49 protein-coding genes and 2 pseudogenes (1 of these 51 running past the window's edge) are annotated in these 53,626 nt (G+C 69.9%); 20 read left to right on the plus strand and 31 right to left on the minus strand.

All coding sequences use genetic code 11. The annotated features are described in order from the left end of the window. A protein-coding gene (locus HOV77_RS12020) for a pirin family protein (protein WP_290861409.1) crosses the window boundary here: on the minus strand, positions 1-218 show its beginning. It extends 751 nt beyond the left edge of the window; only the first 218 of its 969 coding nucleotides appear in the window; it begins with the start codon at positions 216-218; its stop codon lies beyond the left edge, outside the window. Positions 219-377: 159 nt separating this feature from the next. After that, a complete protein-coding gene (locus HOV77_RS12025) occupies positions 378-1,400 on the minus strand; it encodes a hypothetical protein (protein ID WP_290861411.1) in 1,023 nt (340 codons plus the stop codon). 246 nt (positions 1,401-1,646) lie between these two features. Here HOV77_RS12025 and HOV77_RS12030 point away from each other — a divergent pair, with 246 nt between their 5' ends. Beyond that, positions 1,647-3,341 (plus strand): FAD-dependent monooxygenase, encoded by a 1,695-nt coding sequence (locus HOV77_RS12030; RefSeq protein ID WP_290861413.1) that lies wholly within the window; start codon positions 1,647-1,649, stop codon positions 3,339-3,341. Here the strand turns inward: HOV77_RS12030 and HOV77_RS12035 are convergent. From HOV77_RS12035 to HOV77_RS12045, 3 genes are all read right to left on the minus strand, one after another. Next, a complete protein-coding gene (locus HOV77_RS12035; RefSeq protein WP_290861415.1) occupies positions 3,222-3,983 on the minus strand; it encodes an aldolase/citrate lyase family protein in 762 nt (253 codons plus the stop codon). The genes HOV77_RS12030 and HOV77_RS12035 overlap by 120 nt on opposite strands. Positions 3,984-4,082: 99 nt before the next feature. Next, positions 4,083-6,896, minus strand: a complete 2,814-nt coding sequence (locus HOV77_RS12040) for a BTAD domain-containing putative transcriptional regulator (RefSeq protein WP_290861417.1) — start codon at positions 6,894-6,896, stop codon at positions 4,083-4,085. Then, positions 6,897-7,088, minus strand: coding sequence for a hypothetical protein (locus tag HOV77_RS12045; RefSeq protein WP_290861419.1), 192 nt, complete (start codon positions 7,086-7,088; stop codon positions 6,897-6,899). A gap of 40 nt (positions 7,089-7,128) precedes the next feature. Between HOV77_RS12045 and HOV77_RS12050 the strand changes: the two genes are divergently transcribed. Both HOV77_RS12050 and HOV77_RS12055 read left to right on the plus strand, forming a co-directional pair. Continuing rightward, positions 7,129-7,860 carry a cyclodeaminase/cyclohydrolase family protein gene (locus tag HOV77_RS12050; RefSeq protein ID WP_290861421.1) on the plus strand — a complete coding sequence of 244 codons (732 nt, stop codon included), beginning with the start codon at positions 7,129-7,131 and terminating at the stop codon, positions 7,858-7,860. Beyond that, positions 7,857-8,687 carry a bifunctional 5,10-methylenetetrahydrofolate dehydrogenase/5,10-methenyltetrahydrofolate cyclohydrolase gene (locus HOV77_RS12055; RefSeq protein ID WP_290861423.1) on the plus strand — a complete coding sequence of 277 codons (831 nt, stop codon included), beginning with the start codon at positions 7,857-7,859 and terminating at the stop codon, positions 8,685-8,687. The genes HOV77_RS12050 and HOV77_RS12055 overlap by 4 nt, the downstream gene beginning before the upstream one ends. A 144-nt stretch (positions 8,688-8,831) precedes the next feature. On the opposite strand, the gene HOV77_RS12060 is transcribed toward HOV77_RS12055, so the two are convergent. After that, complete coding sequence (locus tag HOV77_RS12060; RefSeq protein WP_290861425.1) at positions 8,832-10,262, minus strand: SDR family NAD(P)-dependent oxidoreductase; 1,431 nt, start codon at positions 10,260-10,262, stop codon at positions 8,832-8,834. A gap of 155 nt (positions 10,263-10,417) precedes the next feature. Next, positions 10,418-10,903 (minus strand): MarR family transcriptional regulator, encoded by a 486-nt coding sequence (locus tag HOV77_RS12065; RefSeq protein ID WP_290861427.1) that lies wholly within the window; start codon positions 10,901-10,903, stop codon positions 10,418-10,420. Between the two features lie 58 nt (positions 10,904-10,961). On the opposite strand from HOV77_RS12065, the gene ribA reads away from it, so the two are divergent. Beyond that, positions 10,962-11,585, plus strand: coding sequence for a GTP cyclohydrolase II (gene ribA / locus HOV77_RS12070; protein ID WP_290861429.1), 624 nt, complete (start codon positions 10,962-10,964; stop codon positions 11,583-11,585). Here ribA and HOV77_RS12075 read toward each other — a convergent pair. After that, positions 11,582-12,304: a GNAT family N-acetyltransferase gene (locus HOV77_RS12075; protein WP_290861430.1), complete on the minus strand. Its 723-nt coding sequence runs from the start codon at positions 12,302-12,304 to the stop codon at positions 11,582-11,584. The two genes, ribA and HOV77_RS12075, sit on opposite strands and share 4 nt — an antisense overlap. A 38-nt stretch (positions 12,305-12,342) precedes the next feature. Here HOV77_RS12075 and HOV77_RS12080 point away from each other — a divergent pair, with 38 nt between their 5' ends. Next, complete coding sequence (locus tag HOV77_RS12080; RefSeq protein WP_290861432.1) at positions 12,343-13,095, plus strand: tyrosine-protein phosphatase; 753 nt, start codon at positions 12,343-12,345, stop codon at positions 13,093-13,095. On the opposite strand, the gene HOV77_RS12085 is transcribed toward HOV77_RS12080, so the two are convergent. After that, a complete protein-coding gene (locus tag HOV77_RS12085; protein WP_290861434.1) occupies positions 13,092-13,787 on the minus strand; it encodes a hypothetical protein in 696 nt (231 codons plus the stop codon). The genes HOV77_RS12080 and HOV77_RS12085 overlap by 4 nt on opposite strands. 609 nt (positions 13,788-14,396) lie before the next feature. Here HOV77_RS12085 and HOV77_RS12090 point away from each other — a divergent pair. Together HOV77_RS12090 and HOV77_RS12095 are read left to right on the plus strand one after the other, a co-directional pair. Next, complete coding sequence (locus HOV77_RS12090) at positions 14,397-17,138, plus strand: cellulose binding domain-containing protein (protein ID WP_290861436.1); 2,742 nt, start codon at positions 14,397-14,399, stop codon at positions 17,136-17,138. A 217-nt stretch (positions 17,139-17,355) separates the two neighbouring features. After that, positions 17,356-18,681: pseudogene (locus tag HOV77_RS12095) on the plus strand (M14 family metallopeptidase); the annotation flags it as partial. A 95-nt stretch (positions 18,682-18,776) separates the two neighbouring features. On the opposite strand, the gene HOV77_RS12100 reads toward HOV77_RS12095, so the two are convergent. From HOV77_RS12100 to HOV77_RS12110, 3 genes are all read right to left on the minus strand, one after another. Next, a complete protein-coding gene (locus HOV77_RS12100) occupies positions 18,777-20,876 on the minus strand; it encodes an AAA family ATPase (RefSeq protein ID WP_290861438.1) in 2,100 nt (699 codons plus the stop codon). Positions 20,877-20,998: 122 nt separating this feature from the next. Further along, complete coding sequence (locus tag HOV77_RS12105) at positions 20,999-21,727, minus strand: DedA family protein (protein ID WP_290861440.1); 729 nt, start codon at positions 21,725-21,727, stop codon at positions 20,999-21,001. A 101-nt stretch (positions 21,728-21,828) separates the two neighbouring features. Next, positions 21,829-22,155, minus strand: a complete 327-nt coding sequence (locus HOV77_RS12110; protein WP_290861442.1) for a hypothetical protein — start codon at positions 22,153-22,155, stop codon at positions 21,829-21,831. 295 nt (positions 22,156-22,450) lie between these two features. On the opposite strand from HOV77_RS12110, the gene HOV77_RS12115 reads away from it, so the two are divergent. Both HOV77_RS12115 and HOV77_RS12120 read left to right on the plus strand, forming a co-directional pair. Continuing rightward, positions 22,451-22,945 (plus strand): DUF3145 domain-containing protein, encoded by a 495-nt coding sequence (locus HOV77_RS12115; RefSeq protein ID WP_290861444.1) that lies wholly within the window; start codon positions 22,451-22,453, stop codon positions 22,943-22,945. Between the two features lie 58 nt (positions 22,946-23,003). Next, positions 23,004-24,659: a glycoside hydrolase family 3 N-terminal domain-containing protein gene (locus tag HOV77_RS12120; protein WP_290861446.1), complete on the plus strand. Its 1,656-nt coding sequence runs from the start codon at positions 23,004-23,006 to the stop codon at positions 24,657-24,659. A gap of 68 nt (positions 24,660-24,727) precedes the next feature. On the opposite strand, the gene fabF is transcribed toward HOV77_RS12120, so the two are convergent. The 9 genes from fabF to HOV77_RS12165 all read right to left on the minus strand — a co-directional run bounded on the left by fabF (position 24,728) and on the right by HOV77_RS12165 (position 33,335). Continuing rightward, positions 24,728-25,954 (minus strand): beta-ketoacyl-ACP synthase II, encoded by a 1,227-nt coding sequence (gene fabF / locus HOV77_RS12125; protein ID WP_290861448.1) that lies wholly within the window; start codon positions 25,952-25,954, stop codon positions 24,728-24,730. Positions 25,955-25,962: 8 nt separating this feature from the next. Then, entirely contained in the window at positions 25,963-26,199 is a 237-nt protein-coding gene (locus HOV77_RS12130; RefSeq protein WP_253761351.1) for an acyl carrier protein, read from the minus strand. A gap of 68 nt (positions 26,200-26,267) precedes the next feature. Beyond that, positions 26,268-27,206, minus strand: a complete 939-nt coding sequence (locus HOV77_RS12135) for a beta-ketoacyl-ACP synthase III (protein WP_290861509.1) — start codon at positions 27,204-27,206, stop codon at positions 26,268-26,270. 61 nt (positions 27,207-27,267) lie between these two features. After that, positions 27,268-28,218, minus strand: coding sequence for an ACP S-malonyltransferase (locus tag HOV77_RS12140; protein ID WP_290861453.1), 951 nt, complete (start codon positions 28,216-28,218; stop codon positions 27,268-27,270). Positions 28,219-28,357: 139 nt separating this feature from the next. Further along, positions 28,358-29,533: a helix-turn-helix domain-containing protein gene (locus HOV77_RS12145; RefSeq protein ID WP_290861455.1), complete on the minus strand. Its 1,176-nt coding sequence runs from the start codon at positions 29,531-29,533 to the stop codon at positions 28,358-28,360. A 3-nt stretch (positions 29,534-29,536) separates the two neighbouring features. Then, positions 29,537-30,247: a hypothetical protein gene (locus HOV77_RS12150; RefSeq protein ID WP_290861457.1), complete on the minus strand. Its 711-nt coding sequence runs from the start codon at positions 30,245-30,247 to the stop codon at positions 29,537-29,539. Between the two features lie 184 nt (positions 30,248-30,431). Further along, complete coding sequence (locus tag HOV77_RS12155) at positions 30,432-31,070, minus strand: hypothetical protein (protein WP_290861459.1); 639 nt, start codon at positions 31,068-31,070, stop codon at positions 30,432-30,434. Positions 31,071-31,231: 161 nt separating this feature from the next. Continuing rightward, positions 31,232-32,668, minus strand: coding sequence for a glutamate--tRNA ligase (gltX, locus tag HOV77_RS12160; RefSeq protein ID WP_290861461.1), 1,437 nt, complete (start codon positions 32,666-32,668; stop codon positions 31,232-31,234). Between the two features lie 49 nt (positions 32,669-32,717). After that, positions 32,718-33,335 carry a GntR family transcriptional regulator gene (locus tag HOV77_RS12165; RefSeq protein ID WP_290861463.1) on the minus strand — a complete coding sequence of 206 codons (618 nt, stop codon included), beginning with the start codon at positions 33,333-33,335 and terminating at the stop codon, positions 32,718-32,720. An 80-nt stretch (positions 33,336-33,415) separates the two neighbouring features. On the opposite strand from HOV77_RS12165, the gene HOV77_RS12170 reads away from it, so the two are divergent. The 7 genes from HOV77_RS12170 (at position 33,416) to HOV77_RS12200 (ending at position 39,389) form a co-directional block, all read left to right on the plus strand. Then, positions 33,416-34,345 (plus strand): aldo/keto reductase, encoded by a 930-nt coding sequence (locus tag HOV77_RS12170; RefSeq protein ID WP_290861465.1) that lies wholly within the window; start codon positions 33,416-33,418, stop codon positions 34,343-34,345. Next, on the plus strand, positions 34,342-35,175 hold the full coding sequence (locus HOV77_RS12175) for an amidohydrolase family protein (protein WP_290861467.1): 834 nt from the start codon (positions 34,342-34,344) through the stop codon (positions 35,173-35,175). The genes HOV77_RS12170 and HOV77_RS12175 overlap by 4 nt, the downstream gene beginning before the upstream one ends. Positions 35,176-35,178: 3 nt before the next feature. Beyond that, complete coding sequence (locus tag HOV77_RS12180) at positions 35,179-36,036, plus strand: fumarylacetoacetate hydrolase family protein (protein ID WP_290861469.1); 858 nt, start codon at positions 35,179-35,181, stop codon at positions 36,034-36,036. Between the two features lie 5 nt (positions 36,037-36,041). Then, complete coding sequence (locus tag HOV77_RS12185; RefSeq protein ID WP_290861470.1) at positions 36,042-37,349, plus strand: enolase C-terminal domain-like protein; 1,308 nt, start codon at positions 36,042-36,044, stop codon at positions 37,347-37,349. Next, entirely contained in the window at positions 37,346-38,056 is a 711-nt protein-coding gene (locus HOV77_RS12190; RefSeq protein ID WP_290861472.1) for an SDR family NAD(P)-dependent oxidoreductase, read from the plus strand. The genes HOV77_RS12185 and HOV77_RS12190 overlap by 4 nt, the downstream gene beginning before the upstream one ends. Positions 38,057-38,214: 158 nt before the next feature. Next, positions 38,215-38,682 carry an ATP-binding protein gene (locus HOV77_RS12195; RefSeq protein ID WP_290861474.1) on the plus strand — a complete coding sequence of 156 codons (468 nt, stop codon included), beginning with the start codon at positions 38,215-38,217 and terminating at the stop codon, positions 38,680-38,682. After that, on the plus strand, positions 38,634-39,389 hold the full coding sequence (locus HOV77_RS12200) for a ThuA domain-containing protein (RefSeq protein ID WP_290861476.1): 756 nt from the start codon (positions 38,634-38,636) through the stop codon (positions 39,387-39,389). The genes HOV77_RS12195 and HOV77_RS12200 overlap by 49 nt, the downstream gene beginning before the upstream one ends. Positions 39,390-39,407: 18 nt before the next feature. On the opposite strand, the gene HOV77_RS12205 is transcribed toward HOV77_RS12200, so the two are convergent. The 6 genes and pseudogenes from HOV77_RS12205 to rho form a co-directional block, all read right to left on the minus strand. Next, a complete protein-coding gene (locus HOV77_RS12205; protein ID WP_290861478.1) occupies positions 39,408-39,812 on the minus strand; it encodes a YjbQ family protein in 405 nt (134 codons plus the stop codon). 9 nt (positions 39,813-39,821) lie between these two features. Beyond that, positions 39,822-40,691, minus strand: a complete 870-nt coding sequence (locus tag HOV77_RS12210; RefSeq protein WP_290861481.1) for a Gmad2 immunoglobulin-like domain-containing protein — start codon at positions 40,689-40,691, stop codon at positions 39,822-39,824. Continuing rightward, positions 40,688-41,953 (minus strand): HAMP domain-containing sensor histidine kinase, encoded by a 1,266-nt coding sequence (locus HOV77_RS12215; protein WP_290861483.1) that lies wholly within the window; start codon positions 41,951-41,953, stop codon positions 40,688-40,690. The genes HOV77_RS12210 and HOV77_RS12215 overlap by 4 nt, the downstream gene beginning before the upstream one ends. A 4-nt stretch (positions 41,954-41,957) precedes the next feature. Further along, on the minus strand, positions 41,958-42,635 hold the full coding sequence (locus HOV77_RS12220) for a response regulator transcription factor (protein ID WP_290861485.1): 678 nt from the start codon (positions 42,633-42,635) through the stop codon (positions 41,958-41,960). A 12-nt stretch (positions 42,636-42,647) separates the two neighbouring features. Next, the gene (locus HOV77_RS12225; protein WP_290861486.1) at positions 42,648-43,166 is read right to left on the minus strand and encodes a hypothetical protein; all 519 of its coding nucleotides are present in this window, start codon (positions 43,164-43,166) and stop codon (positions 42,648-42,650) included. A gap of 267 nt (positions 43,167-43,433) precedes the next feature. Next, positions 43,434-44,537 (minus strand): annotated as a pseudogene (gene rho / locus HOV77_RS12230) (transcription termination factor Rho); the annotation flags it as partial. A gap of 433 nt (positions 44,538-44,970) precedes the next feature. Here rho and HOV77_RS12235 point away from each other — a divergent pair. Beyond that, complete coding sequence (locus HOV77_RS12235) at positions 44,971-45,384, plus strand: TrmH family RNA methyltransferase (RefSeq protein ID WP_290861488.1); 414 nt, start codon at positions 44,971-44,973, stop codon at positions 45,382-45,384. 4 nt (positions 45,385-45,388) lie between these two features. On the opposite strand, the gene HOV77_RS12240 is transcribed toward HOV77_RS12235, so the two are convergent. The 3 genes from HOV77_RS12240 to HOV77_RS12250 all read right to left on the minus strand — a co-directional run bounded on the left by HOV77_RS12240 (position 45,389) and on the right by HOV77_RS12250 (position 50,579). Then, positions 45,389-46,711: a M48 family metallopeptidase gene (locus HOV77_RS12240; protein WP_290861489.1), complete on the minus strand. Its 1,323-nt coding sequence runs from the start codon at positions 46,709-46,711 to the stop codon at positions 45,389-45,391. A 70-nt stretch (positions 46,712-46,781) separates the two neighbouring features. Beyond that, positions 46,782-49,514: a pyruvate dehydrogenase (acetyl-transferring), homodimeric type gene (gene aceE / locus HOV77_RS12245; protein WP_363260098.1), complete on the minus strand. Its 2,733-nt coding sequence runs from the start codon at positions 49,512-49,514 to the stop codon at positions 46,782-46,784. Positions 49,515-49,682: 168 nt separating this feature from the next. Then, positions 49,683-50,579, minus strand: a complete 897-nt coding sequence (locus tag HOV77_RS12250) for a hypothetical protein (RefSeq protein ID WP_290861491.1) — start codon at positions 50,577-50,579, stop codon at positions 49,683-49,685. Positions 50,580-50,836: 257 nt separating this feature from the next. On the opposite strand from HOV77_RS12250, the gene HOV77_RS12255 reads away from it, so the two are divergent. Genes HOV77_RS12255 through HOV77_RS12265 form a run of 3 tightly spaced genes read left to right on the plus strand, consistent with a single transcriptional unit; the run spans position 50,837 to position 52,746 of the window. Further along, positions 50,837-51,271 carry a hypothetical protein gene (locus HOV77_RS12255; protein ID WP_290861493.1) on the plus strand — a complete coding sequence of 145 codons (435 nt, stop codon included), beginning with the start codon at positions 50,837-50,839 and terminating at the stop codon, positions 51,269-51,271. Continuing rightward, complete coding sequence (locus HOV77_RS12260) at positions 51,268-51,999, plus strand: SDR family oxidoreductase (RefSeq protein ID WP_290861495.1); 732 nt, start codon at positions 51,268-51,270, stop codon at positions 51,997-51,999. Before HOV77_RS12255 ends, HOV77_RS12260 begins: the two co-directional genes overlap by 4 nt. A gap of 18 nt (positions 52,000-52,017) precedes the next feature. Next, entirely contained in the window at positions 52,018-52,746 is a 729-nt protein-coding gene (locus tag HOV77_RS12265; protein WP_290861497.1) for an IclR family transcriptional regulator, read from the plus strand. A gap of 87 nt (positions 52,747-52,833) precedes the next feature. Here HOV77_RS12265 and HOV77_RS12270 read toward each other — a convergent pair whose 3' ends face one another. Next, positions 52,834-53,487: an HAD family hydrolase gene (locus HOV77_RS12270; protein ID WP_290861499.1), complete on the minus strand. Its 654-nt coding sequence runs from the start codon at positions 53,485-53,487 to the stop codon at positions 52,834-52,836. Positions 53,488-53,626: the final 139 nt, after the last annotated feature.

The raw sequence follows: 53,626 nt of genomic DNA on the forward strand, positions 1-53,626 counted from the left end.
ATCCCGGGTTCGGCGGCGATGTCGTCCGGCCCGTAATGGTCGACGAAACACCACGCACCGACCATGCGCCGGCCGAGTGTCGGCAGCAGCCGGCGTACGCGTGTGCTCTCGCCGAGCTGCACGACCCGGCCCGGAATGAGATCGCGTGCGGGTTCGGCGGCGACAGCGGCGCGACCGCCGCAGGTGGACATCGCCGGGGCGCGGTCGAGGTTGCTCATGCGCTCAACCTACCCGTGCCCCGGCGTCTGCCCGTGTTGATCAGGGTCCCCCGGAGTTGATCAGGCTCGTGCGGACACGACACGCCGGTCGATCACGCCCGGTAGTTCATGATCGGGCGGAAAGAGCGGCGCGGAAAAGCGGGCGCGGAAAAAAGGGGGCTAGACGAAGGCGGTGGTCCAGTAGCGGGCTTTGTAGAACTTGGCTCCGGAGCGCGACCCGCTCCCGCCGCTGGAGAAGCCGACCGAGCTGGTCCAGTACTGGCTCTCACTCGGGGCGTCGACGTAGAACCGCACGCCGTTCGGCAGACTCCCGTACGCCTTCACGTAGGTGGCCGTGCTGATCCGCCGCTTGCCGCTGAACACCCAGCTCGCCCCGGCGTACAGGAGGCTGACTTCCCAGACGCCGTGGTTGGTGCCGGTGCCGCCGACGGTGTAGAAGAACTTGCCCGAGGCGTAGTCGGGCTGCAGGTCGTGCCCGGTGCCGGAGAACGTGGTCTTGCAGGCGAGCTTCAGCCCGGTCAGGTGCCCGCTGCTGTTCACGACGAGGTGGTACGCCCGCAGTTCGCCCTTGCCGACGGCCAGCAGCAGTCCGCTGTTGGTGTCGTAGAGCACGCCGTGCGCGCCTTCGAAGCCGTACTTCACCGAGCCGCTGTAGGAGGTCCCGGGCTTGCCGCCGTTGCTGGACGGGATGAACAGGCTCAGCCCGCCGCCGTCGGCGAACGAGCTGCTGTATTGCCGGGCTCGCGAGGACGCGACGACGATCGCGCCGTAGTTCTTGATGCGCTCGACCGCGTGCGGGTTGCCCGGCACGGTGGCGCTCCAGACGACGCTCTTGGAACTCTGGTCGATCATCGCCGCCTTGCCGCCCGCCGAGGCGGTCCCGGAGGCGGCCACCAGGACGACGTCGCCCCAGGCCGCGGTCGGGCGGCGCTTGACGTCCGACAGGTTCGTCCAGGTCGACCCGGCCGGCGCCGACCAGCGCCAGCGCACGTTGCCGTCGCTCCACGAGGTGTTCGAGTGGCTGAACACGAGCACGTCGTTCGTCTTCTGCTCGGTCGTGGCCACGAGGTACTCCGCGGCGGCGGCCGGCTCGGCGGCGACGAGCGCACCGGCCACCGTGCCGCCGGTCGCGGCGACGACACCGGCCGCGGCGGTGCTGCCCAGCAGGGTCCTTCTGCGCATTGGTCTCCCCAGGTCGGCGGGCCGTCGAGGCAGGCCCGATGGCTCAAGATCCTGACAGCGCGGGGCAACCTCGGCAAACAGTGAACGGCCGCCCTGTGGATAACTCCGGCCGCCCCTCTGGTTGATCATGAGGTTTGGGGGTGCGACTCGCCGACGAGACGGACCTTGGGTTCATGATCAACGGGGAGAGTCGGATATCCGTGAATGTCTGGGCGCTCGCCGCGTTCCGTGGGCACTCTGGCCAGTGTGGACACCGTCATCATCGTGGGAGCGGGGCCGACCGGCCTCACGGCGGCGCTGGAGGTGGCCGGTCGGGGGATCCCGGTCGTCGTCTACGACGCCGGCGACCTCAGCTCCGCCGCCGAGACCGGTTCGCGAGCGATCGCCGTCCATCGCACGGCGCTGACCGTCTGGGAGCGCCTCGGTTGCGCGGGCCCGATGATCGCCGAAGGCGTCGCGTGGCAGACGAGGCGTACCTTCCTCGGCACTCGCGAAATCCTCACCCAGGCCCTGCCCATGGACCCCGGCGGCCTGCCGACCTTCCTCAACCTGCAGCAGTACCGCACCGAACACCATCTGCTCGCGGCCGCCCGCGCGCACCCCCTGATCGAGCTCCGGCCTGGGCACCGGGTCACCGCGGTGCGCCAGGACCGTCGTCAAGTCACGCTTCACCTTCAGAATCAGACTGGTACGCACAACGCAACGGCGGCGTACGTGCTGGCCTGTGACGGTGCGCGCGGCGGGCTGCGCCGGGCGTTGGGGCTGGACTTCCCCGGCGAGACCTTCCCGGATCGGTTCCTCATCGCCGACATCCGGGCCGACCTGCCGTTGCCGCCGGAGCCCCGGTTCTACTTCGACCACCCGGCGCATCCGGGCAGCACGGTGCTGATCCATCCGCAGCCGTTCGGCGTGTGGCGGATCGACTGGCAGCTCGGGGCGTACGCCGATGTGGCCGCCGAGACGTCGCCGGAGCGCATGGACACCCGCATCCGGGCGCTGCTGACCGCCGTCACCGGGCAGGACGTCCCGTACGAGCTGGTGTGGCTCAGCGACTATCGGTTCCACCAGCGGCTGCTGACGCGGCTGCGGCACCGGCGGGTGTTCTTCCTCGGCGACGCCGGCCATCTCGTGGCCCCGTTCGGCGCGCGCGGCATGAACGGTGCGGTGCAAGACGTCGAGAACCTCGGCTGGAAGCTCACCGCCGTCCTCAGTGGTCACGCGCCGGAGTCCCTGCTGGAGTCCTATCAGGACGAAAGGTGGGCCGCCCAGGAGCACAATCGCCGGGTGGTCTCGGCGACCATGCGGTTCATGGCTCCGCGTACGCGGTGGCAGTCGCTGCGGCGGGAGACGATCCTGCGGTTGGCCGCCCGTTGGCGGCGAGCCGCCCGCTGGGTCGACAGCGGCCGCATGAGCGAGCCCTACCGGTACGCCGTCTCGGCGATCGTGCTGCCCGACGACCGCCCGGCCCGGCATTGGCGCGGAGCGCCGGAGTTGGGCGGGAAAGCCCCCGACGGCGACTGCGTCCTCGGTGGCCATCCGACGCGGTTGCGGCATCAATTCGGCCGGGACTGGGTGGCGCTGTGGTTCTGCGACTCCGGCCCGACCTCCGGCGGCGACGTGTTGCCCGCCGAACTCGGTGAAGTCCCGTGCCGGGTGGTCGCGGTGAACCCGGCCGACTGCGTCGATCTCGCGACCGCGTACGCCGCGCAGCCGGGCACGCTCTATCTCGTCCGGCCGGACGGGCACATCGCCGCGCGCCGACGGAACTCCGGGCCCGGCGTTGTGCGTATCCTCCTGGAAATCATGGGGATGCGCGGAGCGTCAGGGGCGCACCTGGCCGACCTGCCACCGCACCTCCCGCAGCAGCGCGGCCAGATCGCCGGCGACGTTGACGAACTGGAACCCGGACTGGACCCGGTCGACCGCGGCCCGGGAGTCTGAGCAGTAGATCCCGACCGGCAGGCTGTGGCGGGCCGCCGCCTGCCGGATCGTGACGAGCGGCCCGGCAAGCTCGGGGTTTTCCGGCGCGGGCGGAAGCCCGAGCGAGACGGACAGGTCGACCGGCCCGACGAACAGGCCGTCCAGTCCCGGCACCGCCGCGATCTGCTCCACATTCGACAAAGCGGCGGCGCTCTCGATCTGGGCGATCACGAGGGTCTTGGCGTTGGCCTCGGTGAAGTAGCCGGGCAGTGTCGTGTCGAACGCCAGCCCGGCCCAGGCGCTGCCCAGACTGCGCCGACCGACCGGCGGGAACTTCGCCGCCGCGACCAGGGCGGCCGCCTCGTCGGCGGTGTCGATCATCGGGCCGATCACGGCCGATGCCCCGGCGTCGAGCGCGCGTTTGACGTTCTCGGTCGTGTTCTCCGCGATCCGCACGACCGCACAGCCGCCCGCGTCGGCGATCGCAGCGACCATCGCGGACATCGTCTCCGCGCCCATCGGGCCGTGTTCGGCGTCCACGACGAGGAAGTCGGCGCCCGCCCGGGCGAGTTGCCGGGCGGTGGCCGGGCTCGGGATGCTCAGCCAGACCCCGTACGCCGGGCGGCCCGCCGTCAGCAGTTCGGAAAGCTTGTTGTCGCGCACGGCTGCGACTGTACGGGGCGGGCGCCACGCCCCCGTTTGACGTGGCGACCGGCCCCGGCAGCTGGTTCCCATGCTGCCCGGGTGCGCTTTATCCGCGCTTTATCGCTCGGCCGTGGTACGCCACGAGGTGAGCCAGTCCTGGACCACGTCAGCATCGGGGCGGCCGAGTTCTCGGTAGACCTGCCGGCTCTCCTCGGCGAAGGCCACCGCGTCCTTCTCCTCACCCTGGGCCAGCCGGGTCTTGGCGAGCAGGAACAGGTTGCCGGCCAGCCCGAGCAGCCCGGACGAGCGAGCCAGCTCGACCGCCTCGGTGAGATGCGCGGCCGCCAGCTCATAGTCGCCCCGCGAATAGGCGGCATAGCCCGAGGCGGCGTACGCCTCCTTCAGCGCGCGGGCGTGCTGGGCCTCGACTCCGCGCCGGACCGCCTGTTCGGCGGCCTCCGCGGCGGCGTCGGCCTCGCCGAGCTCCACCAGGACCCGGACCAAATAGCTGCCGAGGATGCAGGCCCCGGCGTGCGAACCGATGCGGGCGCAGATCGCGGCTCCTTCCTCGAACCGTGCCCGGGCCTCGGTCAGCCGCCCTTCGCGCCGCAGGATCAGCCCGAGCGACCCCAGGATGTTGTTCTCGGCGTCCAGATCACCCGCCTGCTGGGCCAGCAGACGCGCCCGCTCAAGGATGCGCAGCCCTTCGGAGAGGTCGCCCAACCGTTCCATGATCGCGTTCCCCCGCCCGAGGAGAATCCGGGCCAGTTGGGCCGGGTGACGGTCGGCCGGCAGCCGGGCGAGGGCCCAGTCCTGGGCCGCTTGGGCCGTTCGCCAGTTACCCCGCCGCCGGAGAACCACGCCGTACTGACCGGCCACGACGGCCGCCCAGACCGGGCGGCCGTGCGCGGCGTACTCCCGGCGGGCCTGCCGGAGCAAGGGCAGCGCCGTCCGGACGTTGCCGCGCGTGTGCGCCTGCATGCCCAAGGTGGCGAGTAGATCGGTGCGGCCCGGTTCGTCCGGCGGAATGTCGACCAGCAGGGCGTTTCCGACGGCCTCCCATTCCGCGGCGTACGCCCGATTGGTGACGTAATCCGACAGGGCCGTGTGCAGGCCCGTCGCGAGTCCCCACCAGCCCCGTCCGGCGGCGTCGCGGATCGCCGCGAGAAGCAGCGCCTCGTTCTCGGCGAACCAGGCGGACGCGTCAGTCGGAGGCACGCCGCCGGGCGGCGCCACGTGCGGAAGCACCCGGATCGGCAGCGCGGTCGTGGCGGTGAGGGAGGCCGAAAGCATCGCCTCGTACGCGTTGCGCAGCGCCCGCTCGTCCTCATCGTCGGCTTGCTCGCGTGCGTACAGGTGGACCAGGTCGTGCAGGCGATATCGCAGGTCTTCGCCATCGTCCCGTTCGACGACGAGCGACGCGTCGACCAGGCGCTGCGCCACTCGTTCCGCCTCCGCCTGAGGCAGCCCCAGCAGTGCGGCCGCCACCCACGCGGGTGCCTCGGGCCGGGGGATCAGACCCAGGCGGCGCAGCAACGTGGCGGCTCGGCTCTCCAATCGGCCGTGGCTCACGGTGAACACCGCCCGGACTTCGCGGTCGCCGAAGGCCAGCTCATCGAGGCGAACCTGCTCGTCGGCGAGGCGGGCGGCGAGTTTGGCGAGCGGCGTGGACGGCCGCCGCGCGAGGCGTACGCCCGCGATCCGGACCGCCAGCGGAAGGCCGCCGCAGAGCTCGACGAGCCGGGCGGCGTCGGCGGCCTCCGCCTCGATCCGGGAGACTCCGGCCAGCGATCCGAGCAGCCGCAACGCGTCCTGATCCGGCAGGACGTCGAGATCGACCAGATGGGCGCCGTCGAGTCCGCCCAGGAGCCGGCGGCCGGTGACGAGCAGGGCACTGCCGCCGTTCGGCGGAATCAGCGGCCGGACCTGGCTCTCGTCCCGGGCGTTGTCCATGACCAGCAACAGCCGCCGGCCGGTGAGTTCGGCCCGCAGTCGCCCGATCCGTTCCTCCGCGTCGTCCGGGATCGCCTCGCCGGGCACGCCGATCGCACGGAGTACGCCGGCGGTGACGTCGACGGCGTCCGGGGAGTGCGGATCGGTCCCGCGAAGGTCGAAGAAGACGCAGCCGTCGGGAAATCGGGCGCGCAGGCCGCGGGCGACGCGTACGGCGAGAGTCGTCTTGCCCATCCCGCCCAGGCCGGCGATGCACACCACGGCCGGATGATCGTTCTCCGCTCGCAACAGGGCGGAGACCCGGTCGACCTCGGCGGTGCGCCCGGTGAAATCGGGGATGTCGGCCGGGACCTGCCATACGCCGGTCGGAGTGTCGCCGGCCGGACCGCGCAGCCAGCGGCGGACGACCTCGGACGCCGCGTCCAACCGCCCGTGCAGTATCTGTTGCTCCAGCTCCCGCAGGCTGGCACCGGGTTCGAGGCCGAGCTCGCGGACGAGCGTACGCCGGGCCCGGTGGTATTCGTCCAACGCCTGTGCCTGACGGCCGCTGCGGGCGTGGCCGAGAATCAGGAGGTACCACAACCGTTCCCGCAGCGGGTCCTCGGCGAGCAGACCGGACAGCCGCGCGGCGGCGGGCCGGTCGAGCAGAACCTCGGCCGCGGCGAGCCGCTCGGCCGCGTCCCGGCGGTCCTCCTCCAGCCCGGACACCGCCTCGGCGAGGTGCGCGGAGTCGACGTCCTGGCACGCGTGTCCCTGCCAGACCGCCAGCGCCTCCTCGTACCGCGTCGCGGCGGCGGCCCAGTCCCCGACCGCGACCGCCTGCTCGGCCGCCCGGGTGAGCAGCCGGAACTCCGCGACGTCGGTACGCACGACCGATCCGACCAGCCGGTATCCGTTGGGGTGGGTGACGATGGCGGCCTGCGGGTCGGCCCCGGCGACGCTGAGCGCCTGACGAAGCCGGAAGATCGCGATCTGCACCTAATTCGCGGCCGTCCGGGGAGCGTTGCCGCCCCAGGCCGCCTCGACGAGTTCGTCGGCCGAGACCACGAGATCCTGACGCAGGGCCAGGGCGGCCAGCACCGCCCGCGCGCGCTGGCTGGCCACGGGGTTCACCCCGTCGCCGCCCGCGATGCGTACGGGTCCGAGAATCCGGACCTCGACCTGTGCCACGCCGCCGAGACTAGCCGGGGCCGTCTGGAATGCTGGACGAGTGCAGCAGACGATCTCCGAATGGCTGGGTGAACTGGCGTCGGGCGAGCCGACCCCGGGTGGCGGTGCGGCCGCCGCCCTGATGGCCGCCACCGGTGCGGCCCTGGTCGGCATGGTCACCGAGTTGACCATCGGCAATCCCCGGTACGCCGACCACGAACCCACGATGACAGCGGCCCGCGAACGCGCGGCTGAACTGCGCAAACTGGCGGCGGAGCTGGCCGACGCCGACGAGGCCGCCTTCGGCGCGGTCATCGAGGCGTACCGGCTGCCCAAGGCGACCGAGACGGAAAAGGCCGGGCGCAGCGCCGCCATTCAGCAGGCGCTCGCCGGCGCGGCCCGGGTACCCCTGCGGCTGGCCGCCGTCTCGGCGGAGATCGTCGGGCTGGCCGAATCCATCCTCGACGGTGCGAACGTCAACGTGCTGTCCGACGTGGCGGTCGCGGCCGACGCCGCTCGCGCGGCGCTCTCCTCTGCCGCCGTGAACGTCGAGGTCAACACGTCGACGCTGACCGACCGATCGGTGGCCGCCGCGCTCGACGGGGAGCTGGCCGGGCACCTCGGCGCGATCGGGCGGGCCGACCGGGTCACCGCCGCTGTCCGGGCCCGCATCGCGGGACCCTCGGCGGCCTCGGGGGCGTCCTCAGGGGCATCAGCGGTTCCGGGGGCGTCAGCGGTTCCGGGGGCGTCGGCGGTTCCGGGGGCGTCGGCGGTTCCGGGGGCGTCGGCGTGAGGCTCATCGACGGCAAGGCGCACGCCGCCCGCCTGGGCGAAGAGGTCTCCGCTCGCGCCGCGGAACTGCGATCGCAGGGAACCGACCCGACGCTCGCGGTCGTCGTCCCGACCGACGACGAGGCGACCGCGTGGTACGTGCGCAGCATCGCGCGTACGGCCGAGAAGACGGGCGTGACCTGCCGAATCGTGCACCTCGACCAGCCGACCGGCGACGAGGTGGCCGGTACGCTCGCCGAGCTCGGCGCCGATCCGGAGGTCCACGGGCTCATCTGCCAGACGCCGTTGCCCGCCGGGGTGACGCTCGACCAGGTCGGCGAGCACATCCCGGTGGCGAAGGACGTGGACGGGGCGAACCCGGCGAGCCTCGGCCGGTTGGCGGCCGGGCTGCCCGCGTACGCCCCGGCGACCGCCCGGGCCGTCTTGGAGCTGCTGCTCGCGGAGAACGTGCCGTTGTCCGGTGTGGCGGCGACCGTCGTGGGCCGGTCCACAGTGGTCGGCAAGCCCGCCGCACTCCTGCTTCTGGCGCAGAACGCCACCGTCACGGTGGCCCATTCGCGTACGCGTGACCTGGCGGCCGTCTGCCGTCAGGCCGACGTTCTGGTGGCGGCGGTCGGCCGAGCCCACCTCATCGGCGACGAACACATCAAACCGGGCGCGGTCGTCATCGACGTCGGCACCAATCCGACCGACGACGGCGGCCTGACCGGAGACGTCGACCCGGCAGTCACCACGGCCGGAGCGTTGACCCCCGTACCGGGTGGCGTCGGCCCGGTCACCACGATGCTGCTGCTCGCCCAGACCCTGGACGCCGCCTCCGTTCGCTAGTCGCGCCGTCCCGCCTCGCCGCGCGTCATCCGGGAAAACGTCCCCTCGCACAGTGTGCGAGACCGCGTTATCCCGGATAACGCGCCCGCGCTGCGCCCGCGTGAGCGGATTAACGCGCGAGCGCAGCGGGTGGAGCGGAAGGGCTCACCAGTCGGTGGGGAAGTAGTCCTTGAGGAAGCATCCGTACACGTCCTCGCCGGCCTCGCCGCGCACGATCGGGTCGTACACCCGGGCGGCGCCGTCGACGAGGTCGAGCGGAGCGTGGAACCCCTCCTCGGCGAGCCGCATCTTCTGCGGGTGCGGCCGCTCGTCGGTGATCCAGCCGGTGTCCACACTGGTCATGAGGATGCCGTCGGTGTGGAACATCTCCGACGCGCTCGTGCGGGTGAGCATGTTCAGGGCGGCCTTCGCCATGTTCGTATGCGGGTGGCCGGGCCCCTTGTAGCCGCGGGTGAACTTGCCCTCCATCGCGGACACGTTCACGACGTACTTCCGGTGGGCAGCCGACGCCGCCATCGCCGCCCGCAACCGGCTGATCAGGATGAACGGTGCGGTCTGGTTGCACAGCTGCACTTCCAGCAGCTCCAGCGGGCCGACCTCGTGGACTACCTGCGACCAGCTGTTCTCGTGCGCCAGGTCGGGCACGAGGCCACCGGCGTCGATGGCCGTTCCGTCGGCGATCCGGGCCGGCGAGGCCGAGCCGCCGACCAACGCCAACGCGGCGACGTCCGCGCCGGTGAAGCGCTGCTGGCCGCTGGTGATCATCGCGGCGGGGTTGCGTTCCAGGCTGTGCCCGAAGGACACCAGCTCGGGCAGCGGGCCGACCGGCAACGGCTCGGTCTCGGCCGCCACGAGCTGCGAGTACGCACCCGGGCTGCGGCGTACGGTCTGAGCGGCGTTGTTGATCAGAATGTCGAGCGGCCCCTGTGCGGCGACGTCGTCGGCGAGCGCGGCGACCTGTGCCGGGTCCCGCAAGTCGATGCCGACGATGCGAAGCCGATGCAGCCACTCGGCGCTGTCGGGCATCGCAGTGAATCGGCGTACGGCGTCGGCTGGGAACCGGGTGGTGATGGTGGTATGCGCACCGTCGCGGAGCAGCCGCAGCGCGATGTACATCCCGATCTTCGCCCGGCCGCCAGTCAGCAGAGCGCGCTTGCCGGTCAGGTCGGCGCGGGCGTCCCGGCGCGAACGGTTGAGCTGAGCGCAGTCGGGGCAGAGCTGGTGGTAGAACGAGTCGACCGTGGTGAACCGCTGCTTGCAGGTGTAGCAAGACCGGGCGCGCAACAAAGTGCCGGCGGTGACGGAGTCCTGCGTCGGCGAGGTGAGCCCGAAGACACCCGCCGTTTCGTCGTCGATCCGGCCGGGGGCGCCGGTTGCGGTGGCCTCGGTCACGGCCTTGTCGTTGGCCGTCACGGCGGCGCGGCGCTCTTGGCGTTTGCGCTGCTTGACGGTCTTGTAGAGGCGAGCGGTCGCGCGGCGGGCGGCCTCCACGTCCGGGTGGTCGACGGGTAGGTCGTCGAGTTCGGCCAGCACCTCCAGCGCCAGCTTGAGCCGGTCGGGGTCGATCTGCGTCACCGGAGAACTGTAGCCGGGCCGTATGCCGGTCGGCGCTGCGCGCCCGCTCGAGGCGGGTGCAACGGGTGGTACGTCACGTACCTCACACCGACGCTGATAGGTACGCGGTGTACCACCGAGCGCCCAATAAGCGCGGCCAGCGCAAGCGAGGAGCGTCAGCGATGCCAGGGAACGGCCGGAGCGGAGTGCAGCCGAGCGGCGATAGCCGCGCAGGCGTCCCCGAAAGCGCGTACCTGATCAGGGGTCAGCGCGTCGAAAACGGCAGCCCGGACGGCTTCCACGTGCCCCGGTGCCGCCTTCTCCAAAAACGCATACCCCTCATCGGTCAGCCGAGCTATTTGTCCGCGCTTGTCCCATGCGCAACTCACGCGCGAAACCCAGCCGCGCTCTTCGAGCCGCGAGATCGCATGCGAGAGCCGCGAACGGGTGATCTTGGACTGTTCGGCGAGCTCGGTCATCCGCATCTGCCGATCGGGCGCTTCGGAGAGCCAGGCGAGCAGGCTGTAGTAGACGTGCGGGATGCCGCTGTCGCGCTGCAGCTGCTGATCGAGGTGGTCTTCCAGCAGCTCGGAGGCCTGAAGCCAGGCCCGCCAAGCGTGGTCCTCCTCGGGGGTGAGCCACCGTGGTGTGGTGATCGTCATAGACCCCAGTCTACCTCGTCTTCTTGAAAGTTAAACAATCAGAGGTACGCTTCACGGCATGAGTTTGAAGGTTCAAGCACCGGTGGCCGAGATCCGGACCCAGGTGAGGGTGCCGCTCCGGTTCGCTGACGGCTACCAGACCGTCGCGGACGTGTTCACCTTCACGGGCCTGGCCGACGGCAAGGAGCACCTCGCACTCGGCCTCGGCGACTACCGGAACAATCCGATTCCGCTGGTCCGGCCGCATTCCGAGTGCCTGACCGGTGACGTCTTCGGCTCCGAGCGCTGCGACTGCGGCCCGCAGTTGCGGGAGGCGGTCGAGCACATCGCGCAGACCGGCGGATTCCTGCTCTACCTGCGGCAGGAAGGTCGCGGCATCGGCCTGTACGCCAAGCTCGACGCCTACGCCCTCCAGGACTCCGGCCTCGACACGTACGCCGCGAACCGGGCGCTGGGTCACGCCGACGACGAGCGTGACTACACCGCTGCCGCGCAGATGCTGGCGGCGCTGGGCGCAACCAAGGTCGACCTGCTCACGAACAACCCCGACAAGGTCGCGCAGCTCGAAGAGCTGGGCATCACGGTCGACGAGACGCTGCCGACTCGCGTACACCTGTCCTCTGCCAACGCCCGCTACCTGCGCGCGAAGGTCGACCACACCGGGCACACGCTGGTCTTCTAGACGTCGAACGACGTCCGCGCGGTTCCCGACGTGTAGCCGAGCCGCTCGTACAGCTTGATCGCGCGTGCATTGTCCGATTCCACCGCCAGCGACACGGTCGCGTACTCCTCGAAAAGGCGACGCGTCAGGGCCGCTGTCACCGCTGCTCCCAGCCCTCGGCCCTGGTGGTCGGGGGCTACGGCGATTGCGGAGAGCAGACCCACACCGTTCGCGCTCCGATCGGCGGCCACCGCGACGAGCCGGTCGGACTCCCAGATGCCGTGCCAGCCGCGGACTCCCGGATCGCCGGGCCGCGAGCTGCTTTCGGGCAGTGCGGCGTCGAGCAGCGCGTTGATCTCGGCTGCCGCGTCGGCCGGCAACGGCTCCACTTGTTCCTCGTCCGGCACGACCGGCGGCGGGGTGGTCGACCACAACTGGTCCCACTCGCCGAATCGGGCGGCCGCGAAACGTTCCAGCACCGCGTCACGCGAAACTCGCGGCGCGTGCAGCCGCCCGCCCTCCGTCAGACCGGCCGCGTGCAGGTCCGCGAGCAGCGCGAGCGCGTCGGCCCCGGCACCCAGCCCCGCGGTCACCACTCCCCAGGGCCCGTCCGACACCCACACCCAGGCCTCCTTCCGGTGATACGCCGAAAGCCGTGCACTGGTCGTCAACGCGACGAACGGATTGCCACCAGTAGCGGCCAGGAACTCGGATCGGCTGGTCAGGGTGGGGGTGATCATGAAATTCAGGGTAACCGGCGCTCGGCTACCCTGACCGGGTGCCCCTGGAGTTCATCGACTTTCCACGCGTGTTCAACCTGCGCGATCTCGGCGGCCTGACCACCCGCGACGGGCGCGTCATCCGACCCGGGCTGCTCTACCGCAGCGACAATCTCGGCGCGCTCAACGACGAGGGGTTCACCCCGGCCGATCGTGACCGCTTCGGGATGCTCGGTGTGCGTACCATCATCGATTTGCGACAGCCCGCGGAGATCGAACGTCACGGCGGACGCGCACCGGACTGGGCCTGTACGGCCTGGCACAACGTGCCGCTGAACAATCCCGCGTGGCGCGAGGAAGATTATTCCGAAGTGGACGGTCCGGCGAGCTATCTGCTGGCGCGGTACCACGAGGCGGCGCGCACGGCGGGCGCCGACATCGCGCGGACGATCGGCCTGCTCGCGGACCCGGCGGTGGTCCCCGCAGCGGTGCACTGCCTGGGCGGGCGCGACCGGACGGGCATCGTCATCGCGTTCGTCGAAGATCTGCTGGGAGTGCCGGACGAGACGATCGCGGCGGATTATCACTTCACCGAGCAATCGACCCGGCGCTTCATGACCTGGTTCCGGACGGTACGCCCGGACGCCAAGGATCTTTTGCCCTATCTGGACGTCACACCGCCGGAAGTCATCTCGACCTTCCTGGCCGACCTGCGCGCGGAGTACGGCTCCGTCCAGTCCTATTTGGAGCTGCATGGCCTGACCGAGGGGCAGGTGCAGACGTTGCGCTCGATCTACCTGGCGGACGTCTAGGGGCAGCGGGGGAGCGGGATGCGCACGATCGCCGGCCGATCCCCGAGTACGCCCGGCAGCGCGCTGATCGCTTCAGCCCAAGCGTAGGTCAGCGGGCTCATGGCGGCGAGTATGGTCCGCATGTCTTCAACGTCCGCCGCGAGATCACGGAAGTAGACCGGTTCGTGGTGAGCGATGCGATTGCGAAGAAAGTGCAGTCGTTCCAAGGGTTCCGCGATGGCTCGGCGGCGTTGCGGCCGTAGGTTTGGGAAGCCGTGTCGAATCGCTTTCTCCCATAACGTCCGTTCATAACGGCGAGCTGTCAGGTACCGCCAGAACCCGAACGGCAATTCAGTGATGATCCGGTCAGGAGACAGACGGTAGCCCTTCCGCCGTGCACGCGATGCAGCCTCGGCGATGTCCGACCTGCGGTGCGGCTCGAGTAGGTGGGTAGGGTCGTCCAGCCATGATCCGCCGAGGCGCTGACGAGTGTGGAATGCCCCCAGCTGATCGTTGATGGTGTTTCGAAGACAGACCTCAACAGCGTGGAGCGACTTGTAGCAGGCGGCACTGACAGCCAGGTTCCACTCGTAGAGATTCAGACTTTCCTCGTGATCGTGGGCGGCGGCGACGTCATACGGTGCGAGTCGAGGTGCCGACAGCCGCAACCGAACATCCTGAACGTGAAGCGGGTTTGCGCGGTCAAAAACCATCGTGTAACCTCTCTTATGAACACCCCGGATGACCTCTGCCTTGGCATGTCACCGGGGTTACGGCTTTCTGGCTTGCCTTGCGCGGTCGGTGTTGTACTCTCTACTCCAGACGGCCCGGTGGACCCCTGCTTTGCATGTTGCCGGGCCTTCAACATGTTCTGGTACTGTTTCTGCGAAGACCCCGGTGGCCCCTGCTTCGGCATACTGCCGGGGTTACGGCTTTTCTGGGCAGCACATTAGACCTTGGGCGTACCGCCATTCAAATGCGGTAATTGCAACCGGGGGGCTTGCTACGCAACGCATTCGAACCCCCGGAGAATCGTCACTAATTTGGTTATCCACAGTGGAATAACCGCATCAAGTGCGCTCGACGTGCGGCGCGGCGTGGGCGTCGGCGCCGTGACCGGGGGCTAGTTGGTTGGCACTCCAAACTATTGACACTTGTGCCCCGGGCTTGTGAAATCTGGGTAACCGCGTCGTAGCCCCGGCGCGGGCGCCCACACCCGCGGCACGCGACGCTCCACGGACACGTGCCTCGGGCTGTGCCTTGCCTTTTCACGCCCTCGGCCGCCCCGGTCGCGGGCTAGGTCGAGAGAGGACAGCCCGTTCATGCTCAGGAAGCAGCGAAGTCTGGCCTCCGCTGTAGCCGCCGCGCTCGTCGCGGCCGGGCTCGCGGTGGTCACGCAGGTACTGCCGGGCACACCGGCCGCCGCGGCGGGATCGGACCCGTACGCGTTCCGCAACGCCCAAGTGGTCGGGGGCGGTTTCGTGCCCGGCATCATCTTCAACCAGTCCCAGGCCAACCTGATCTACGCCCGCACCGACATCGGTGGGGCGTACCGGTGGGACCAGGCCACCTCGAAGTGGATCCCGCTGCTGGACTGGGTCGGGTTCACCAACTGGGGCTACAACGGCGTGGTCAGCCTGGCCACCGACGCCGTCGACCCGAACCGCGTGTACGTCGCCGCCGGCATGTACACCAACAGCTGGGACCCCAATAACGGCGCGATCCTGCGATCGACCGACAAGGGTGCGACGTGGGCGACCACCGCGCTGCCCTTCAAGCTGGGTGGCAACATGCCGGGCCGCGGCATGGGGGAGCGGCTGGCCATCGATCCGAACAAGAACAGCATCCTGTACCTCGGCGCGCCGAGCGGCAACGGGCTCTGGAGGAGCACCGACTACGGCGTGACCTGGGCGAAGGTGACCGCCTTCCCGAACCCGGGGACCTACGTCCAGTCGCCCGGTGACGCGTACCTCGGCGACAACCAGGGCATCGCGTGGGTGACCTTCGACAAGAGCACCGGCACCTCGGGCAACACCACGCAGGGCATCTACGTCGGCGTCGCGGACAAGGACAACACCGTCTACCGCAGCACCGACGGCGGCGTCACCTGGTCGCGGATCGCCGGGCAGCCCACCGGCTACCTCGCGCACAAGGGCGTACTGGACCCGGTCAACCACCTGCTGTACATCGCGACCAGCGACACCGGCGGCCCGTACGACGGGGCCAAGGGCGACGTGTGGAAGTACAACATCACCACCGGCGCGTGGACGCAGATCAGCCCGGTGCCGTCCAGCAGCTCGGACGACTACTTCGGATACTCCGGTCTGACCATCGACCGCCAGCACCCGGGGACGATCATGGTCGCCTCGCAGATCTCCTGGTGGCCGGACATGATCATGTGGCGCAGCACGGACTCCGGGACGACCTGGACGAGGGTCTGGGACTGGACCAGCTACCCCAGCCGCAGCTTCCGATACACCCAGGACATCTCGGCCGCACCTTGGCTCACCTTCGGCAACAGCCCGCAGCCGCCCGAGCTGTCGCCGAAGCTCGGCTGGATGAACGAGTCGGTCGAGATCGACCCGTTCAACTCGAACCGCTTGATGTACGGCACGGGCGCGACGATCTACGGCACGGAGAACCTGACGACCTGGGACTCCGGCGGTCAGATCAACATCAAGGTGATGGCCAAGGGCCTGGAGGAGACCGCCGTCCTCGACCTGATCAGCCCGCCCAGCGGGGCCAACCTGCTCAGCGGCCTCGGCGACATCAACGGCTTCCGGCATACGAACCTCGACGCGGTGCCCTCGATGATGTTCACCACGCCGGTGTTCTCCTCGACGACCAGCCTCGACTTCGCCGAGCTGAACCCCAACTACGTGGTACGTGTGGGCAACGTCGACAAGACGGCCAACCCCAACACCAACCGCATCGGCATCTCGAGTGACAACGGCGCGACCTGGTATCAGGGCCAGGAGCCGTCCGGCGTGACCGGTGGCGGCACGGTGGCGGTCGCCGCCAACGGCAACTCGATCGTGTGGGCGCCGGCCGGCGCAGCGGTCAGCTACGGCGGCGGCAGCTCGTGGTCGTCGTCGAGCGGTGTGCCGTCGGGCGCGCGGGTCGCCTCGGACCGGGTGAACTCCAGCAAGTTCTACGCCTTCGCCAACGGCACGTTCTACGTGAGCACCAACGGCGGGCAGTCGTTCGCCGCGACCGTCACCAGCGGCCTGCCCACCGTCGGCACCGTGCACGTCAAGGCCGTCGCAGGCCGTGAGGGCGACATCTGGCTCGCCGGTGGTGACACGACCGGGGCGTACGGGTTGTGGCACTCGACCAACTCGGGAGCGAGCTTCACGAAGCTGTCCAACGTGCAGGAGGCGAACAACATCGGGTTCGGCAAGTCGGCGACGGCCAACGGCTACCCGACGCTGTTCACGGTGGCGAAGATCGACAATGTACGCGGCATCTTCACCTCGTACGACGGCGGCACGACCTGGCTGCGAATCAACGACGACCAGCACCAGTACGGCAACATCGGCGAGGCGCTGACCGGCGACCCGCGGGTCTTCGGCCGGGTCTACATCGGCACCAACGGCCGCGGAATCATCGTCGCCGATCGGGTGAGCACGACCTCGCCGTCGGTGTCGCCGACGTCATCCGCATCCATCTCGCCCAGCGCTTCGGTCTCGACCTCGACCTCGTCGAGCCCGTCGACCTCGCCGAGTTCCAGCACCTCGCCGAGTCCGTCGTCGTCAGCGGCCAAGGCCTGCTCGGCGAGTTACGCCATCTCGAGCCAGTGGCCGGGCGGCTTCGGGGCGAACGTCACGGTGAAGAACACCGGCACGTCCGCCACGACGGCCTGGACGGTGAAGTGGACGTTCGCCAACGGGCAGACCATCACCTCGCTGTGGAACGGCAATTACACGCAGTCCGGGGCCAATGTGACCGTGACGAACCTGAGTTACAACGGTGCGTTGAGCGCTGGTGCGACGACCAGTTTCGGCTTCAACGCCGCGTGGTCCGGTACGAATGCGGTGCCGACGCTGACCTGTACCGCAACCTAGACCTAGCTGGGGGACGAAAGGGGCGGCCCGGCCGACGCGAGCGTCGGCCGGGCCGCCCCCGTGTCTGCCCAGGACAGATCGGCCGTTCGGGCAAGCTGACGTGGTCGATCATCCTCATCCACTAAAAGTGAGAGTCATCTATTGACACGATCTTCGATACGTGGCTATGTAGGCGCCAACCTACCGGTTTTCCCCACCTGACCCCCGGAGGAAGACGATGACGACCCGAGTGAGATCCACCCGGACGCGGCGCCTGCTGGCAGTGATCGCCGCTGCGGCAGTGGCAGTGCTCGTCGTGCCGGCGACGGCCACCCCCGCCCCACCCAGCTCGCAGCCGAGCGCCACCGAGACGGCGTACTTCCGTGTCGTCGGCCCGAAGAGCTTTACCGAGGTCAACGCCATCGCGGCCACAGGTGCCGCCGTGGACGGCATCGAGGACGGCAAGGTCTACGTGACCGCGACGCCGAGTGAGGTCGCGAAGATCCGGGCGCTCGGCTACCTGGTGAGCCCCGACGTACGCGACGAGCCCACCGCGGCCGGCGGTGGTGTCACGACCCAGGACTTCCCGTCGGCGGACTCCGGTTACCACAACTACGCCGAGATGATCGCCGAGATCAACACGCTGGTCGCGTCGAAGCCCGCGATCGCGAGCAAGAGCTCGATCGGGACCTCGTACCAGGGCCGCGACATGCCGCTGATCAAGATCAGTGACAACGTGGGGGTCGACGAGAACGAGCCCGAGGTGCTGTTCAACGCCCACCAGCACGCCCGCGAGCACCTGACCGTCGAGATGGCGCTCTACCTGCTGCACCTGTTCATCGACAACTACGGCACCGACACCGAGATCACGAACTGGGTGAACACCCGCGAGATCTGGATCGTGCCGGACATGAACCCGGACGGCGGCGAATACGACATCGCCACCGGCTCCTACCGGTCGTGGCGCAAGAATCGTCAGCCCAACAGCGGTTCGTCCTACGTGGGCACCGACCTGAACCGGAACTGGGCGTACCAGTGGGGCTGCTGCGGCGGCTCGTCCGGCAGCACCTCGTCGGCGACCTACCGCGGTCCGTCCGCGTTCTCCGCCCCGGAGACGGCGAACCTGCGCAACTTCGTGAACAGCCGGGTCGTGGGCGGCGTACAGCAGATCAAGGTGAACATCGACTTCCACACCTACTCGCAGCTGGTGCTGTGGCCGTACGGGTACACCACGACCGACGTGACCAACACCATCACGACCGACGTGCGGAACACCTTCGCCACCCTCGGCCAGCAGATGGCCGCCCTCAACGGATACACGCCGGAACAGGCCAGCGACCTGTACATCGCCGACGGGATCATCATCGACTGGATGTGGAACGTCCACCACATCTTCTCGTACACCTTCGAGATGTACCCGGGCCCGTCCGGCAGCGGCGGCGGTTTCTACCCGCCTGACGAGCAGATCGTCACGCAGACCACCCGGAACAAGACGGCCGTGCTCCTGCTCGTCTCGTACGCCGACTGCCCCTACCGCGTCATCGGCAAGCAGGCGACGTACTGCTGAGAGCTGGGCTTCCCGCGCCGGATCAGGGTTCGCGGTCGAATCTTGAAGCAAGATTCGACCTGGAACCCTGATCCAGCGCCAAACGAAGCGCGCTAGGCCAGTTCGATCGTGGTGAGCCGCTGGGTCGCGCGAGACAGCGCGACGTAAAGCGTCCGAGCGCCGGACAGCTCCCGCAGCCGCCGGGGCTCCACGACGAGTACGCCGTCGTACTCCATGCCCTTGGCGGCCAGGCCGGTCACCACCTGGAGTCGTCCCGACTGGGGCAGCCAGCCGGCGATCTCGTCCCGGGTGGCCGCCTCGGGCGTGATCACGCCGACGGTGCCGTCCACCTCGTCGAGCAGCTGGGCGACCGCGCCGGTCACCTTCTGTCGCAGTTCACCCCGGGAGACGGTGAGCTGAACGGGTTCCACGCCGGTGGAGCGGACCGCCTTCGGCAGCGGCAGATTCGGCGCGACGCGCCGAATCTCGGCCGCCGCCACCGCGAAGATCTCAGCCGGGTTCCGGTAGTTCGTCGTGAGACTGAACTCGTGCCGTCTGCGGCCGCCCAACGCCGAATCGCGGGCCCGAGCCGGCTCCGAGGCTTCTCCGGTCCACGCGGTCTGCGCCGGGTCGCCGACGATCGTCCAGCTCGCCACCTGACCTCGCCGCCCGATCATCCGCCACTGCATCGGCGTCACGTCCTGCGACTCGTCCACGATGACGTGGGCGTAGTCGCGGTAGTCCGACCGATCGATCGGACCACGCGCGGCGGACTGGGTGCGTACGCCGAGCACCCGGTAACCCGTGGCGGTCTTGCGGCGGGCCACCGGGGGCCGCCCGATGATCTCGTCGATCTCGTCCAGCAGCGCGACGTCGTCCATCGACAGGTCGGCGGGGCGGATCGAGGCGGCCAGGCGGGCCTGCTCGGACTTGCTGAGCGTGCCTTCGGCGTACCAGGACAGGCGCTTGGGGTCGGCGAGCCAGGCCAGCACGTCGGCCGGCCGCACTCGGGGCCACCAGCGCTTGAGGAAGGTGCGGAACTCCTCGTTCTCGGAGAGCTCCTCGTCGAACCGGGACTGCTCCCAGCCGGGCAGCCGGGACCGCGCCTGCTCCCACAGCGCGTCGAGGATCGCGCCGAACGCCTTGGCCCGGATCTCGTTGCGTCGCTGACCCCGGACGATCTGCCGGCGCATCTGCTCGACCCGCCGGGCAGGCAGCTCGAGCCAGTCGCCCCGGAACCGCATCCGCAATCCGTCGGGCTGCCCCGGGACCGCGTCTTCGGCGGCCCGCCGCAGCACCCGGCGCATCCGCAGGGAGCCTTTGATCGCGTGGACCGCGGCGGTCTCCTCCCGCGTCGCGCGTACGCCGTCGACGAGTTCGCCGAGCGACTTCAGGGTGGCGCTCTCCTCGCCGAGGGACGGGAGGACGGCGGAGATGTAGGAGACGAAGACGGGGGAGGGGCCCACGATCAGCACCCCGCCGCCGGCGAACCGGGCCCGGTCGTAGTACAGCAGGTACGCCGCACGGTGCAGGGCGACGGCCGTCTTGCCGGTGCCCGGGCCGCCTTCGACCACGGTGACCCCGCTGCCGGGGGCTCGGATGGCGACGTCCTGTTCCTGCTGGATGGTGGCGACGATGTCACGCATGCCGGTGCCCTTGGCCTTGGCCAGCGCTGCGAGCAGCGCACCGTCGCCGATGACCGTCATGCCGGGCGGTGCGCCCTCGGGGTCCAGCAGATCGTCCTCGATCCCGGTGACCTTCTCCCCGGAGGACTGGATCATCCGGCGGCGGACGACGCCGAGCGGATGCGCGGCAGTCGCCCGGTAGAACGGCTCGGCGGCCGGGGCTCGCCAGTCGATGACCAAAGGCTCGACGTCGTCGCGAATTTGCGGGTCGAGGTCGGTGCTGCCGTCCTCCCGGATGCCGATCCGGCCGACATACCGGGGCCGTGGCAGTCCCAGCAGGTCGAGCCGGCCGAAGACCAGCCCCTCGTGCTCGGCGTCCAGGATCTGGCGCTGCCGGGCGGCGTGGAAGACCATCGCGTCCCGGTCGACCAGCGCCCCCGGTACGCGGGCCCCGGCGAGGTCGTATCCGCCCGCCTCCAGTTGCGCCATCGATTCGCGCATCCGGGCGAGCTGAGTGTAGACGCGGTCGACGTGCCGCTGCTCGACGGCGATCTCCTGTTCGAGCGGGCTGGCCTGCGTCTCCGTCATGCGGCTCCCCCCAGGCTGACAGGCGCTCGCGCTCCCCGGCGCGAAACAGTGCCGTCAAAGCCTAGTGCCCCGGCGCACGCGTCGTCGCCGGGTGTGTCCTGACCGACACTGTCCGGGGTGTTTCAGGCTCCGGCGGTCTGCCGCGCGGGCTTGGCCGGGACCGGGGCGTCGCCCTGGGCCGCGGACGCAGTGTCAGCCACCAGCCCGTCGCCCGAGGCGTCGACGGGGGCGTCGGAGACCACGTCGGCCATCGCCTTACGCGCCCGCCGCTTGAGCCAGAGGGTGGTGCCGAGCCCGACGAGGAGCGCCAGGGCCAGGCCGACCCAGGACAGGCCCTTCATCCACTTCTCGACGACTGCGCCGAGGTGGTAGACCAGCAACGCAGTCCCGAAGGCCCAGACGATCCCGCCCGACGCGTTGGCCGCCAGGAAGCGCCCGTACGGCACGCGCAGTGCCCCGGCGAGGGGACCGGCCAGGATGCGGAGCAAGGCGATGAAGCGTCCGAAGAACACCGCCCAGACGCCCCACTTGCCGAACATCTGCTCGGCTCGGGCCAGGTGAGCCGGTCCGAAGTGTTTGGGGAACCGTCTGCCGACCCGTTCCAGCAGGGGACGACCGCCCCGGCGGCCGATGGCGTACCCGATCGAGTCGCCGATGATCGCACCCAGCGCGGCGGCCAGGCCGACGAGCCAGGGGTTGCCGGTGCCGCTCGCGGACAGCAAGGCGGCGCTGATCAGGATGATCTCGCCGGGCAGCGGGATGCCCATGCTCTCCGCGCCGATGACGAGTCCTACCAGGAGGTAGACGACCAGCGGCGGAAGGGCCGAGAGCCACTCCTGTGCGTGTTCCATCTCGGACCTGCTTAGCGGATCGGGGGACGGGCCTCGACGATAGCCGAAAACACGAAGCCCCCGCGACCGGGTCGCGGGGGCTTCGTCAAGAGCGTGGGCTGTCAGGCCTCGCCGAACACACCGGCTTCGGCCAGACGCTTCTCGGTGGCGTCCCACCCGTGGTCCGGGTTCGCCGTCTGCAGCGCGGTCAGCTCGGCGCGGATCTTCGCACCGTGACCGGCCGCGGTCAGCACCCGAATCTCCTCGACGAACGCGTCCGAGCTGGTGCTCAGGTGCGTGGTCTTGCCGTTGGTGAGGTTACGCACGTAGACGTGCTTGCCCTTGTTCAGCGGGATGAGGTACTTGAACTCACCCAGCACGCTGAGAGCGCCGCCCCTGGCCTCACCGGCCCGGACAGACGCGCGAGCGGTCTTCGAGGTTCCTGCCACGGAAGTACTCCCAGATGTCACGACGACTTGCATCACGGCTTGCAAAACAGCCCGCAGACGGGCCCGAGACATCATAGCCGCCACCCCGGCGTTCCCACCAATCGCTGCCCGGTGGTCGCCTGAAGCGGCACTTTCTGCGGACGACTTTGCCGATTCGCTGGCGTCCCGTCCGCCTCACCAGTCATCATGGACCCGTTGTCACCATCAGTTTCAGAACCCAATAAATCGGGCATACCGCTGTCGCTGACGTCAGGTCGTAGGGGAAGACGCACCTGTCGACACCGGGAGGTCGGAAGTGCCCACGCGAGGCGTCGTTTACGTCCACTCGACCCCGCTCGCCGTGTGTGCTCACGTCGAGTGGGCGATAGCTCGTGTCCTGGCCGCCCCGGTGAGTCTGGAGTGGACGTTGCAGCCCGTCGATCCGGGGTCGCGCCGCGCCGAATGCGGCTGGACCGGCCGTCCCGGCACCGGCGCTGAACTGGCCGCTGAGCTGCGCCAATGGAACATGCTGCGGTTCGAGGTCACCGAGGAGCCGAGTCCTGGCACCGATGGCGAGCGCTACATGCACGTCCCCGGCCGGGGATTGCATCGAGCCACGATCGGCGCGGCCGGTGACGCTCAGCTCGGCGAGGACCTGCTGCGCTCGATCATGGCCCACGCGCGTACGCCGGAAGCCTTGTCGCTGGCCCTCGACCGGGCCCTGGGCACCGCCTGGGACGCCGAGTTGGAGCCCTACCGCTGGGCGGGCGACGGCGCCCCCTTCACGCTGCTCACTCAAAGGGCGGGCTGAGTCACTGCACCGCGCGTCCCGGTGGCGTATCGGCCGAACGTGTGATGGGATGCCCGCCATGCGGCGGAATGCAGCAGCGATCTTGACCGGGTGCGCGTTGGCTCTGACGGCCTGTGGCACCGCTCCGGCCACCCCCGAGAGTTCCCCCAGCCCGACGACGCTCGCCGGGCGGGTCGCCCTCCTCAGCGACGAAGATCTCGCGGGCCAGGTGCTCATGCCGTACGCGTACGGCCAGGACGCCACGCAGGTGTCGGCCGGGGCGGCGAAGGCGAACCAGAAGATGGCCGGCGTACGCACACCGGCCGAACTGGTGGCGAAGCTGCGGCTCGGCGGGGTGATCCTCGTCGGCTTCGAGGCCGGCGATCCGACCGCGCAGGACACCGCCAACGTCGACCGCCCGGAGCAGGTCCGGAAGTTCACGGCCGGCTTGCAGGCAGCGGCGGCGAAGTTGCCGGCGGGGTCTCCGCTGCTGATCGGCACCGACCAGGAGTACGGCGTCGTCACCCGGGTCAAGACGGGCGTCACGCTGCTGCCGAGCGCGATGGCGCTGGGCGCGGCAAACAAGCCCGAGCTGACCGAGGCGGCGTGGCGTACGGCCGGGACCGAGCTGGCCGCGATGGGGATCAACGTCGACTTCGCCCCCGACGCGGACGTGCAGGGCGAGTCCTCGGTCATCGGCTCCCGGTCGTTCGGGTCGGACTCGGCGCTCGTCGCCGAGCAGGCGGCGGCCGCCGTACGCGGTTTGCAGGCCGCCGGGGTCGCCGCCACGCTCAAGCACTTCCCGGGGCACGGCCGCCCGGCCGCGGACAGCCACGGCGACCTGCCGCAGCTCAAACAGACCCGGAAGGAGCTCGCGGAGATCGACTTACCGCCGTTCCAGGCCGGCATCAAGGCCGGGGCGATGCTGATCATGTCGGGTCATCTCGACGTGCGCGCGATCGATCCGGGGATGCCCGCGAGCTTCTCGGCCAAGGTGCTCGACGGCGTACTGCGGCAGGAGCTCGGCTTCCAGGGCGTGGTGGTCACGGACGCGCTCAACATGGCTCCGGCCGAGCGCTGGCCCGCCGGTGAGGCCGCCGTCCGGGCCCTGCAAGCCGGCAACGACCTGCTACTCATGCCGCCCGACCCGGTGGCGGCGTACAACGGGATCTTGACGGCCTTGAAGACCGGCAAGCTGTCGCGCGACCGCCTCCGCGAGTCGGTCACCCGCATCCAGACCCTCAAGCACGCGGTGGCCGACGACGACCAGCCCGGCCTGGACGTGCTCGCGGGCCAGACGCACCAGGCCGCGGTGGCGGCGGCCGCGAGCGCCGCGGTGACCCAGCTCCGAGGCGCGTGTGGCGCGGCGTTGGTCACGGGCCCGGTCGGCGTGACGGCGGCGAAGGGCCGCGAGTCCAGCCGGGATCATCTGGTGAAGGCTTTGCAAGCCCAAGGGGTACGCGTAGAGCAGCGCCCGGCGACGGCGGGTGCGCAGGTGGTGCACCTCGTCGGCTACGGCGACACGGCGGGGGACCTGAACGCCAAGGCGACGATCGCGGTCGCCATGGACACGCCCTACATCCTCGCGAAGTCGCCGGCCCCGATCCTGCTGGCGACCTACTCGTCCAGCCCGTCGTCGTTGGATGCGCTGGCGGCGGTGCTCGCCGGCAAGGCGAAGGCGGAAGGCCGCTCACCGGTAGCGGTGAACGGCCTTCCGAGGAGTTCCTGCAGCTGACTAAGCCTGCGTGCTGAGCGCATGCTTCACACGGTCAAGCCCGCGTGCTGAGCGCATGCTTCACACGGTCAAGCCCGCGTGAAGATGAGCGCGACGTTGTGGCCGCCGAAGCCGAACGAGTTGTTCAGCGCCGCCGGGATGTCCAGCGACCGCGGCTTGTGGGCGGCGACGTCGAGCGTCAGGCCCTCGTCCGGGTCGTCGAGGTTGATCGTCGGCGGGATCACCGACTCGCGTACAGCCAGGATCGTCGCGATGGTCTCCACCGCGCCGGCCGCACCGAGCAGGTGACCGGTCATCGACTTGGTCGCGGTGAGCACGGGATGGTCGCCGATGATCCGGCGGATGCCCGCGATCTCCGCCATGTCGCCCACTGGGGTGGACGTGGCGTGCGCGTTGACGTGCTTGACCTCGAGCGGATCGAGGTCGGCGCTGCGCAGCGCGGCGCGCATGGCCCGGCCGCCGCCCTCGCTCTCCGGATGCGGCTGGACGATGTCGTAACCGTCCGACGTGAGCCCGGCGCCCGCCAGCACGGCGTGTACGCGAGCCCCGCGAGCGGCCGCGTGCTCGGCCGACTCCAGGACCACGATGCCCGCGCCCTCGCCGAGGACGAAGCCGTCACGGGCCTTGTCCCACGGACGCGAAGCGCGCTCGGGATCGTCGTTGCGGGTCGACATGGCCCGCATCGAGGCGAACCCGGCGATCGGCAGCGGGTGGATGACCGCCTCGGTGCCGCCGGCGATCACGACGTCGGCGCGGCCGGAGCGGATGATGTCCAGACCCCAGGCGATCGCCTCGGCCCCGGTGGCACAGGCGCTGGTCGGCGCGTGTACGCCGGCCTTCGCCCCGTACTCCAGGCCGACATAGGCGGCGGGGCCGTTGGGCATCAGCATCGGCACCGTGTGCGGGCTGACCCGCCGCGGTCCCGACGCCTCCAGGATGTCGTCCTGGGCCAGCAGGGTCTGCGCCCCGCCGATGCCGGAGCCGACCACCACTGCCAGCCGCTCGGGGTCGAGCCCCGAATCGCCTAGGCCGGAGTCGTTCCAGGCCTGGGCGGCGGCGATCAACGCGAGGGCCTCCGACCGGTCCAGCCGGCGCAGGCGGACCCGGTCGAGCACCTCCGAGGGGTCGACGGCCACCTTCGCCGCGATCCGCACGGGCAGCTGCTCGGCCCAGTCCTCGGTCAGCGCGCTGACCCCGGATTTGCCGGCGAGCATGGCGTCCCAGGTGGTGGCCACGTCCCCGCCGAGCGGGGACGTGACACCGAGCCCGGTGACGACTACGTCACGACGAGACAAGGGGAAGATCAGCCCTTCAGGATGTAGGCGACGGCGTCGCCGACGGTCTTGAGGTTCTGGACCTCGTCATCCGGGATCTTCACGCCGAACTTCTCCTCGGCCGCGACGACGACCTCGACCATCGACAGCGAGTCGACGTCCAGGTCCTCGGTGAACGACTTCTCCTCCGAGACGTCGTCGGGGTTCACCCCGGCGACCTCTTCGAGGATCTCGGCGAGGCCAGAGGTGATCTCTTCGCGGGTCATGTTCTTCCCTTCATGGTTGGTTCGCTGTGCCGCTGAATGGTCTCAGGGACGCAGTATGTGGGGACTGGTCAGGGGCAGCGTACGACCTGACCGGCGTAGGTCAGGCCACCGCCGAAGCCGATCAGCAGCACCGGGCTGCCGGACTTCACCTCGCCGCGCTCGACCATCTTGGACAGCGCGAGCGGGATGCTCGCCGCCGACGTGTTGCCGGACTCCACGATGTCGCGCGCGATGACCGCGTTGACCACGCCGACCTTGCGCGCCACCGGTTCGATGATGCGCAGGTTCGCCTGGTGGGGGACGAAGGCGGCGATGTCGGCGGGGTCGTACCCGGCCTTCTCGCACACCTCGCGGGCCAGCGGCGGGATCGCCGTCGTGGCCCACCGGAAGACGGTCTGGCCGTCCTGCTGGATGTAGGGCCGCCAGGTCTCGATGCGGATCGCCTCGCTGGGGGCCGAGCCCCAGACGACCGGGCTGATGCCGGGCTCTTCGCCCTCGGCGGTCTTGCTGACCACGGCCGCGCCCGCGCCGTCGCCGAAGATGACGGCGGTCGAGCGGTCGGTCCAGTCGGTGATCTCGGAGAGCTTCTCGACGCCGACGACGATCGCGTGATTCGCCGCACCCGCGTTGATCGCCTGGTCGGCCAGGGCGAGGGCATACGAGAAGCCGGAGCACGCGGTGTTGACGTCGAACGCCGCCGGGGTGCCCAGGCCGAGCTTGATCGCGATCCGGCAGGCCACGTTGGGACTGCGGTCGGCCGACGAACAGGTGGCGACGATGACGAGGTCGATGTCGGACGCGGCCAGGCCGCTGGCGGCCAGCGCCTTCTCAGCGGCGGCCCCGCCCATGTCGGCCACGGTCTCGGTGTCGGCGATCCGCCGCTCCTTGATCCCGACCCGGGACTGGATCCACTCGTCGTTGGTGTCGACCATCTGGGCGAGGTCGTGGTTGGTCAGCACCCGGGCGGGCTGGTAGTGGCCGAGTGAAACTATCTTGCTCCCCATCAGGCGGAGGCTCCTTCAATAGCGGGGCTGCTGCCGTCGCGGTGGATGAGACCGTTGCTCCCCATCAGGCGGAGGCTCCTTCGATAGCGGGGCTGGCGCCGTGGCGCTCGATGAGGTCGCGGGCGGCCGCGAGGTCGTCCGGCGTGTTCACGGTGACGATGTCGATCCCTCCGGGGAGGCCTTTCAGCTCTCGCTTCACCAGGCCGGCGAGCGTACCGGCCGGGGGCAGTTCGAGGACGCCGGTCACGCCCAGCTCGGCGAACCGGCCCATGACGAGATCCCACCGGACTGGCGCGGTGACCTGCTGGACCAGCCGCGAGAGCAGCTCCGGTCCGGCGGTGACCGCCGCGCCGTCGGCGTTCTGGAGCAGCGTACGCGTCGGGTCGGCCGGCGTGATCTTCCCGGCGAACCCGGTCAGCGCCGCTTCGGCCGGAGCCATGTACGGCGTGTGGAACGCCCCGGCGACCTGCAGCTTGATCACCCGCGCCTTGGCCGGGGGCTCCCCGGCGAGCTTGTCGATCCCGTCGAGCGCGCCCGCCGCGACGATCTGCCCAGCGCCGTTGCGGTTGGCCGGGTACAGCCCGCACGTGGCGATGGCGGCGAGCACTTCGTCCTCGGCTCCGCCCAGGATGGCAGCCATGCCGGTGGGTTCCAGCGCACAGGCGGCGGCCATCTCGTTTCCGCGTACGCCGGCCAGCGCGATCGCGTCGTCCGCGCGCAGCGCTCCGGCGATCACCGCCGCACCGAGCTCGCCGACGCTGTGCCCGGCCACCACGCATACGGCCGGAAGCGGGAGCTGGGCCGCGGCGATCAGGGCGGCCGCGGTCAGCAGTGGCTGGGTCTTGGCGGTGTCCTTGATCTCCTCCGCGTCGGCGTCGGTGCCGAGGTGGACGAGATCGACGCCGGTCAGCGCAGACCACTGACGCAGCTGATCGGACACGCCGTCGACGGCGAGCCACGGAGTCAGGAAGCCCGGTTTTTGGGCACCCTGGCCCGGAGAGAGTACGGCGAGCACTTATCAACCCTGAAGGATCGGCCGAGGCCACGCCGTTGTCGCGCGCCACCAAATCCGCCTACCGCGTTTGTAGGGTCTTCACAAAGATTGACGTGCGATGTCACCGCAATGTCCGATCCGTGAATCCTGAAGAGCCTGTTCAGGCGGGCTGGCTCGGCTCGAGGCGGCCCAACGCCAGGGCGACCCGGAGGGTGAACGCGTCCCGGGGGCTGAGCGGGGCGTACCCCGTGATTTCGGCCACTCGGCGCATGCGATAGCGCACGGTGTTGGGGTGGACGAAGAGCGCCCGAGCGGTCGCCTCCAGCGCGCCGCCGTGGGTCAGGAAGGCGTCGAGCGTCTCCAGCAGCTCACCGCCGGACCGCAGCACCGAACCGTAGATGTCCTGCCGCAGCACCCGCCGCGCCTCGGCATCCCCGGCCAGGGCCCGTTCGGGGAGCAGCGCCTCGGCGGCCACCGGCCGCGGCGCGGCGGGCCACGCGGCGGCGGCCCGGAATCCGGCCAGCGCCGAGCGGGCGCTCGTGCTGGCCTCGTCCAGCGACGGGACGGCCGGGCCGACGACGATCGGGCCTTCCCCGAAGGCCGGAGCCAACTTCTCGGCGGCGGCGAGCGGATCAGCGGCCCCGCCCAGGACGACGACGAGCCGATCGCCGTGTACGCCGCCGAAGACCTCGACGCCCAACCGGCGTGCGAGCCGGTGGACAGCGTGCAGGACGGCGGCCGCCTCGCCACCCGGGGAACGCCCGACGGCCACCGCCACGGGCGGGGCGTCCGACCAGCCCAGCGCGGCCGCCCGGCTGGCCAGGACGTCGGAGGAGTCGCCGCGCAGGAGGGCGTCGACGAGGAGGGCCTGCAGGCGGGCGTCCCACGCGCCCCGAGTCTCGGCCGCTCGCGCGTACACCCGGGCCGCGGAGAACGCGACCTCCCGGGAGTACCGCAGGATCGCCTGGCGCAGCAGGTCCTCCTCGCCCTCGGCGGCCAGCTCCGGGACCTGCTCCTCGACGACGTCGATGGTGACTTTGATCAGCGCCACCGTCTGCTGCAGGCTGATGCTGCGGGCCAGCGCCCGGGGGGCGGCGTCGAAGATCTCGTCGGAGACCTCCTGAGTCCCCGCTCGATGATCGTCCTGACGCAGCCACTCGACCAGCGACCGCACTCCGGACTGCGCCACGAGCATGACCCACGCACGCTGGTCGGCGGGCATACCGCGGAACCAGGGCAGCACCTCGTCCATGCGGGCGACGCTCGCGGTGGCCAGTGATCCGGCGGCGCGCTCTATCCGCTTGAGGGTGGCCGACAGCGCCGGTGCCTTGGTCATGTCCTACAGCATGTCATGTGGGTATTCGACAAGCGTCGGCTCCTCGGCCCGGCGCGGCCGGCGGCGCGACAACAGGAAGACGACGATCACCGTGCCGACGGCGGCCAGGCCCACTCCGGCGGCGACCAGCGGCACCCACGGGACCGGCCCGTCGACCTTCGCCCGCGCCTGCATCGTGAGCAGCTCACCTGCCTTGGGCTGCCACGTCACCGTACGCCCGGCGAGCACCCCGTTGTGTTCGGTCACCTTGCCGGGGAACGTCACGGCGATCCGGAAGCTGAACTGGTCGGCGAAGGCGCGTACGCCGGGATCGAAGAGGTTCACCGTACGCAGATCGACCGAGCCGGAGAAGGCGTACTCGTTGCCGGAGCGCACCAAGGTGAAGGCGTCCCGGCCGCTGACCCCGTTGAACTGCGCCAACGGCGTACGCGCATAGGCCACCTTGACCCCGACGAAGGCCGCGTCCTCGTACTTCTCGATGGAGGCCGTCGCCGGCAGCTTCTCCTTGTCCAGCCCGAGGGTCGCGACCAGCCGGTCCTCGGACTGGCCGGTGACGTTGGCCAGGCGGCGGTCGACGGCCAGCACGACGTCGCCGGAGACGGTGTCGTCGGAGTTCACCACCAGGGCGGCGTCGACCTTCATGCAGCCGGCGAGGGCCAGGCCCGCTATGAGCAGCGTCAACGTCGCGCGTGCTGCGGCGAGGGGGGTACGCATGCGGAGCACTCTAAGCCCTGCCCAGCCGCACACCGCGTTGATCATGAACCTATGGTCCGCTTCGGCGGCGTGTCGTGACCCCGAGCGTCGTGATCGACACCGGCGCGGCGCGCCGGTTGATCACGAACTTCGGGGGGCGACACGCCGGACAGCCGGGACCATAGGTTCATGATCAACGCGAAGGTCAGACCTTGCGGCGGATGAGGAAGGCGATGCCGAACAGGCCCATGGCGATGACGATGACGATCGCCCCGTTGAGGGCAACCACCCGGCGCCATTCGCCCATCACCTCGCCGATGCCGGCCGTGGCGTTCTTGGTCTGGCTCGCCACGCCGCCACCGCCACCGCCGACGGGCGGCTGAAAGGTCGTGCCCCCGCCGAGCGGTACGCCGATCCCGCGCATGGTCGAGGGCATGGTGAGCCGGCCGTAGAACCAGCCCGCGGTGGTCTTGCGCCGGTCCGGCTGAGCCGCCGGGCGGAACGCGCGCGGACCGCCCGCCGCGAGCGGGTAGAGGTCGTACTGCGACTTGCCGATGCCGTCGACCGACAGCGTCACCGTGTACTTCGGGCCGAGCTTGTCGGCCTTGGGCGCCGACGCCACGCTCGTGCTGGTGGCGAGATAGTCGACCTCGCCGAGCATCGACTCGAACTCGTTCGGCTGGTCCTTCGCCGAGATGTTCATCGGCTGAGCGAGGCCCTCGCCGATGATGGTGATCTGATTCGGCGGGGCAGCCGCCGGTGCGGCCTGCGCCGGAGTGGCGAGCAGGCCGGCCAGACCCATCGCGGCCAGGGCGAAGCCGGCGATGAGCGTACGTCGTGCCACCGTGCGTGACATATGCGGTCCCCGTGGAAGATGAAAGCCGGTGCGGAAGAAGCGCGGGAACGCCGAAGATTTCCCACCTTCGCACCAGAAGACACCTGAAGCGCCGACTCCGTTGCGATCAGAAGGTCACGATTGCGCAACGTCACCCAGGGTCATCATCCTCAGAGGAGGGTCGACGCCGCCTGACGCAGCCGGGCCAGGGACTTCTCCCGGCCGAGCACCTCGAGGGACTCGAAGAGCGGCAGGCCGACCGTACGCCCGGTGACCGCCACGCGTACCGGTGCCTGTGCCTTGCCGAGCTTGAGCCCCGCGGCCTCGCCGACCGCGATCAGCGTGTCCTTGAGCGGCTCGGCCGACCAGTCCGTCAGCGCCTCGTACGCCGCGATGACCGCGGGCAGGATGGCCGCGTCCTTGGCCGCCTTGGCCCGAGCGCCCTCGTCGACGACGGGCTCGTCGAGGAAGAGGAAGTCGACGTACTCCACGATCTCGGCGAGGACCGCGATCCGGGTCTGGGCCAGCGGCGCGACCTGGGCGAAGACGGCCAGGTCGAAGGAGTTGAGGTCCCACGGTGGAGCGGTGATCCCATAGCCCTTCTCGGCCTTCTCCTCCGGGGTGAGGAACGGGCCGGTAAGCCAGGGCAGGCAGGCCTGCACGAAGTCCTCGACGGACAGTGCCCGGATGTACTCGCCGTTGAACGAGCGCAGCTTCTTCTCGTCGAAGAAAGCCGGGGAGGGGTTGACGTCCTCCAGCCGGAACTCCTCCTCGATCACCGACCAGGGCACGATCTCGCGGTCGCCGGACGGCGCCCAGCCGAGCAGCATGAGGTAGTTGCGCATGGTCGCGGCGAGGTAGCCCTCGTCCCGATACATCTCCAACGCCACCTTGTCGCGGCGCTTGGACAGCTTCTGCCGCTTCTCGTTGACGACGATCGGGACGTGCGCCCACACCGGCGGCACGTGCCCGAGCGCCTCCCACAGCATCTGCTGCTTCGGCGTGTTCGGCAGGTGCTCCTCGGCCCGGATCACGTGGGTGATTCCCATGGTGAGGTCGTCGACCACGTTGGCCAGCAGGAACACCGGCGAGCCGTCGCCCCGCGCGATGACGAAGTCCTCGATGAGCTTGTTCTCGAAGGTCGGCTCGCCGCGGATGAGGTCGACGACGACCGTCTCACCCTCGTCCGGCGTGAGGAAGCGCAGTGCCCGGCCCTCGCCCGGACCGAGCGCCCGGTCGCGGCAGAAGCCGTCGTATCCCGAGTACTGGTTGCCGGTCCGCGCCTGGACCTGGTCGCGAGTGCAGTCGCAGTAGTACGCCCGGCCGGCCTCGTAGAGCTGCGTCGCGGCCTTCACGTGCTCGGTGGCGTACGAGGACTGGAAGTAGGGACCCTCGTAGGTGCCCCGCTCGATGCCGATCCAGTCCAGGGCGTTCAGGATGCCCTCGGTCCACTCCGGCCGGTTGCGCGCCGCGTCGGTGTCCTCGATCCGCAGGACGAACGCACCCTCGTGCTGTTTGGCGTAGATCCAGTTCTGCAGGGCCGACCGGGCCCCGCCGACGTGGAAGATCCCGGTGGGAGAGGGGGCGAAGCGCACACGAACGGTCACCCCTACCAGGGTAATCGGTGTCCGATCCGGCCCGCGAACGAGTATCGCCTCAGGACATCCGGTGCCGGTCCCGGGCCGCGGTCAGGTGCGCGTGCATCGCGGCTTCGGCCGCTTCGGGATCGCGTACGCGGATCGCCGAGACGATCGCCTCGTGTTCGAGATCGGTGGAACCGGGGCCCGGGAAGGCGACCCGATGGATGTGCAGGTGGGAGTGCAACCGGGCGATCGACTCCCGGAGCACCGGATTACCGGCCGCGACCGCGACGGCGTCGTGGAACGCGGCGTCGGCCGCGGTGAACGCGGCGTGCCCGGCGTACCCGGGATCCGCGGTCGGCGTCGGCATCCGGGGGAACTTCACCGTCGGATCGCCGGACCGGGCCGCCCGAGCGGCGGCGGCGCACTCCAGCACCATCCGGACCTCGAAGAGGTGCTCGAACTCCGCCGGGGTGAGCAGGGGAGCCGTCGTGTATCCGGCCATCGGCCGTTTGACGACCAGTCCGTCCGACTCCAGCCGGGCCAGCGCCTCGCGTACGGGAGTGGGTGAGACGTCCAGCTGACGGCTGATCGCGTCGATGGTGACCCGGCCGCCGGGCGCGATCACGTTGTCCATGATCATCGCCTTGAGGGTCTCGTAGACCTCGTCGCTGAGCGTCGTCCGCTCGCCCATTTCGCCCCTTTCCCCGAGCCCGAGACATCCTATAGGATCGCCCGAGAATCCTATAGGATTTGCCGACACGGAGGTACCTGATGCAGGTGGAGCTGGGCCGGACCGGCTTGTCGGTGACTCGGCTGGGCCTCGGGCTGGCCCCGATCGGCGGGCTCTACGCCGACGTCAGCCCCGAACAGGCCCGCGCGACCGTCGACCGGGCCTGGGACCGGGGCGTACGCCTCTTCGACACCGCGCCGTTCTACGGCTACGGCCGGAGTGAGACCCGGTCCGGTGAGGCGTTGCGGGGGCGGGCCGGTCATGTGCTGTCGACCAAGGTCGGCCGAGTCCTCGAACGCCAGGACGACGGCGAATCCGATGCCGACGTCTGGGCCGGCGTCGACCCGTCCGTGCGCCCGGTCTTCGACTTCTCCGCTTCCGGCGTACGTCGATCGTTCGAGGACAGTCTGCGCCGGCTCGACCGGGACCGGGTGGACGTCGTGCACCTGCACGATCCCGACGACCACCTGGAGCAGGCCGTCGCCGAGGCGTACCCGGAGCTGGTCCGGCTGCGCGATGAAGGGCTGATCACCGCCATCGGGGCCGGTGCGAACAGTCCGGACGTGCTGGCGTACCTGGTCGAACGGGCCGATCTCGACGTCGTGCTGATGGCCGGTCGCTACACGCTGCTCGATCGCAGCGGGACGGATCTGCTCGACCTCGCGGCCGAACGCGGAGTGGCCGTGATCGCGGCGGGCGTGTTCAACTCGGGCATCCTCGCCGATCCGCGGCCGGGTGCGACCTTCGACTATGCGGCCGCCGACGAAGTGCTGCTCGACCGGGCACTCCGCCTGAAGGAGATCGCCGAGGCGCACGGGGTGCCGTTGCGCGCGGCGGCGGTGCAGTTCCCGTTGCGTCACCCGGCCGTCGCATCCGTGCTGGTCGGCCTGCGCTCACCGGAGGAGGTCGACGACGCCGTGGACATGCTGGCGGTGCCGATCCCGGACGAGCTCTGGGCGGCGATCGCATGATCGACGCACACCACCATCTCTGGACCGCCGGGTACGCCTGGCTGGCCGAACCGGCGCTGACTCCGATCCGCCGGGACTACACAGTGGACGATCTGCGGGCGAACCTGACGCGCGCCGGTGTCACGAAGACGGTGCTGGTCGAGGCGGGCCGCTGCGACGACGCCGAGACGACGGAGTTCCTGGCCCTCGCCGAGCGGACGCCCGAGATCGCGGCCGTCGTCGGGTGGCTCGACCCACTCGATCCCCGGCTCGCGGCGAAGATCGCGGCGCATCGAGCCGGACCGGGCGGGTCGAAGCTCGCCGGCGTACGCAGTCAGGTCCAAGCCGAGGCCGATCCCGATTTCCTCGCCCGCCCCGACGTGATCGACGGGCTGGCCGTGATCGCCGACACCGGGCTCGTCTTCGACCTCGTGATCCGGGCCGACCAGATTCCGGGCGCGGTCGTGGCGGCCAAGTCGCTGTCCCAGGCCCGGCTGGTGCTCGACCACCTGGGCAAGCCGCAGATCAACGCCGGCTCACCCGCGGAGCGAAGCGCCTGGCGGATCGCGCTGGAGAACCTCGCCGCCTGCCCGAACGTGGTGGCCAAGTTGTCCGGGCTGGTCACCGAGGCGGACTGGGCGTCCTGGCAGCTCGCCGACCTGCGCCCGTACGCGCAGACGGCGTTGGACCTCTTCGGCCCGGACCGGCTGTTGTGGGGATCGGACTGGCCGGTGGTGGAACTCGCCGGGGGCTACGAACGCTGGCTCGCCGCCGCTCGGGAGCTGATTCCGGCCGATCTGCATACCGCTGTCTTCACGGACAACGCCGCTCGCACATATGGATTGGACTGACATATGAAGTTCCTCAGGGTCGGCCCGGCCGGGGCCGAGATCCCGGTCGCCCTCGACGACTCCACGCCCGAGGTGCTCACCTGCTATGACCTGCGGTCGCTGACGGCCGACATCGACGGCGAGTTCCTCGGCCGAGTGGCCGCCGGGTTGCAGCTCATCGGGCTGCCGGAGATCGACATCGCCGGGCAGCGCCTGGGCCCGCCGCTGGCCCGGCCGGGTGTGATCCTGTGCATCGGCCAGAACTACGCCGCGCACGCCGCCGAGTCCGGCGCGGAGCCGCCGAGCCAGCCGATCATGTTCTACAAGGCGCCGAACACCCTCTCGGGTCCCTACGACGACATCCTGATCCCGCGCGGCTCGGTGAAGACGGACTGGGAAGTGGAGCTGGCCGTCGTCATCGGCAAGCGCGCCCGCTATCTGGCCTCGCCGGACGAGGGCCTGCGCTGCGTCGGGGCGTACGCCGTCTCCAACGACGTCTCCGAGCGCACCTTCCAGATCGAGGTCTCCGGCGGGCAGTGGTCGAAGGGCAAGAGCTGCGAGACGTTCAACCCGCTCGGCCCCTGGCTCGTCACGCCGGACGAGGTCGAGGCGCTCGGCGGGCCGCAGAAGCTCCGGCTGCGCAGCTGGGTCAACGGCGAGCCCCGGCAGGACTCGACGACCGCCGACATGATCTTCGACGTCGGCACCCTGATCTGGCATCTCTCCCAGTTCACCGTGCTGGAGCCGGGCGATGTGATCAACACCGGTACGCCGCAAGGCGTCGCCCTCTCCGGCCGGTTCCCCTACCTGCGACCGGGCGACCTGGTGGAAGTCGAGATCGACGGCATCGGGCATCAGCGTACGCGAATGGCTGCGGCGTGACCTCGATGAAGATCACCGGGATGCGGGTGCACGACGTACGCTTCCCGACCTCGAAGACGCTCGACGGCTCCGACGCGATGAACCCCGATCCGGACTACTCCGCGGCGTACGTCGAGCTGCTCACCGACGACGGATTGACTGGATATGGGCTGACCTTCACCATCGGGCGGGGCAACGATGTCTGCGTGGCGGCGATCGAGGCGATGCGGCCCTATGTGGTCGGACAATCCGTCGACGACCTGGATCTCGGGGAGTTCGCCCGGCGGCTGACGCACGACTCCCAGCTGCGCTGGCTCGGTCCCGAGAAGGGCGTGATGCATCTGGCGGCGGCCGCCGTCATCAACGCCGTCTGGGATCTGGCCGCTCGCCGAGCCGGGTTGCCGCTGTGGCGGTTGCTTTCCGCGTACCAGCCGGATCATTTGGTCGATCTGATCGACTGGCGTTATCTGACCGATGCCTTGACCCCCGCTGACGCCGTGGATCTGCTCGCGGACCGGGCGGCGGGCCGCGAACAGCGCGCGGCCGAGATCGCCGCGACCGGCTACCCCGCCTACACGACCTCCGCGGGCTGGCTCGGCTACGACGACGCCAAGGTCACGCGGCTCGCGAAGGAGGCGGTCGCGGACGGCTTCGACATGATCAAGCTGAAGGTCGGCGCGGACCTCGACGACGACCTGCGCCGATTCCGCGCGGCTCGGGCTGCGGTCGGAGCACGGGTACGCATCGCGGTCGACGCCAATCAACGCTGGGGCGTGCCGGAGGCGATCGACTGGATGAAGCGGCTGGCCTCGTTCGACCCGTATTGGATCGAGGAGCCGACGAGCCCCGACGAGGTGCTCGGGCACGCCGCGATCCGCAGCGGACTGCGGACGGCGGGACCGGACGGGCGGCCGATCCGGGTCGCGACCGGCGAGCACGTGCACAACCGGGTCATGTTCAAGCAGCTGTTGCAGGCGGATGCGATCGACGTCGTGCAGATCGACGCCTGCCGGGTCGGCGGGGTCAACGAGAACCTGGCGATCCTGCTGCTCGCGGCGGCCTTCGGCAAGCCGGTCTGCCCGCACGCAGGCGGCGTCGGGCTCTGCGAACTGGTGCAGCACCTGTCGTTCTTCGACTACGTGGCGGTCTCCGGTTCGCTCGACGGACGGCACCTGGAATACGTCGATCACCTCCACGAGCACTTCGTGGACCCGGTGGTCCTTCGGGACGGCCGCTACCTCGCGCCCGAGCAGCCGGGGTTCTCGGCGCAGATGCGGCCGGAAGCCCTGACCCGGTACGCCTTCCCCGATGGTCCAGAGTGGAGAGTGCAATGAACGACTTCGCCGGCCGGGTCGCCGTCGTCACCGGCGGCGCCTCCGGCATCGGAGCGGCCTGCACGGCGCTGTTCACGTCGCGGGGTGCGACGGTGGCCGTCGTCGACCTGCCGGACGGCGATGTGACGCAGCCGCTCGAGAAGGTGTTCGAGCAGATCGCGGCCGAGCACGGGGGCGTCGACATCCTCGTCAACAGCGCCGGGATCAGCGCGGTCGGGCCGGTGGAGGCCAACTCCGACGAGGAGTGGCACCGCGTACTGGACGTCAACGTCGTCGGCATCGTCCGAGCCAGCCGGGCGGCACTGCCTTACCTGAAGAAGTCGCCGCATGGCGGAGTGATCGTCAACATGTCCTCGATCGTGGCCACCGCCGGGCTGGTGAACCGCGCCCTCTACAGCGCGTCCAAGGGAGCGGTCCACGCCCTGACCCTGGCCATGGCGGCCGACCTCGTGGCCGACGGCGTACGCGTTTGCTGCGTCGCGCCCGGGACGGTGGACACGCCCTGGGTCGCCCGGCTGCTCGCCAACGCCGCCGACCCGGCTGCGGAGCGGGCTCGGCTGGCGGCCCGGCAGCCCACCGGACGCCTGGTCACCGCCGAGGAAGTGGCGGCCGCCATCGCGTACCTGGCCGGGCCCGGGGCTGGGGCGGTCACCGGGATGTCCCTTCCCGTCGACGGGGGGATGAGCGGGCTTCGGCTCGTTCGCTGAACCCACTCACTGCGCTCGCTCGGGGGCTGGCGGGCGTTATCCCGGGATAACGCGGTCTCGCACACCGTTCGAGGGGACATTATCCGGCATCGTGCGATGATCTCGCCCGGACCCGGGGCCAAAGTTTTCGGTGAGGAAACCGTGGGTAGTGGGCGATCATGCCACCTGACCACGCCGCCGAGCTGGTCGCCGATCGATCGTTCCGGCTCGACGGCCTCTCCCTGCTCCGCGAGATCGCGGCGGAGGCTGCGCTGGATGCGGGGGCGGGGGAGGAGCGGGCGAAGGCGTTGATGATCATCGTCAACGAGCTGGCCACGAATGCCGTCATGTACGGCGGCGGCGTCGGGCGGCTGCGGGTGTGGCGTACGCGGGAGCAGGTGATCTGCGAGGTCTCGGATGCGGGCGTCGGCATGCCCGATCCGTTCGGCGCGGGCCGGGAACTGGCGGCCCCCGATTCGCTCAGTGGCCGGGGGCTCTGGCTCGTCCGGCGGCTGGCCGACGAAGTCGAGTTCCACTCCGGGGACGCGGGCACGACGGTGGTCGCCCGGCTGAACCTGGACGACCTTATTCTGGGGTCGTGGCCCAGCCTCGGAACTTCCTCGTACGCGAATCGCCGGGCGGCGTGAAGGCGCTGATCGTCCGGGGTGGGTGGGACATACACAGTCCGGTCGAGGCGACCGACAGCTTCGTGCCGTTTCTGACGGAGCACGGCTTCACCGTCGAAATCGCCGACGACCTGGGGGCGTACGCAGACTCCGCGCTGATGGCCGGAGTAGGGCTGATCGTCCAGTGCTGGACCGAGGGGCAGCTGACCGACGAGCAGTTCGCCGGCCTCGACCGGGCGGTACGCGCCGGGGCCGGGTTCGCGGGGTGGCACGGCGGCATCGTGGCGGCTTTCGCTCGCCGGGACTACCAATGGCTCACCGGTGGCTGGTTCCTCTGCCATCCCGGTGACTTGGTCGCGCATACGCTGACGGTGACGCGCCCGGATCACCCGATCACGGCGGGCATCGGCGAAGTCGCGCTGGAGACCGAGCGGTATTGGCTGCTCGCCGACGCGCACAACGAGGTGCTGGCCACCATCACCTTCCCACCGGAGGAACCGTGGCGGGAGCCGGTCGAGCATCCGGCCGTCTGGACCCGGCGTTGGGGCGACGGCCGGGTCTTCGTCTCCACGGTGGGGCACCGGATGTCCGATCTGGACATACCCGAGATCCGTACGCTCACCGAGCGCGGCCTTCTCTGGGCGGCCGCCTCGCCGACGTACGTTGCGGGGGCGCTGGATCAGGGTTCTGGGCCGAATCTTGCCCCAAGATTCGACCCAGAACCCTGATCCAGCCCCAAAAGAACCTCAGCCCGGGAGGAAGCTCAACCGCACTTGGCGAGAAGGGTTGTCGCCGTTCGGGTCGACGAGGCAGATCGACTGCCAAGTCCCGAGTGCGATCCGCCCGCCGAGCACGGGCAGGGTGGCGTAGGGCGCGATGAAGGCGGGCAGCACATGGTCGCGCCCGTGTCCGGGGGAGCCGTGCCGGTGCCGCCAGCGGTCGTCGGTCGGCAGCAGATCGTCCATCGCCGTCAGCAGGTCGTCGTCGCTGCCCGCGCCGGTTTCGATGATCGCGATGCCGGCCGTGGCGTGCGGGGCGAAGACGTGCAGCAGCCCGTCGCCACGGCCGGCCACGAAGTCGGCGGCCTGCCCGGTGAGGTCCACGACGGTCGGACGGCCGCCGGTGCGTACGGTGATCACAGTGCTCTCCACCGGCTCAGCCTAGGCGAGCAGAGTCACCGGGATCCGGACGACGTCCTGATGTGAGCTGTCGTTCGGGGAGATCCAGAAGACTTCGACGACACCCGCCTGATCGTGGCCGACCCGATAGGACACGCGTACGCTGAACGACCCCCGGCAGCCGGAGCCGCAGGTCGCGGTGGTGAACGTGGTCGCGATCGGCTTGCCGGCGGCGTCGAGGACGCGGATGTTCACGGTGGCCTCGAAGACGTCGGCGGTTCCGGCGACGGTGATCGGGCTGCCCCGGCGCTGGCCGATGACCGGGCTGGTCACTGCGATGGCGGGCAGCAGATCCGTGTAGTCGGCCCGACCGACCGGCGCGGCCAGCGCTTCGCCGTCGCGCTGGAAGGCGACCTTGGTGACGGTCGAGAACTGGGTCAGCGTGTAGACGACCTGGGCTTGGCGCAGCCGCGCGGCGTCCCGGCCGCCGTCGTAGAACCCGGGCGAGAAGCTGACCGTCTCGACCCCGTTGCTGATCCCGGCGATCCGGAAGGTGGTGCCGCCGGGGAATCCGGTGGTCAGCCCGGCCGATGACTCCACAGTGGTGGGTCCGGAAGTCAGCTCGGTGAGGGCCAGCTGGGAGGTCTCCTGAGTCGCCGGGCTCGTCCGCTGGGTGTAGGCGAGCTTCCCCGCGTGGACGAGCCACAAGCTGATGGTCAGGGTCCCGGCCGGTCGCGTCGGTCCGGCCGAACCGGTGGCCGCGGCGGACGGCGTCTCGCCCGATGTGCCGCTCGGGCTGGCACCTGCGCTGGTCGGCGGAGCGCCGCTGGGCGCGTCGCCCAGCGTGCCCGACTTCGGCGTACACCCGGCGACGGCTGCGAGCAGGACGACGGTGACGAACAATCGCTTCATGACAACGCACGCTCCTCGGACTCGGCCGCAGCCCTTTCACCGCGAGGTAACCGTTGCGTAACAGGCAATTCCAGCCGCGCGTGAGTGCCGTCGCCGGGTTCGCTCACGATCGTCACCCGGCCGCCGAGCAGGCGCGCGTTCTCCCGCGCGATCGCCAGGCCCAGCCCGCTGCCCTGCCCGCTCCGGGCCGGGTCGGCCTTATAGAACCGGTCGAAGACATGCGGCAACTGCTCCGGCGCGATGCCCGGCCCCGCGTCGCTCACCGTGATCGTCACGGTCCGCGCCTCCGTTCGCACCGTCGCGCGGATCGGTTCCGCTCCGTGTTCCACAGCGTTCGCGACAAGATTCACGAGTACGCGCTCCAGCCTTCTCGGATCGGTGAAGAGGTCGACGGCGTCCCCTTCGACCGTCACCGGCCAGTCGTGGGCGGCGGTGAGCGCGCGTAGCAGCGCGAGCGGATCCACGGTCGCTGCGATCACCGGCTCCCGTCCGGCGTCCAACCGGGAGATCTCCATCAACTCCTCGACCAACCGCCGCAAGCGGACGACGTCACCGATGAGCAGCTCGGCGGGACGGCGTACGCCGTCAGGCAGGCGGTCGACCTGCTCGGCGAGCAGCGACGCGGCGGCCACGAGCGAGGTGACCGGCGTACGCAGCTCGTGCGACACGTCGGCGGTGAACCGGCGTTCCCAGGCGATCGCCGGATCCAGGGTTCGCCGGGCGAGCAGCCGTCCGATCAGGGCGGCGAGCACGACGACGGCCAGCCAGCCCGCGAGGAGGACCGTCCGGAGCTGGTCGAGGTCGGAGTGGATGCGGCTCTCCGGGCGGACGACGTAGAGCTGCGCTTCCGAACCCGGGATACGGCCGCCGATCACCAGCATGCGGGACTTGTCGGGGCGGTCGAACGCGATCTGCCCGGCGGCGACCTCGGCTCGCAGCTCGGCGCTCAGCGGCGGGGCGTACGCCGGATTCGAGGCGGTCGTCTCACCGTCGGCGACCAGGATCACGTGCCGGCCGCTGCTCTCGTACGCCGCCAGCAGGTTGTCCCTGCGTTCGCCGTCCAGGGGTAAGAACTGACGAGCGGCGGTCAGCTGCGGGCGTACGTCGGACGCCGTCTGCTGGAGGGAGTCGTCCAGCCTCGCCTCGCGTACAAGTAGATAGGAGCCGGCCGCCAGCGCACCCGCACTGATCCCGGCGACCAGGACGAACGCGACCGTGAGCCGGCGTCGGAGCCGGCCGGGCGGGATCGCGCGAGCGGCCATGACGTCACCCGGACAGCTTGTAGCCGGCGCCGCGGACCGTGCGCACGAGCTGTGGGCGGGCCGGGTCGTCCTCGACCTTGGCCCGCAGGCGCTGGACCGCGACGTCGACGAGCCGCGAGTCGCCGAGGTACGGATAGGCCCAGACGCGCTCGAGCAGAACCTCGCGGGTGAAGACCCGGCCGGGCCGCCGGGCCAGCTCCAGGAGCAGCCGGAACTCCGTCGCGGTGAGCGCCAGCTCGCAGTCTCCCTTGTGGACGGTGTACCGCGCCGGATCGATGGCCAGCCCGCCGACCGACAGGACGCCTTCCTCCGGAACCGCCGCCGCGCGCCGCAAGAGCGCACGCACCCGCGCGACCAGTTCGGGCAGGTCGAACGGCTTCTTCAGATAATCGTCGGCCCCGCACTCCAACCCGACGACCACGTCGATCGTGTCCGTACGCGCGGTCAGCATCAAGATCGGCACCTGGCTGGATCGGCGGATCTGCCGGCAGACCTCCAGCCCGTCCACGCCGGGCAACATGACGTCGAGAACGACGAGATCGGGCTCGTGCGCCCGCCACGCGGCCAGCGCCTGCGCGCCGTCGACGGCCGCGCCGACCCGGAACCCGGCCCGGCGCAGCCCCAGCACCGTCACCTCCCGGATGGCGGCGTCATCCTCGACGACCAGCAGATCCGCCTCCATGGTCGAATCGTCTCACCACTGATGAGCCACGTCGACGACTATGCGGCTGTGGGTGCCCGGTCCGTTCAGGGTGAACACCCGGTACGGCAGGCGCGCCCGCACCCCGATCGCGAACGTCGTATACCCCTCGGAGGTGCCGCCCGCCACGACGTCCCGCAGCGTGTCGTAGGGAACGACGGCTGCCACGTGCTCGCCGGTGGCGTACGCGGCCGGTTCGAGCAGCACGAGTTCGATGACCGCCCCACCGGCGGTGTACGGCGACAGCGCAACCCCACCGCCCTGGGTGTACGCCTCCCCGTACGCCGCCCGATAGCCGCTCGCGGCCCCCTCGAACTCGAACACGACCCGGTCATAGCAGTCGTGCCGGCCCGTACGCACCGTCAGCAACTGCGCCTGTGTGTGGTCTCCAGCCGACTTGTCGCCGCTGCCCCACGTGATCCCGCAGTACGGCGCGGCCGCCTGCGCTGTGGTTCCTACGCTGAGTGCGGTTGCGACCATCATCGCTGCCGCCAGCATCATCTTCATCCTCATGCTTGCGAGGGTGGTTACGCTTCTGCACTGGCGGTTCGCAGGCTCGTAACGGTCGCGTAACCGCGCTGCTTTCGCTCGGGGGCTACTCCGTGCTCGGGTGGCTGCGCGTCTATGGCGCTGCGCTCGGGGGGCGGCTGCGCGTCTTTGGCGCTGCGCTCGGGGGGCGGCTGCGCGTTATCCGGGGATATCGCGGCTATTCCGCGTCGTTTAACCGCGTTATCCGGGGATACGGCGCCCGCCAACGCCCTGCCCGCCGCGGTTCGGCGCTCAGGCGCGGGCGAGCTGCCGCAGGAACTCGGCGTTGCTCGACGTCTTCCGCAGCCGCTCGACGAGCTGCTCACCGGCGTGCTGCGCGTCCATCTGATGCAGCGCCTGGCGGAGACGGCGTACGAGGATGAGTTCTTCGGGCGGCAGCAACAGTTCTTCGCGACGCGTACCGGAGGTTTCGACGTCGACGGCGGGGAAGATCCGCCGTTCGGCGAGCCCCCGCATCAGCCGCAGCTCGGCGTTCCCGGTGCTCTTGAACTCCTCGAAGATCACGGTGTCGCCCATGGACCCGGTCTCGACCAGCGCGGTCGCGATGATGGTCAGCGAACCGCCGCCTTCGAGGTTCCGGGCCGCGCCGAGGAAGCGCTTGGGAGCGTGCAGCGCGCCCGCCTCGATGCCACCGGTCATGATGCGCCCGTTCGCGGGAGCCGCCAGGTTGTAGGCACGCCCCAGCCGGGTGATCGAGTCGAGGACCACGACGACGTCCCGTCCCAGCTCGACGAGCCGTTTCGCGCGCTCGATCGCCAGTTCGGCGACCGCGATGTGGTCCGACGGCGGACGGTCGAACGTGGACGCGATCACCTCTCCGCGTACGGTGCGGGCCATGTCGGTGACCTCCTCCGGACGCTCGTCGACGAGCACCGCCATGAGGTGGGCGTCCGGGTGGTTCACCGATACGGCATGCGCGATTGCTTGCAGCACAAGGGTTTTGCCCGCCTTCGGTGGCGAGACGACCAATGCGCGCTGACCCTTGCCGATCGGGGTCAGCAGATCCACGACTCTCGTCGTGAGGATGTGCGGCTCGGTCTCCAGCCGCATCCGCTCGGTGGGGAAGAGCGGGGTGAGTGTGTAGAAGTCGGGCCGATCCGGGGCGTCCGCGGCGGCGACGCCGTTGACGCTGGTCACCTCGGTCACGGCCGGCCGCCGTGGACGCCGGTCCCGAGCCTCGCCCAACGCCGTCACGGCCTCGATCCAGTCGCCGCGGCGCAGGCCGTGCTTCTGAATCACGCCTTTCGACAGGTACGCGTCGTCGTCGCCGGGCAGATAGCCCTCGACGCGGACGAAGCCGTGCCCGTCATTGCGGAGGTCTACGACTCCGCTGATCTCTGTACTCATGGAAACTCCCGAACAGGGTGAAGTCGCACCGGGCACGGCTGCGCCGGTGGGGAAGCGCGTCGCGGGCGTACGCCGCGCGAACTGCGCTGAGATGGAACGGTCGCCGCATTGTCGGACAAAGACGAATCTGCGGATCAGACCGGGAAATCGGCACCGCTGGGGCGGGAAGTCCACGCCGGCATCAGCGAAGGTGCTATGCCGACGGTAGCTCACGGCGTACGCCGCGCGCAAACACCTTCGCCGATCTCGCTGCGCCGCCTTATCCTCAGGCGATGATCTGCGTACTCGAGAACCTGGGCGGAGGCGCCCGCCTCCGGTGAGCCCGGCGGTGCGGGTGACTCCCCGCCGCGAACTTCAAGCCGGCCGTCGCCGCCGCGCCCACCGATGCTGGGGACACCTGATCGCGGCTCCGCTCTGGCCCATGCACGGCGTCAACCTCGGAACCCTGCTGCGTACCTGCGACGCCGTCGGCGCGTGCCTGGCCGTCCCGCCTTTTCGCTGGGTGGACGAGGCGCTCGCCCGGGGGAACACGCTTCGGCAGCCGGCCTGCGTTCATCGAGTCGGCGACCCGATCCGATGGTTGACTGCCGAACGAGCAGCCGGAAGTCACCTCCTCGGAGTCGAGCTGGCCGACGAGGCGATCCGGCTCGGCGACCTCCCGGCCGCCCGCCGGCGTACCGTCGCGGTCCTCGGCCATGAGGCGTCCGGCATCCCGCCGGAGGCGATCGACCTCCTCGACCGTTGCGTCGAGATTCCCATGGTCGGCATCGGGACCAGCCTCAATGTCGCAGTGGCCGGATCACTCGTCCTTTATCGCCTGGCGGGCCTGCTCTAGCCGCTCACCAGGACTGGGCGATTTCGCGGCGGTAGCGCTCCTCGTACTTCGCGAGTTCGGCGTCGATCGCGGCGGACTCCGCTTCGGTCAGTACGACGGCGGGATCGCGATGCGGGGCGGCCTGGATCATGCGTACGCGCAGCCCCGACGGCGGATGCGACGCGAATATGCTGGCCTCACGCCGAAGGCTCCACTGGCGCAGACGGCCCAGCCGCTCGGCTTGTCCGGCGCGGGCTTCCTCGACACCGGCTCGCCAGCCCGCCGCCCCTTCTCGGCTTCGTGCGCGTGCCCCAATGACGGTCACCATGCCCTGGGCGTTCAACGTGATGTCCCGCGATGCCGTGGCCGCGGTGGAGCCTGCGGCTTGTGCGGCCAGATCGTCGGCGTAGTACTCGGCACGCTGTGATTCCCTGGCACCGATCACGTTGACACCTAGATGTGCGAGCAGAAGCAGCCAGCGGACGGCGTACATGAGCGGGGCGATCAACAGTGCGATTGGGATGACCAAGGCCAAGAAGCCGCTGCTCCGGGCGGCGTCCCGGAGGGACTGGAGCATTCCGGCGGGGTCGATCAGGTCGGCCGCAGTTGCGAAGGCGATCAGCGCGGGCTGAGCCGCCAAGCTTCGGTGGTTGTCGCCGTTGACGAAGTGCCCCAGCTCGTGGCCGATGAGAGCGACCCGCTCTTGCGGGCGTCGAATGGCGAGGTAAGGCAGGCCGAGGCACATTACCCGCCGACGTGTTATTCCAACGACGCCGGCGAACGCGTTGAAGTCCGCATCGACCGCGAGGTAGTGCGGCATGGGGGCGCCGACAGCCGCCGCCACGCGACGGATGAGACCGAACAAGGCCGGTGCCTCGGCCTCCGTCAGCGGGTCTACCTCGCGCAGCAGCTTGCGGACCGACCCGACCTGCGGACGGAACAGGATCGCGACGCCGATGAGGAGCAGCCCGACCGCCTTCATGAGGAACGGCCAGGCGACCACGAGATAGACCCCCAGCGCCGCCATACCGACGCTGATCACCAACACGACGGCTGAGATCGCGAGGAGCCCGAAGTACGCCGGGCTCACCCCGGGCCGCTGGATCGTCTTGCCGACCAACTGCTGATAGAGGCTGGTGCTGAGCTTGTAGCCGAGGTTGTGGTCCAGCCGGGCGACGAACCGATCCACCCGGCCGAGCGGCGACTCCGGGGTGAAGGCGTCGAGGTTCCACTCACACCGCTCGCACCACGGCACGGCGGCGTACTCGGTGACGAGCCGGCTGGAGCACTTCGGGCACAGCGTCGTCTCGACGTCGGCGGCGGTCAGCTCGGAACTGGGAGTGGGCACAGCGGGGGAGCGTACATGATCAAGGGCGGCCGGGATGTCCCGTGCCGCCCTCGATCGTTTCGTGAAACGTTTAGCTGTCGCCGCCGGTCTCGCCCGCCGGAGCAGCCGTGACGTCCTCGATCGCGTACTTGCGGGAGGCGTCGGCGACCACGCTGGCCGGGATCTCGCCGCGCTGGGCGAGCTGGGACAGCGTCGCCACCACGATCGACTCGGCGTCGACGTGGAAATGACGGCGCAGCGCCGAGCGGGTGTCGGACAGGCCGAATCCGTCGGTGCCAAGCGAGGTGTAGTCGCCGGGGACCCAGCGGGAGATCAGATCCGGGACGGCGCGCATCCAGTCGGATACGGCCACCTTCGGGCCGGGCGAGCCGGCCAGGGCCTGGGCGACATACGGCGTACGCGGAGAGTCGGGGTTGAGCAGGTTGTGCTGCTCGCACTCGACCGCGTCGCGACGCAGTTCGGTCCAGCTCGTCGCCGACCAGACGTCGGCCGCGACGCCCCAGTCCTGGGCGAGCAGTTCCTGCGCCCGCATCGCCCACTGCATGCTGATGCCGGAGGCGAGGATGTGCGCCTTGGGCCCTTCGCCGGTCGTCGGCGAGTACCGGTATAGACCCTTGAGGAGGCCGTTGACGTCCACGTTCTCGGGCTCGGCCGGCTGTGAGATCGGCTCGTTGTAGATCGTCAGGTAGTAGTAGATGTCTTCCGGGCTGTCGCCGTACATGCGGCGCAGGCCGTCCTGGACGATGTGGGCGATCTCGAAGGCGAACGCCGGGTCGTAGGTGACCGCGGCCGGGTTGGTCGCCGCGATCAGCAGCGAATGGCCGTCCTCGTGCTGGAGCCCTTCACCGTTGAGCGTCGTACGCCCAGCGGTCGCCCCGAGCAGGAAGCCGCGCGTCATCTGGTCGGCGGCCGCCCAGAGCCCGTCGGCGGTGCGCTGGAACCCGAACATCGAGTAGAAGATGTAGACCGGGATCATCGGCTCGCCGTGCGTGGCGTACGAGCTGCCCGCGGCGGTGAACGAGCCGACCGAGCCGACCTCGTTGATGCCCTCGTGCAGGATCTGCCCGGCCGTCGACTCCTTGTAGGAGAGGAACAGCTCCCGGTCGACCGGGGTGTAGGTCTGCCCGTGCGGCGAGTAGATCTTGGCGGTCGGGAAGAGCGAGTCCATGCCGAAGGTACGGGCCTCGTCCGGGATGATCGGCACCCAGCGCGGGCCGATGTTCTTGTCCCGCATCAGGTCCTTGAAGAGCCGGACGAAGGCCATCGTGGTGGCGACCTTCTGCTTGCCGGAACCCTTCTTGATGTCCTTGTAGAGGTCGTCGCCCGGCAGGGTGAGCGCCTTGGTCTCGGTCCGGCGGCTCGGCAGGCTGCCGCCGAGGGTGTTCCGCCGCTCCATCAGGTACTGGTACTCGTCGGAGTCCTTGCCCGGGTGGAAGTAGGGCGGCTCGTACGGGTTCGCCTCCAGCACCGAGTCGGGGATGTCCAGGTAGAGCCGGTCCCGGAAGGACTTGAGGTCGTCCAGGGTCAGCTTCTTCATCTGGTGCGTCGCGTTGCGGCCCTCGAAGTGGGAGCCCAGCGTCCAGCCCTTGATCGTCTTGGCGAGGATCACGGTCGGCTGGCCGGTGTGCTCGGTCGCCGCCTTGTAGGCCGCGTACAGCTTGCGGTAGTCGTGGCCACCGCGCTTGAGACCCCAGACCTCGTCGTCGCTCATGTGCTCGACCATCTTGCGGGTCCGCGGGTCGCGGCCGAAGAAGTGCTCCCGCACGTACGCCCCGGACTCGGCCTTGTACGTCTGGTAGTCACCGTCGGGCGTGGCGTTCATCAGGTTCACCAGGGCGCCGTCAGTGTCGGCGGCGAGCAGCGGGTCCCACTCACGACCCCAGATGACCTTGATGACGTTCCAGCCGGCGCCCCGGAAGAACGCCTCCAGCTCCTGGATGACCTTGCCGTTGCCCCGGACCGGGCCGTCGAGCCGCTGCAGATTGCAGTTGATCACGAAGGTGAGGTTGTCCAGCTCCTCGCGCGCGGCGACGCCGATCGCGCCCATCGTCTCCGGCTCGTCCATCTCACCGTCGCCGAGGAACGCCCATACTCGCTGGTCAGACGTGTCCTTGATGCCCCGGTGCTGGAGGTAGCGGTTGAACCGGGCCTGGTAGATGGCGTTGACGCCGCCGAGGCCCATGGACACCGTCGGGAACTCCCAGAAGTCCGGCATCAGGCGCGGGTGCGGGTAGGACGGCAGCCCGCCACCGGGGTGGCTGAGCTCCTGACGGAAGCCGTCCATCTGCTGCTCGGTGAGCCGGCCCTCGAGGTACGCGCGCGCGTACATGCCGGGGGAGGCGTGACCCTGGTAGAAGATCTGGTCGCCGCCGCCGGGGTGGTTCTTGCCCCGGAAGAAGTGGTTGAAGCCGACCTCGTAGAGGCTCGCGCTGGAGGCGAAGGTCGAGATGTGCCCGCCGACGCCGATGCCGGGGCGCTGCGCGCGGTGCACGGCCATGGCGGCGTTCCAGCGGATGTACGCCCGCAGCCGGCGCTCGACGTGCTCGTCGCCGGGGAACCAGGGCTCCCGCTCCGGGGTGATGGTGTTGATGTAGTCGGTCGTGGTGAGCGGGGGTACGCCCACTTGGCGCTCGCGGGCTCGTTCGAGCAGGCGGAGCATGACATAGCGAGCGCGCTTGGCGCCGCGCTCGTCGATCACGCCGTCGAGCGACTCGACCCATTCAGCCGTTTCCTGCGGGTCGATGTCCGGCAGCTGGCTGGGCAGGCCGTCGCTGATGACCGGGCGCTTGCGTTCGGTGGACACAGGCGTTCCCTCGCGTTTGTGTGGAAGTAGACCTTGTTATTTGGTGTCATGTGGCGCGTGTGACTGTGGTACGCCACGTTCATCCTGCCTCGCCGACCCCGTCCCCGTCACGCCGAACGCGAACGGATGCGATCCGCGACACGCTTACTGACCAGTAACATCGCAAGATCACCACAGGTTGGCCCGCACTGTGAGCGCTGCGCGTACCTCCCGGACTATGCCCGGGAAGTCGTCTCGCATGCGGGCGGCCGTGACGTGGATGACGGTCCACCCCGCGCCGAGGACCCCGTTGAGCCGGGCTCGGTCCCGTTCGAGCTGCTCACGGGTGGCGTGCCAGACGCCGTCGTACTCCACCGCCACCTGCGAGCCGGGCCAGGCCAGGGCGAACCGGGCGACGAACCGGCCCTCGTCGGCGAGCACGAACTGGGCGACCGGCACCGGCAGGCCCGCCCGGACGAGGCGTACGCGTAACCGGCTCTCCTGCGGCGACTCGGCGGCCGGATCGGCGAGCGCGACGGTCTCGGACACCCGGCGCCACCCGGGTTCGCCCTGCTGAGCGGCCACGTACGCGGTCAGCTCAGGCGTACGCAGCACGCCGCGGGCGAGGAGGACGTCGAGGTGGGCCACCGCCTCCTCGGCCGGCTGCCATCGGCCCAAGTCCCACCCCGTACGCAGCGGCGTCGTCACCCGGACACCCCCACGGAGTGCGACGACCTGCGACGGCGGCAGCGGGCCGCGGTGGATCTCCAGCCCCTTGACCGGCCCGAAGTCCCGGATGCTGAGGACTTCGACGGGTTCCTCCGTCGCGATGAGCCCGGCACCGTGCAGAGCAGCGGCGGAACGACCGGCGATCGCCGCCCCGGCCGGAATCGCGTACCGCCCGGCGGCCCAGGCGCGTACCTCGTGCGTCAGGGGGATGTCGGCGTCGGCGTACACATCACGGAAGAGCCGGTGCCACCCGGTCGACCGCAGGTCGCTCGCGGTGAGCAGGCCGAGCCGGCGGACTTCGCTGCCACGGAAGATCCGGCGGCGCAGCTCGGCCGGACGGCGCGGGGAACGAGACATGCCGACGACCTTGCGGCCCGGCCGCGCCCGACCGCCACCACGGAATCGGCCGGACTGTGGATGACGGAGGAATGTGGACAACTGCCCGGGACATGGCGGGCGGGCCGCGAACGTATCCCGGGACAACGCGGTTATCGACGCGCGCAAAGCCGCGATATCCCGGGATAGCGCGCAACGCCAGCGGAAGCCCGCCCGCAAAAGGGGAGCACGCGAAAGGGCGATAGCCGGGCCCGAGCCCGAGGCATAGGCTGCCCCCCATGCGCACGCTGCGGTGGCTCGGAGTACTGCTCCTCTGCTATTCCCTGGTGCCGCTGGTCAACGCGACCGTCCCCGCCGCCGCCCATCTGGCCGGGCAACAGCTGACCGTCTCGCACGACGGCTCCGACTCCTACGAGTGCCTCAGCGATCTCGGTGCCCCGCCGCTCGCCGGGTTGTACGGCGGCTGCGACGCGTATGCCCGGCCGGAGGGTGGCGAGCTGCGCCCGGTGACGCTGCGAGGGCCGAGTGAGAAGACCTTCCTGCCGCCCAAGGCCCGCGACACCGCTTGGGGCTGGGGGCATCAGGCGTATCTGTGGGAGGGGACGTCGACCGCTTTGTTCGGCGTGGTCGGCATACTGCTGTTCCTGCTCGGCGTGACGTTGGTCATCCGCGGCTTTCGGCGTACCAGTGAGGTCATAAAGTCGCCCGCATGAGCAAGGTGACGGTGGTGACCGGGGGTAGCCGTGGCATCGGCGCGGCGACCTGCCGCGTGCTCGCGGAGCGGGGGCACGATCTGGCCGTGGGCTTCCGCCGCGACGAGGCCGCGGCGGAGCAGGTGGTCCAGGCGGCGATCAAACTCGGCGTGCGCGCGATCGCGGTCCGTCTGGACACGGTGGTACGCGAAGAAGTGGTGCACCTGTTCGATCGGGCGGAAGCGGAGCTGGGCCCGGTGACCGGCCTGGTCAACAACGCCGGAGTCGGCAGCCCGATCGGCCCGTTCGTCGAGCTGACCGAGGCCGACCTGCGTCGAGTCGTGGACGTCAACGTCGTCGGCTACTTCCTGGTGGCGCAGGAGGCAGTACGCCGGATGGCGGCCGGCGGCGCGATCGTCAACGTGTCGTCGGGTGCGGCCACGACCGGCAGCCCGAACGAGTACATCCATTACGCCGCAACGAAAGCGGCCGTCGACACGATGACCGTCGGACTGTCCAAAGAGCTCGGACCGCGCGGGATTCGGGTCAACACGGTCTCGCCGGGCGTGACGCATACGGAGTTCCACGCGGGCAGCGGTGAACCCGGGCGGGCCGACCGGATCGGGCCCAACCTGCCGCTACGCCGGGCCGGTCAGCCCGAGGAGATCGCGTACGCGATCGCGTGGCTGCTCAGCGACGAGGCGTCCTACACGACCGGGGCGACGGTACGCGTGGCGGGCGGCGCCTGACCGCTACGCTTGGCCCTCATGACCGCCCTCGACAAGGCATTCGACGTGCTGGAAAGCCTCGCCGAGCATGAGCGCGTGACCGGCATCGCGACCGCTACCGGGCTGCCGAAGTCGACGGTGCACCGCATCCTCCAAGCGCTCGTCGAACGCGGGTTCGCCCGCAGCGACGGCAATGGCGGGTACCTGCCCGGACCCCGGATCTTCACGCTCACCGGGAAGGTCACCCATCGGTTCGACCCGGCGCGGCAGGCCGGTCCGGCGCTGGCCCGGCTCCGGGACGCCACCGGCCACACCGTGCACTTCGCGCTGCGTACGGGGGACGAGGCGGTCTACATCGCCAAGCTGCTGGGACTGCGTCCCTACCAGATGACCTCCCAGGTCGGGATGAGCATTCCGCTGCACTCGACGGCGATCGGCAAGGCGATCCTGGCGACGCAGACGGATTCGGAGATCACGGCGTTCTGCGGACGTCGCGGGCTGCCGGGGCGTACGCCGAACACCCGCACGACTCCGGACGCGTTGCTATCCGATCTCGCTGACGTACGGCGCCAGGGCTACGCCATCGACGACGAGGAGAACGAGGCCGGGATCGTCTGCGTCGGGGCGGCCGTCGCCGACCATGCGGGACAGATCGTCGGCGGGATCAGCGTGTCGACGTTGCGGCACGAGCTGTCCGATGCTCACCTTTACGGGCCGGCCGTCGTGGCCGCCGCCCGTGAGGTGTCCCAGTCCCTCGGCGCGCCCTGATTTTGGCGCTGGATCAGGGATCGCGGTCGAATCTTGGGCGCGATTCGACCCAGATCTCTGATCCAGCGCCGAAGGAAGCGCCTTCGCCTAAGAAAGCCGGGGGGCGAGCAGCTCCGGCAGCTCGGTGAGCGAATCGATCACGGTCGCGCGGCCGGCCTCGGGCCGGGCGGCGTGCAGGTAACCCCAGGGACCCCGCCGGATGAGCACCGGCATCATCCCGGCATGCGCAGCGGGGAGCACATCGTTGTCCAGCCGGTCGCCGACGTACGCGATCGACGAAGGCGCGGCCCGAGCGACCTCCGCGACCTTGGTGAAGAAGGCGGGCTCCGGTTTCTCCACGCCCCACTCGGCCGAGGTGAAGATCGCGTCGGCGGGCAGCTCCATGCGCTCCAGCGCGTCGCGCGCCTGCGGCGGCTGGTTGCCCGCGATGACCACCCGCAGCCCGCGTACGCGCAACTCACTCAAAGCGGCCCGCACGTCGGGGTAGAGGTCCTCGACGTCGAAGTTCTCGCGGAGGCCGTCGGGATCTTCGACCGCCCACTTCGAGACGGCGTCGTCCACATCGAACCCCGGCTGGAACATCTCGAAGATGTCCCGGTGCGGCCGATCGAGCGCCGCTGCACCGCCGAGCGCGCCGAGGAACGTGAACACCGGTACGCCGAGCCGCTGAGCCCAGCGCGTCCAGATCCGGGTTTCGTCGATGAGGGTCTCACCGACGTCGAAGACGACCGCCTTGATCATGGCTACCACCCTAGGCGTTCCTCGTTATCCGGGATAACGTCCCCTTGATCGCGGTGGTTTCAAGGGATCGTTGCAACACCTCTGATCTTGGAGGTGTTGCAACATGTCGAAGGGTGGACGTCCGCGGCGGCCCAGGTCG

It is taken from the genome of Hamadaea sp. (genome assembly GCF_013362815.1).
In the GTDB taxonomy this organism is placed as follows: Bacteria; Actinomycetota; Actinomycetes; order Mycobacteriales; family Micromonosporaceae; genus Hamadaea.

What these genes read in the sequence shown, in the direction of transcription:
- HOV77_RS12025 (WP_290861411.1), bottom strand. Translation starts at nt 1,400, where the DNA reads ATGCGCAGAAGGACCCTGCTGGGCAGCACCGCCGCGGCCGGTGTCGTC.
- HOV77_RS12065 (WP_290861427.1), bottom strand. Translation starts at nt 10,903, where the DNA reads ATGACGATCACCACACCACGGTGGCTCACCCCCGAGGAGGACCACGCT.
- ribA (WP_290861429.1), top strand. Translation starts at nt 10,962, where the DNA reads ATGAGTTTGAAGGTTCAAGCACCGGTGGCCGAGATCCGGACCCAGGTG.
- HOV77_RS12075 (WP_290861430.1), bottom strand. Translation starts at nt 12,304, where the DNA reads ATGATCACCCCCACCCTGACCAGCCGATCCGAGTTCCTGGCCGCTACT.
- HOV77_RS12085 (WP_290861434.1), bottom strand. Translation starts at nt 13,787, where the DNA reads ATGGTTTTTGACCGCGCAAACCCGCTTCACGTTCAGGATGTTCGGTTG.
- HOV77_RS12090 (WP_290861436.1), top strand. Translation starts at nt 14,397, where the DNA reads ATGCTCAGGAAGCAGCGAAGTCTGGCCTCCGCTGTAGCCGCCGCGCTC.
- HOV77_RS12100 (WP_290861438.1), bottom strand. Translation starts at nt 20,876, where the DNA reads ATGACGGAGACGCAGGCCAGCCCGCTCGAACAGGAGATCGCCGTCGAG.
- HOV77_RS12105 (WP_290861440.1), bottom strand. Translation starts at nt 21,727, where the DNA reads ATGGAACACGCACAGGAGTGGCTCTCGGCCCTTCCGCCGCTGGTCGTC.
- HOV77_RS12120 (WP_290861446.1), top strand. Translation starts at nt 23,004, where the DNA reads ATGCGGCGGAATGCAGCAGCGATCTTGACCGGGTGCGCGTTGGCTCTG.
- HOV77_RS12130 (WP_253761351.1), bottom strand. Translation starts at nt 26,199, where the DNA reads ATGACCCGCGAAGAGATCACCTCTGGCCTCGCCGAGATCCTCGAAGAG.
- HOV77_RS12145 (WP_290861455.1), bottom strand. Translation starts at nt 29,533, where the DNA reads ATGACCAAGGCACCGGCGCTGTCGGCCACCCTCAAGCGGATAGAGCGC.
- HOV77_RS12150 (WP_290861457.1), bottom strand. Translation starts at nt 30,247, where the DNA reads ATGCGTACCCCCCTCGCCGCAGCACGCGCGACGTTGACGCTGCTCATA.
- HOV77_RS12165 (WP_290861463.1), bottom strand. Translation starts at nt 33,335, where the DNA reads ATGGGCGAGCGGACGACGCTCAGCGACGAGGTCTACGAGACCCTCAAG.
- HOV77_RS12170 (WP_290861465.1), top strand. Translation starts at nt 33,416, where the DNA reads ATGCAGGTGGAGCTGGGCCGGACCGGCTTGTCGGTGACTCGGCTGGGC.
- HOV77_RS12175 (WP_290861467.1), top strand. Translation starts at nt 34,342, where the DNA reads ATGATCGACGCACACCACCATCTCTGGACCGCCGGGTACGCCTGGCTG.
- HOV77_RS12180 (WP_290861469.1), top strand. Translation starts at nt 35,179, where the DNA reads ATGAAGTTCCTCAGGGTCGGCCCGGCCGGGGCCGAGATCCCGGTCGCC.
- HOV77_RS12185 (WP_290861470.1), top strand. Translation starts at nt 36,042, where the DNA reads ATGAAGATCACCGGGATGCGGGTGCACGACGTACGCTTCCCGACCTCG.
- HOV77_RS12190 (WP_290861472.1), top strand. Translation starts at nt 37,346, where the DNA reads ATGAACGACTTCGCCGGCCGGGTCGCCGTCGTCACCGGCGGCGCCTCC.
- HOV77_RS12195 (WP_290861474.1), top strand. Translation starts at nt 38,215, where the DNA reads ATGCCACCTGACCACGCCGCCGAGCTGGTCGCCGATCGATCGTTCCGG.
- HOV77_RS12210 (WP_290861481.1), bottom strand. Translation starts at nt 40,691, where the DNA reads ATGAAGCGATTGTTCGTCACCGTCGTCCTGCTCGCAGCCGTCGCCGGG.
- HOV77_RS12215 (WP_290861483.1), bottom strand. Translation starts at nt 41,953, where the DNA reads ATGGCCGCTCGCGCGATCCCGCCCGGCCGGCTCCGACGCCGGCTCACG.
- HOV77_RS12220 (WP_290861485.1), bottom strand. Translation starts at nt 42,635, where the DNA reads ATGGAGGCGGATCTGCTGGTCGTCGAGGATGACGCCGCCATCCGGGAG.
- HOV77_RS12225 (WP_290861486.1), bottom strand. Translation starts at nt 43,166, where the DNA reads ATGAGGATGAAGATGATGCTGGCGGCAGCGATGATGGTCGCAACCGCA.
- HOV77_RS12235 (WP_290861488.1), top strand. Translation starts at nt 44,971, where the DNA reads ATGCACGGCGTCAACCTCGGAACCCTGCTGCGTACCTGCGACGCCGTC.
- HOV77_RS12250 (WP_290861491.1), bottom strand. Translation starts at nt 50,579, where the DNA reads ATGTCTCGTTCCCCGCGCCGTCCGGCCGAGCTGCGCCGCCGGATCTTC.
- HOV77_RS12255 (WP_290861493.1), top strand. Translation starts at nt 50,837, where the DNA reads ATGCGCACGCTGCGGTGGCTCGGAGTACTGCTCCTCTGCTATTCCCTG.
- HOV77_RS12260 (WP_290861495.1), top strand. Translation starts at nt 51,268, where the DNA reads ATGAGCAAGGTGACGGTGGTGACCGGGGGTAGCCGTGGCATCGGCGCG.
- HOV77_RS12265 (WP_290861497.1), top strand. Translation starts at nt 52,018, where the DNA reads ATGACCGCCCTCGACAAGGCATTCGACGTGCTGGAAAGCCTCGCCGAG.
- HOV77_RS12270 (WP_290861499.1), bottom strand. Translation starts at nt 53,487, where the DNA reads ATGATCAAGGCGGTCGTCTTCGACGTCGGTGAGACCCTCATCGACGAA.